We start from the raw sequence: 54552 nt of genomic DNA on the forward strand, positions 1-54552 counted from the left end.
GTTGAGTTCTCAAGGAACGGTCGCTTCCTTTGTACTCACCCTCTCGGGCTTTCCTCCGGGCTTCCCTTCGGTCTTGCGTTTCCGACTCTATCAGACCTTTTCGGGTCCGATTCCCGGTCGGCGGGATTTGTCTTTTGGCCTCGCGGCCTTTCGACATTCACTACGTTAGCCGATTCCCCGCCCGACTCATAATCGAGTCTCCGCGCTTCCGAATTCAGACATGCAGGCACGCCAAATTCGATCCCGCTGAGGGAAGTCGTAGGTAGTGGTTTGGCCGCTCCGGCTGCAGGCGATTGCCGTACCCGGTTCAGCGGCTCGGGCCACGTTACGCGCCTCCCCAGCGGCGAGTCAACTTCGGCGGCGCCTCGGGACATGGGCCCGATAGGGGCTCACGGTGGGGTCGTCGGCGATCCAGTAGCGCCAGGGGTGGAGGTCGCCATTGCCCCCATCTCCGGACACACCGGTACGGGGGCCGTTCCGGACCTGGTCAGAGGGGGTCGGCCTGCCCGTCAGGATCCTCAGCGGGGTCTCGCCCGGGGCGCAGGCGTCCGTACCGTCGAGGGCTCGGTCCACGCCGAGGGCGGTGGCGAGGCGGGCCGGGCCTTTGGCCAGTTCCTTGTCATTCCGGGCCGAGAGGCGACGTCCGCGTGCCAGTTCGGCGCCCTCGATGATCTCGCCGGCACGCAGCAGGACCGCGCTCGCCGTGCCGTCGGGGCCGCAGACCAGGTTCATGCAGTGCCACATGCCGTAGGTGAAGTAGACGTACACATGGCCGGGCGGACCGAACATCACGTCGTTGCGGGCGGTGCGACCGCGGTACGCGTGGGAGCCGGGGTCGTCAGGGCCGTTGTAGGCCTCCACCTCTGTGAGGCGCAGGAGGATCGGACCGTCCGGGGTGGAGCGTACGAGGATGCGGCCCAGGAGGTCGGGGGCTACTTCGAGGACGGGGCGGTCGAAGAAGTCTCTGGGGAGCGGCGTACGGTCGGGGGTCGCGATCATGCCGTCCGAGGGTAGTGCAGACGGGTGACGGTCACGGGGTGGTCAGGGGCCCTCCCCCTTGCGAGGGTGAGGGTAAGGAACCGGCCACCGCCGGATCGCGTTTGTAGGGATCAAGGACGTCGTCGTAGAGGGAGTGTCATGGGGTTCAAGAAGCTGCTCGCGAGTCTGGGGGCCGGCGGGGCTTCGGTCGAGACCGTGCTGACCGAGGTCAATGTCGTGCCCGGCGGTGTGGTCCAGGGTGAGGTGCGGATCCAGGGCGGTTCGGTCGGCCAGCAGATCGAGGCGCTCTCGGTCGGGCTCCAGGCCAAGGTCGAGGTCGAGAGCGGCGACGAGGAGTACAAGCAGGACATCGAGTTCACCAAGGTGCGGCTCGGTGGTGCCTTCGAGCTCCAGGCCGAGGCCGTGCACGCGGTGCCGTTCGGGCTTGAGATCCCGTGGGAGACGCCGATCACGACGATCGACGGGCAGGCGCTGCGCGGGATGCAGATCGGTGTGACCACCGAGCTGGAGATCGCGCGCGCGGTGGACTCCGGCGACCTGGACATGATCAACGTGCACCCGCTGCCGGCGCAGAAGGCGATCCTGGACGCGTTCGTCCAGCTGGGCTTCCGCTTCAAGAACGCGGACATGGAGCGCGGGGTCATCCGCGGTACGCGGCAGAAGCTGCCGTTCTACCAGGAGATCGAGTTCTTCCCGCCGCAGCAGTACCGGGGCATCAACCAGGTCGAGCTGAGCTTCGTCGCGGACCAGAACGCGATGGACGTCGTGCTGGAGATGGACAAGAAGCCGGGTCTGTTCAGCGCGGGCAGCGACACCTTCCGGTCCTTCACGGTGGGGCTGAACGACTTCCAGGGCACCGACTGGGCGGCGTACCTCAACCAGTGGCTGTCCGAGGTCGGCAGCAAGCGCAACTGGTCCTAGGCTCGGAGGCCACTGAACGTTCCGATCAGGAGGTACCGAGGTGACCGAGCTCAAGAGGCGGCCGCTCCCCCATGACTTCCATCCGCCCGTGCCGTCGTTCACGGTCACGAGTGAGGACGTCTCGGAGGGCGCGACCCTCAAGGACGCTCAGGTCTACGCGGCCGGCAACACCTCGCCGCAGCTGCGGTGGGAGGGCTTCCCGCCGGAGACCAAGAGTTTCGCCGTGACCTGCTACGACCCGGACGCCCCTACGGGCAGCGGGTTCTGGCACTGGGTGGTGTTCGACATCCCGGCGTCGGTCAGCGAGTTGCCGGCGGGTGCGGGCAGCGGCAAGTTCGAGGGTCTGCCCGAGGGTGCCGTGCAGGCGCGCAACGACTACGGGTCGAAGGAGTTCGGCGGGGCGGCGCCGCCCGCCGGGGACGGGCCGCACCGGTATGTGTTCACGGTGTACGCCGTGGACCAGGAGAAGCTCGGTCCGGATGCGGACGCCTCGCCGGCCGTGGTCGGTTTCAATCTGCGGTTCCACACGGTGGCGCGTGCGCAGCTCATCGGTGAGTACGAGGTGGCCGCCGAAGCCTGACGTTCATTGAACGTTTGCCCGTCCCTGGTCTTGGAAGTGATCAGGGGCGGGCACTTTTTATTTCGTTGTCCATCTCGGCGTGCCCGGCCAGAGTTGATCCCAGCCCGCCAGGGGGTGGGCCGCTGCGCACAGGAGGTGGGCTGGTCATGCGGGACACGCTGGTACTGAACGCGAGCTTCGAGCCGCTGTCGACGGTGACGTTGAACCGAGCCGTCGTTCTGGTGCTTCAGGACAAGGCCGTCGTTGAGCAGTCCCACCCCGAACTGCGCATGCGCGGAGCCGCGGTCGACATACCCGCGCCCCTGGTGATCCGGTTGTGCCGGTACGTACGGGTGCCGTTCCGAAGACGAGCGCCGTGGTCGAGGCGAGGGGTGCTGGTCAGGGACCGGCACAGGTGCGCGTACTGCGGTCGTCGGGCGACGACCGTGGACCATGTGGTGCCGCGGTCGCAGGGTGGTCAGGACACCTGGCTGAACACGGTGGCCTCGTGCGCGGAGGACAATCACCGCAAGGCGAACCGGACTCCGGAGGAGGCGGGAATGCCGTTGCTTCGGGAGCCGTTCGAGCCGACGCCGGCCGATGCGATGTTGCTGTCACTGGGGGCGGAGGACTTCTCGGCGCTGCCGGAGTGGTTGGCTCGGGAGGCTGCGTAAGCGTCTGCCGGGAGCGGTTCGTGTGCGGGTGCGGGAGCGTTGTGGCTGGTCGCGCAGTTCCCCGCGTCCCTAAGGGAGTTGGGGTCCGCCTTCCTCTGAGGCGGACCCCGTTGTCGTAGCTCAGTCGATGCTCGGCTTCTCTCGGCGTTCCGTGCCGCTGTTGCCTGAGTTGCCGCCTGAACCGCCGCCCATGCCGCCGAAGTTGCCCATCGCGCCGGACAGGCCCTTGAGGGCGTCGCCGATTTCGCTGGGGACGATCCAGAGCTTGTTGGCGTCGCCCTCGGCGATCTTCGGGAGCATCTGGAGGTACTGGTAGCTGAGGAGCTTCTGGTCCGGGTCGCCGGCGTGGATCGCCTCGAAGACCGTACGGACCGCCTGGGCCTCGCCCTCGGCGCGCAGGGCCGCTGCCTTGGCCTCGCCCTCGGCGCGCAGGATCTGGGACTGCTTCTCGCCCTCCGCCGTGAGGATCGCGGCCTGGCGGGTGCCCTCGGCGGTGAGGATCGCGGCGCGCTTGTCGCGGTCGGCGCGCATCTGCTTCTCCATCGAGTCCTGGATGGAGGTGGGCGGTTCGATCGCCTTGAGCTCGACGCGGTTGACGCGGATGCCCCACTTGCCGGTGGCCTCGTCGAGGACGCCGCGCAGGGCCGCGTTGATCTCCTCGCGGGAGGTCAGCGTGCGTTCGAGGTCCATGCCGCCGATGATGTTGCGCAGCGTGGTGACCGTCAGCTGCTCGATCGCCTGGATGTAGCTGGCGACTTCGTACGTGGCCGCGCGGGCGTCCGTCACCTGGTAGTAGATGACGGTGTCGATGTTCACGACCAGGTTGTCCTGGGTGATCACCGGCTGCGGCGGGAAGGGCACGACCTGTTCGCGCAGGTCGATGCGGTTGCGGATGGTGTCGATGAACGGGACGACGATGTTGAGGCCCGCGTTCAGCGTCCGTGTGTACCGGCCGAAGCGCTCGACGATGGCGGCGCTGGCCTGTGGGATGACTTGGATCGTCTTGATCAGGGCGATGAAGACCAACACCACCAGAATGATCAAGACGATGATGACCGGTTCCATCGTCGGCTCCCCGTACCCTTCTCCGCCTCGGCGCTGTCGCGGATCCTGTGGATCCTAACTGCTGCAGATCTTATGTCTGTTGAAGATCTTGCCGGTTGAGTCTGACAGACCGTCGTGTGCCCCGTGTGGTGTTCCAGCGGTTACGTCGTGCGAGGTCACATGACGATCGCCGTGGCCCCCTCGATGTCCACCACGTCCACCGCCTGCCCCACTTCGTAGGTCTGGCCGCCGTCGAGGGAGCGGGCCGACCAGATCTCCCCGGCGAGCTTGATCCGGCCGCCGGAGGCGTCCACGCGCTCCAGGACGACCGCTTGCTTGCCCTTCAACGCCTCGACCCCGGAGATGAGTTGGGGGCGCTGGCTGCGATGGCGGGCGGCGATGGGCCGTACGGCGAGGGCCAACGCCACCGAGACTACGGCGAACACGAGGACCTGGAGGACGACTCCGCCACCGAGTCCGGCCACGGCCGCGGCTGCCAGGGCGCCGACGGCGAGCAGGCCGAGTTCGGGCATTGCGGTCATCACGAGCGGGATTCCGAGCGCGGCCGCGCCGATGAGCCACCACACCCATGCGTCGATGTCGTTCACGTCGTCATGGTAGGTCCGGACAACCTGCCGCCGACAGGGCGCAGTTCGGGTGGATCAGGACAGCGGGAGGCCCTGGGCGGTCCAGCGGTCGCCGATCTGCTCGACGACGAGCGGGAGACCGAAGCACAGGGAGAGGTTGCGGGAGGTGAGTTCGAGCTCCAGCGGGCCGGCGGCGAGGACCTTGCCCTGGCGGATCATCAGGACGTGGGTGAAGCCGGGGGCGATCTCCTCGACATGGTGGGTGACCATGATCATCGACGGGGCGATGGGGTCGCGGGCGAGGCGGCCGAGGCGGCGTACGAGGTCCTCGCGGCCACCGAGGTCGAGGCCGGCGGCGGGCTCGTCGAGGAGGAGCAGCTCGGGGTCGGTCATCAGGGCGCGGGCGATGAGGGTGCGCTTGCGCTCGCCCTCGGAGAGGGTGCCGAACTTCCGCTCGACGTACTCGCTCATGCCGAGGCGGTCGAGGAAGGCGCGGGCGCGCTGCTCGTCGACCTCGTCGTAGTCCTCGTGCCAGGTCGCGGTCATGCCGTAGGCGGCGGTGAGCACGGTCTCCAGGACGGTCTGGCGCTTGGGGAGCTTGTCGGCCATGGCGATTCCGGCCATGCCGATGCGGGGGCGCAGGTCGAAGACGTCGACCCGGCCGAGGGTGTCGCCGAGGACGGTGGCGGTGCCCTTGGTCGGGAAGAGGTAGCTGGAGGCGACGTTGAGGAGGGTGGTCTTGCCGGCGCCGTTGGGGCCGAGGATGACCCAGCGCTCACCCTCCTTCACCGACCAGGAGACCTGGTCCACCAGAGCCCGGCCCTCGCGGACCACGGATACGTCCTGAAGCTCCAGAACATCGCTCATGAGCGCGTTGTCTCCCCTTGCAGTGTGACCGGTCTGGCGTCTCGGTGGTCGCGTGCGCCGGTGGGCGCACCCCTCGACGAAATCTACGCCACCGGTCGGGCGCTTCATTCCATCGGTACGGTCCTTAGGGTGGGGGCATGTTCTCGGAACCACGTGCAGGGCGCCTCGCCGCTTGGGGAAATGCCCTTTTGGCCGGACTCGTGTCGCCGGATGACGGTGTGCTCGCGATCGTCGGGGACGACGCCGTGCACCGGGTGGAGGGACTGCCGGGCGAGTCCGGGCCGGTCGGGCTGACGTTGGCGCTCGGGCGGCTGCGGGCGCTCGGGGTGAGCGGTCTGCGGGTCGCGTTGCCGGCGCCGGGGCATCCGCTGGGGCTGAGCGGGCCGCCGGAGTTCAACGCGCGGGCGTTGGAGGCCGAGGAGGCGGTGGTCTGTCACGGGGCCGCGTTCGGGCTCGTGCCCGAGGTGTACGCGGTGGGGCCCGACGGTGATGTGCACGTCGAGGTGGTGTGGCAGGTGCTGCCGGTGCGGGAGGCGCCGCCCGCGGATGTGCCGTCGCTCGGTGAGGCCGAGCGGGAGCTGGCGGAGGCCCTGCGGGAGGCGACCGAGGTGTTGTCCCGGCTGGATGTCGCCGGGTCGGGGCCGGTGGCCGAGGCGGCGATCGACGCGTACCGGGCGCGGGCCGAGCGGGGGCGGGAGGCGCTGGCGCCGGGGTATCCGCCGCGGGCGGTGCGGGTGCTGGAGCTTGCGCAGCGGGTGGGGATGCTGGTGTCCCTGGCCTCCGGGAACGGCCACGGCGCCGCGGTGACGTCCGGGGAGATGGCGGCCCGGGCCGCCGCGCTGCGGCCGGTGGAGCGGACGGCACGGCGGGCTCAGGTGGCCGCGTACAACGCGTATGTGGAGGAGCGGGAGCGGGGGGTTCGGTGAGCGGTGCGGCACCGCTGGTCGGAGTCCGCAGCGGTGTCGCATCGCCGCTCCGAGCCGGCTGCGGTGTCGCACCCGTCCGAGCCGGCCGCGGAAACGGCCTCCCGGGCGAGCCGGGAGGCCGGAGTCACTGGTCGCCTCGCGGCGCGCGGGTCAGTGATTGACACCCAGGTTGCCGAAGGCCGGGTTCAGCGCGCCGATCACGTTCACGCTGTTGCCGACCGCGTTGACCGGGACGTGGACCGGAGCCTGGACGACGTTGCCCGAGCCGACGCCCGGGGAGCCCACGGCCTTGCCGTCGGCCAGCGCCCCGCCGTCGGTGGCGGAGGCCATCCCGGCCCCGGCGGCGATCAGTCCGCCGGCCACCATCGTCACGGCCGCTGCCTTCTTCAGGTTCTTCACTTCTGACCCCTCCTAGCGATCACCGCGGCAGTCGCCGCGGCACGCATGGAGAACGGCGGAGATCCACGAAGGATGCGGCCATCCGGGGGACATTCCCACGACGGTATGAATCTCAGTCCGGAGCGGAACCCTCCGTATTGCCGTGCGCCGCGCCCTTATCCAGCCATACCGTGACGTACCGCCCACAGGGCCGCCTGGGTGCGGTCCGCCAGGTCGAGCTTCATCAGGATGTTCGACACATGGGTCTTCACCGTCTTCTCGGAGAGGACCAGCGCACGGGCGATCTCCCGGTTGGAGCGGCCGTCCGCTATCAGCCCGAGCACCTCGCGCTCCCGGTCGGTCAGCGAACCGGCTCTGCCCTGGCCGGGGCCCGATTCCTCCTGGGACAGCAGGGCCCCGGCGACCTCGGGCTGGAGCAGGATGTGCCCGGCGTGGACGGAGCGGATGGCGCCGGCCAGGGCGTCGGGATCGACGTCCTTGTAGACGTAACCGGCGGCTCCGGCGCGCAGGGCCGGGACCACGGTGCGCTGTTCGGTGAAGCTGGTGACGATCAGCACGCGGGCGGGGTTGTCCAGCTCGCGGAGCTTGCGCAGGGCGTCGACGCCGTCCATGCCCGGCATCTTGACGTCCATGAGGACGACGTCGGGCCGCAGTTCCTCGGCGCGGGCGACTCCCTCGGCCCCGTCGGACGCCTCGCCCACGACCTCGATGTCGTCCTGTACTTCGAGGAACGTGCGCAGGCCCCGGCGGACGACCTGGTGGTCGTCGACGAGCAGTACCTTGATCGGGTCAGCCACCGGGGACCTCCATCTCGATCGTGGTGCCCTTGCCGGGCGCCGATTCCACGGTGAGTGTGCCGCCGACCCCGCTGGTCCGGTCCCGCATGGAGACCAGGCCGAGATGGCGGCCCGCGCGGCGGACGGTCTTCGGGTCGAAGCCGCTGCCGTTGTCCGTCACCCGCAGCACCGCTCCGGCGCCGGAACGGTGGAGGGTCACCTCGACGCTGTCCGCGCCCGAGTGGCGCAGGGCGTTGTGCAGGGCCTCCTGGGCGACTCGGAGCAGAGCCTCCTCCTGCGCGGCGGGCAGTGCTCGCACCCCGCGCCCGTCGAAGGTCACGCGGGCGCCGTGGGCGCGGTCCAGGACCTGGACGTGGGTGCGCAGCGTGGCCACCAGGCCGTCCTCGTCGAGGGCCGCGGGGCGCAGCTCCACCACGGCGGCGCGCAGTTCGTCCGCGGCCTCCGCGGCGAGCACGGCCACCTGCTGGAGCTCGCCCTTGGCGCGGGCCGGGTCGCGGTCGACGAGGGCCGTCGCGGCCTGCGCGGTCAGGCGCAGGGAGAACAGCTTCTGGCTCACCGCGTCGTGCAGTTCGTGGGCGAGGCGGGAGCGCTCCTCGGCGATGGTGAGTTCGCGGCTGCGCTCGTACAGGCGGGCGTTGGTCAGGGCGATGGCCGCGTGCTGGGCCAGGATCGCGAGGAGTTCCTCGTCCTGCGCGGTGAAGCCGCAGGCGCCCTCGGGCTTGGCGCACCGCTTGTTGGCGAGGAACAACGCGCCGATGACCTCTTCGCCGTCGCGGATCGGCAGGCCCAGGAAGTCGGACATGTCCGGGTGGGCGGAGGGCCAGCCCTCGAAGCGGGGGTCCTTGCGGACGTCGGCGAGGCGCTCGGGCTTGGCCTCGTGCAGCATCGAGGCCAGGATGCCGTGCTGGCGCGGGAGGGGGCCGATGGCCTTCCACTGCTCGTCGCTGACGCCGTCGACCACGAACTGGGCGAAGCCGCCGTGGTCGTCCGGGACGCCGAGGGCGGCGTACTGCGCGTCGAGCAGTTCGCGGGCCGAGGCGACGATCGTCTTGAGGACGTCGCGCACCTCCAGATGCCTGCTCATGGCCAGCAGCGCGGAGCTCACCGCCGCCAGACCGGACCCTGGACCTTGATTCATGTCCTCACGGTACCGGCGGGGTGTGACAGTCCGGATCGGACCTGTGGCCGCCTCCGCCTAGGCCGGTGGCCCTAGGTCTCGGGTCCCCGGGCGCAGGCCCCCCGCCAAAGGGACCCGGCGCTCTGCGGCCCGCGTCCGAGGCGGTCCGGGCGGGCCCGTTCCTAGGTTGAAGGCACTTCGATCCGGGAGGAGATGTGTCATGCCGGTAGCGATCATCACGGGGGCCTCGAAGGGGCTGGGGCGGGCGCTGGCCGAGGCGCTGGCCGCGCGGGGCTGGGATCTGGTGCTCGACGCGCGCACGGAGAGGGTGCTGAAGGAGACGGCGGCGGTCGTCTCCGGGCACGGCACGCGCGTGGAGGCGCTGGCCGGGGATGTCACGGACGCCGGGCACCGGGCGGCGCTGGTGGCCACGGCCTGGAAGCTGGGCGGTGTCGATCTGCTGGTGCACAACGCGAGCGCGCTGGGCGCCGAGCCGCTCGTACGGCTGGAGGAGCTGCCCCTGGAGGGGCTGCGGCGGGCGCTGGAGGTGAACACGGTCGCCGCGCTGGGCCTGGTCCAGGAGGCGCTGCCGCTGCTGCGGGCGTCCCGGGCCGGCACGGTCGTCACGGTCAGCTCGGACGCCGCCGCCGAGGCGTACGAGACGTGGGGCGGCTACGGGGCGTCCAAGGCGGCCCTCGACCACCTGGCGGCGGTGCTCGGCGCGGAGGAGCCCGGGCTGCGGGTGTGGGCGGTGGATCCCGGGGACATGGCCACCGACCTGTACGCGGCGGCCGTACCGGACGACGACGGGGAGCGGCCGGCGCCGGGGAGTGTGGTGCCGGCGTTTCTGCGGTTGCTGGACGAGCGGCCGGGCAGCGGGCGGTACGCGGCGCCGGCGCTGCTGGCGGGTCGGCGATGACGCTGGCGGTGCGGGTGCCGCCGGAGCTGTCGGCGCGGGTGCCGGCGGAGCAGCGGGGGCCCGGGCTCGGGCGGGACTCGGTGCGGCTGCTGGTGTCGCGGGGGACGGAGGTGGCCCATCACGTGTTCCGCGAGCTGCCCGGGTTGTTGCGGGCCGGGGACCTGCTGGTGGTGAACACCTCGCCGACGCTGGCCGCCGCGGTGGACGGGGAGATCGGGCACGCGCGTGTGGTGGTGCACTTCTCCACGCGCGGGGACGACGGGCGGTGGGCGGTCGAGCTGCGGGGTCCGGACGGCAAGGGCACCACGCGGGCGCGTGCGGGCGGTCCGGCGGGGGCGCGGGTGCGGTTGCCGGGCGGGGTGCGGCTGGTGTTCGAGGAGCCGCTGAGCGCGGACGGTGCGCGGCTGTGGTGGGTCCGGGCGTCCGGTCCCGGGGTGCTGGGGATGCTGCGGGAGCACGGGCGGCCCATCCGTTACTCCTATACGGAACGCGATCAGCCGCTGTCGGCGTACCGGACGGTGTTCGCGCTGGAGTCGGCGGACGGGTCCGGCAGTGCGGAGATGCCGAGTGCCGCGCGGCCCTTCACGGCGCGGATGGTGGCGGAGCTGGTGAGCCGGGGGGTGCGGTTCGCGCCGGTCACCCTGCACACCGGGGTGGCCTCGGCGGAGGCGCACGAGCCGCCGTATCCGGAGCGGTTCGCGGTGCCGGAGTCCTCGGCCCGGCTGATCAACGCGGTGCGGGCCGGTGACGGGCGGGTGATCGCGGTGGGGACGACCGCGGTGCGGGCCGTGGAGTCGGCGGTGGGCGCGGACGGGGCGGTACGCGCGCGTGCGGGGTGGACGGATCTCGTCATCACCCCGGAGCGCGGGGTGCGGGTGGTGGACGGGCTGCTGACGGGGCTGCACGAGCCGGAGGCCTCGCATCTGCTGATGCTGGAGGCGGTCGCGGGGCGGGCGGCGATCGGCCGTGGGTACGAGGAGGCGCTGCGCGGGCGCTACCTGTGGCACGAGTTCGGGGACGTGCATCTCCTCCTTCCGGCGGAGGACCCTCACCCAGAGCATTGCTCCAGCAACTGCCGGTGAGGTTGTTACCCGCCCGATGTGAGGCCGCGCATAGGACCCAGATCACGTACGAAGGTACATAGGAGGTAAAGGGCCCCCAGGTGAGCGGGAAAGACGTTCCTGTCTGTCCCGATTCGCCCTTCCCTGATCCACTATCGGGGATCGTACGTCACACCTTTGCCTGGCCATTTTGCGGCCGCTAACAATGGCTCCCGTCGCTCAACGCCGTGGGTCCGCCCGCGGCGTTTGTGCCGGAAGCACCCGTGTCCCCCGCCGGACAGCGAGCGACCTCCGCGCTACTCGAAGAGGTCTCCCCGCCATGCCCAAGAACATCCCCACCCCTGGTCGTCGTGCGGTGACCAGGCAGCACAAGATCGCGCTCGCAGGTGTCGCCACGCTCGGCGCCGCCGCCCTCGCCTTCTCCGCGGTGCCGGGCAATGCGCAGACCACGACGACCGCCGAGCCCGCCGCTGCCCAGGTCGCCTTCAAGACCGAGCAGATCAAGGACGTCAAGGCCAGCGTCACCGACCAGCTCGCGAGCGCCAGCCTGAAGGCCGAGGCCATCGCGGCCGAGAAGAAGGCCGCCGCCGACGCCGCCGCGAAGAAGAAGGCGGAGGCCCAGAAGAAGGCCGCCGCCGAGGCCGCCGCCAAGAAGAAGGCCGAGCAGGCCCGCAAGGCCAAGGAGGCCGCGAGCCGGTCCGCCGCCCGCCCCCAGGCCAAGCCGGTCGCCGCGAAGAAGACCTACGCCAACAACCTTGACGGCTGGATCAAGGAGGCGCTGGACATCATGGACAAGCACAACATCCCCGGCACCTACCACGGTCTGCACCGCAACATCATCCGGGAGTCCTCGGGCAACCCGAACGCGATCAACAACTGGGACATCAACGCCCAGAACGGCGTCCCGTCGATCGGCCTGCTCCAGGTCATCAAGCCGACCTTCGACGCCTACCACGTCCCCGGCACCGCCTGGAGCCAGTACGACCCGGTCGCCAACCTGACCGCCGCCGCCAACTACGCTGCCGACCGCTACGGCTCGATCGACAACGTCAACAGCGCGTACTGAGGCCGGCGCGGGCCTCGGTACGGAACGCCGAAGGGCGGCACCTCCTGACGGGTGCCGCCCTTCGGGGTCGTACGGGGGTTACTTGCGCATGACCTCGGGCTCGTGGCGGCGCAGGAAGCGGGCCACGAGGACGCCGCAGATCACGCCGAGCACGATCAGGGCGATCATGTCGAGGCTGTAGGCGCCGACCGTGTGGTCCCACAGCGGGTCGGTGTCGCCCTTCTCCTTGGGCGGGCTGATGTTGTTGAAGTCCAGCGTGGCGCCCGCGGCGGCGACCGCCCAGCGGGACGGCATCAGGTACGAGAACTCGTTGACGCCGGGGCTGCCGTGCAGGGCGAACAGGCAGCCGGTGAACACGACCTGGACGATCGCGAACATCACCAGCAGCGGCATGGTCTTCTCGGCGGTCTTCACCAGCGAGGAGATGACCAGGCCGAACATCATCGACGTGAAGCCCAGGCCCATGATCGGGATGGACAGTTCCAGCAGGACCGCGGTCTTGCCCTCGCCGAGGATCAGCGCCTCGTCGGGGATGGTCCGGCTGGAGAAGCCGATGGCGCCGACCATCAGGCCCTGGAGCACGGTGATGGTGCCGAGCACGATCACCTTGGACATCAGGTACGCCGAGCGCGACAGGCCGGTGGCCCGCTCCCGCTCGTAGATCACCCGTTCCTTGATCAGCTCACGGACGGAGTTGGCGGCGCCCGCGAAGCACGCGCCGACCGCGAGGATCAGCAGGACCGTGGTGGCCGTGCCGTTCGGGACGGGCATGCCGGTCCCCGGGTTCACCTGCCGGACCAGCAGGTCCTTGTCCGGGTCGATGAGCAGGCTGACCGCGCCGAGCACGGCCGGCAGGATCACCGTCAGGGCCAGGAAGCCCTTGTCGGAGGCGATCACCGACACATAGCGGCGGACCAGGGTCAGCAGCTGCGAACCCCAGCCCTGCGGCTTGGGCGGGCGCATCGCCTGAGCCGACGGCATGTGTACGGACTGCGGGGCGACCGCGTCGATGTCCGCGGCGTACATCTGGTAGTGCTGCGAGCCCTTCCAGCGGCCCGCCCAGTCGTAGTCGCGGTAGTTCTCGAAGGCGGAGAAGACGTCGGCCCAGGTGTCGTAGCCGAAGAAGTTCAGCGCCTCCTCGGGCGGGCCGAAGTAGGCGACCGCGCCGCCCGGCGCCATCACCAGGAGCTTGTCGCAGATCGCCAGCTCGGCCACGGAGTGGGTGACGACGAGGACCGTACGGCCGTCGTCGGCGAGGCCGCGCAGCAGCTGCATGACATCGCGGTCCATGCCCGGGTCGAGGCCCGAGGTGGGCTCGTCCAGGAAGATCAGCGACGGCTTGGTGAGCAGTTCCAGGGCCACCGAGACGCGCTTGCGCTGGCCACCGGAGAGGGAGGTGACCTTCTTCTCCTTGTGGATGTCCAGCTTCAGCTCGCGCAGCACCTCGTCGATCCGGGCCTCGCGCTCGGCCGTCGTGGTGTCGGCGGGGAAGCGCAGCTTGGCCGCGTACTTGAGGGCCTTCTTGACGGTCAGCTCCTTGTGCAGGATGTCGTCCTGCGGGACCAGACCGATGCGCTGGCGCAGCTCGGCGAACTGCTTGTAGAGGTTCCGGTTGTCGTAGAGGACATCGCCCTGGTTGGCCGGGCGGTAGCCGGTGAGCGCCTTGAGCAGCGTCGACTTGCCGGATCCGGACGGGCCGATGACCGCGACCAGCGACTTCTCGGGCACGCCGAAGGAGACGTCCTTGAGGATCTGCTTGCCGCCGTCGACGGTGACCGTCAGATGGCGGGCCGAGAAGGAGACCTCACCGGTGTCGACGAACTCCTCGAGGCGGTCGCCGACGATCCGGAACGTGGAGTGGCCGACGCCGACGATGTCGGCGGGGCCGAGGAGCTGCGAACCGCCCTTGGCGATCGGCTGGCCGTTGACGTAGGTGCCGTTGTGCGACCCCAGGTCACGGATCTCCATCCGGCCGTCGGGCGTCGAGTGGAACTCGGCGTGGTGCCGGGAGACCTGGAGGTCGGAGACGACCAGCTCGTTCTCCAGGGCACGGCCGATGCGCATCACACGGCCGACGGCGAACTGGTGGAACGTGGTCGGGCTGCGGTCGCCGTAGACCGGCGGCGCCCCCGCGCCGACGCCGGGGCCCTGCTGCTGGGGAATGCTCGGCGCGCCCTGCTGGGGCTGCTGCCAGCCGGCCCCCGGGGCCTGCTGCTGCGGCGGTGCCTGCTGGGCCCAGCCCGGGTTCGCGCCCTGGGCGGCGTACGGCTGCTGCTGGGACTGCGCCTTCGGCACGGACACGCCGGCCGCGGCACCGGTCAGGCTCAGGCGCGGGCCGTCGGTCGCGTTGCCCAGGTGCACGGACGAGCCGGGGCCTAGCTCCAGCTGGTGGATCCGCTGGCCCTGCACGAACGTGCCGTTGGTGGAGCCGTGGTCCTCGATGGCCCAACTGCGGCCGCTCCAGCTGATCGTGGCATGCCGCCAGGAGACCCTGGCGTCGTCCAGCACGATGTCACCCTGCGGATCCCGTCCGAGGGTGTATGTCCTGGACGGATCGAGCGTCCAGGTTTGTCCATTCAATTCCAGTACGAGTTCCGGCACTCCATGCCCCACTGAGTAGTCCCCCGAGTTACCCCCATCAGAGGGAGTCTAGGGATGGCGAACATCGTCGGGAACTATTTCAGGCTCGGCCCCCTGACCGAAAGTCGGGCCTTGTGAAGACCACGCACATACGCATCGACCGGTTCCGTTGACGGGGTTGAAACCGGGCCGGAGAGTGGTAATCCACGCGAGGAGGACATGCGCGGCGAGTCCGCCGCTGCGCGGATCGGGGGGTCTGCCATGAGCGCGCCGAGGAACGTCGAGAGCACGAAGGTGCCGTGGGTGGGGGTCCTGCTGTCCGCGGTCGCCGCGGTGAGCTGGGCGCTGATCGGGATGGCGGGTACCGCCGCGCTGGGCCTGCGTCTGCTGGAGGCGGACACCGCGGGCTCGCTGGGCCCGATGACCGCGGCGGTCGTGGCGCTCGGGGCGGGCGGTTCGGTGACGCCTTCGGGCGATGTGTCCGCATTCGGTCTTACGGGGGCGGAGGCGACGACCGCCATCGAGATCACGCCACTGGGCGTGAGCCTGGTCGGCGCGCTGCTCCTGTCGTGGTTCTTCCTACGGTCCGTGCGCGCGGCGGGAGTTGTGATCGCGCCGGCCGAACTCGCCGCGCGCGCGGGCGCGGTGGTCGCGCTGTCCGTGGCGATGCTGGGCGGGCTGGCCTGGGCCGGGGACGACGTCATCACCTTCGACGGGAGCGCGCTCGGGCTCGACGAGCTGCCCGGCGGCGGGGGCGGGGGCGGTGTCGAGATTCCCGGGCTCGGGGACATCGGGGACATCGGGGGGCTGCTGCCCGATCAGATCGGCGACCTGATCGACGCGGAGGCGGCGGTCGGCTTCACGGTGGACACGGCGCCGACGCTGCTCGGCGGCGCGTGCTGGTCGGCGGGGATCCTGCTGATCGCGCTGCTGGCGTCGCGGCGCACTCCCCTGCCGGCCGGCTGGGCGGCCCTGCACCGCGTGGTGCGGCCCGCGGTGTCCGCGCTGGTGGGGGTCCTGCTGATGGCGGTCCTCGCGGGGTTCGCGGCGGCGGCGTACGCGCTGATCGGCGACGACAACCCCAAGCGGATCGCGGGCGCCGCGCTGCTCGGGGCGCCGAACGGGGTGTGGCTGGGCATCCCGATCGGCCTGTTCGTGCCGTGGGACGGCGAGGCGGCCGGTCCCCTGGCGCAGTTCCTGCCGGACCCGCTGGACGACCTGCTGGTCGACTCCGACCGCGCCGTGACGCTGGGGCGGCTGGCGGAACTGGACGGACGGGTGTGGCTGCTGGGCGTGGCGGCGGCGATGGCGATGCTGCTGGCGGGGGTGCTCACGGCGGTACGGACGCCGGTGGTACGGGGTTCCGGCGCCCTGGGTCTCGCGGGTCGGTGCGCACTGCGGCTCGGCATCGTGACGGCGCTGGCGCTGCCGCTGCTGGCCTGGCTGACGGAGGTCTCCGTCGACGCGTCCCTGGCGGTACTCGGCGTCGACGCCTTCGCCGCGACCGTCGAACTGCACGGCCAACTGGGGGCGGCACTGCTGCTGGGAGCGGCGTGGGGAGCGGGGGCCGGCGCGACGGGGGCCCTGATGGCCCACGTCACGGGGGCAGCGGGGCAAGGGGCGGCGCCGTTGGCACTGGGTGACGTGGGGGTGGGGGGTGCGGGGGTTGTTCGGGAGGCGGACTCGGGGTCGTTGTGGAGGGCCGGCGAGGGGCGTGGGCAGGGGGGCGAGCCTGTGCGGGAGGGGGGCGGGGCGGCTGGGGAGGCGGGCGGGCCTACCTGGCAGGCGGGCTGGGCAGGCGGGCAGACAAGGGGGACGCATGGGCAGCCGAACCGGGTGGCCGGGCAAGCGGACGGGCCGGCCGGGCGAGCCGCCACGGCACCGGAACAGGCAGCCGGAACGCCTGGCCAGGCAAGCGGAAGCCCCGGGCAGGCAACCGGCGCGCCTGGACAGGCCGGCGGGGGGTCCGGGCAGGCGCCCGGGGACGGGCCGTACGCGCCCGGGGTGCCGTATCGGCCGCCCAATCCCGATACCAATCCCTACCTGCGGGCCCCCGGAGAGCTGCGGGAGCCGGAGGACGCGCGCCCGGAAGGGGCGGCGCCGGAGGAGGCCGGTCGGAGCGGCGACGACGTGTACGGCGCACCCACCGTGGTCCGGCCGATCGGTCCGCTGCCGAAGCCCGGGCGCCGCTCGTCCTCGGATGGCTCCGGAGAGGGGCCGCCACCGCCTCCTCCGCCACCGCCCGCGCCGCCGAGGGGGCACAAGCGCCGCCGTTGAGGCGTGGCCGATGCCGAAGGCGTGCTCCCCGTCGCGTCCGGGGCGCCGGTCGTCCTCGGACTGCTTTGGCGAGGGGCCACCCGCCTCCACCGCCGGGTCCGGGCGCGGCGGTCGCCCTCGGACGGCTCCGGCGAGGGGCCGGCCCCGGCTCGCTCTCCTCCGCCGCCGACCTGAGACGTGGTCCGCGGGTGAGGCCGGGGGCGCCGCCCCGTTCGTCCCGCCCTCGCCAGCACGGCACCGTCGAGACCTGGTCCGCCGCCCCGGTCGCCCAGCGCCCCCGAAGGGCGCCGTTGCCGTGTCGGCTGCGGGTTGCGTGGGAGTCATCAGGCCGACGCCCAGTGTTCCGTGTCCGGCAGGCGGACCTCGGGGGCGGGAGGCACTGGGTGCCGGATACGGTGGAGGCATCATGAGCGCTTCGCAGACCTCTGACGTCCCCACCCTTCTCGTCAAGATCTTCGGGAAGGACAGGCCGGGCATCACGGCCGGACTCTTCGACACCCTCGCCGCCTACTCCGTCGACGTCGTCGACATCGAGCAGGTCGTCACCCGTGGCCGGATCGTGCTGTGCGCGCTCGTGACCGAGCCGCCCCGCGGTCTCGAAGGGGATCTGCGGGCCACCGTCCACAGCTGGGCGGAGTCGCTGAAGATGCAGGCCGAGATCATCTCGGGGCTCGGCGACAACCGCCCGCGCGGACTCGGCCGCTCCCTGGTCACCGTGCTCGGGCATCCGCTCACCGCGGAGGCCACGGCCGCCATCGCCGCGAAGATCACCCACGCCGGCGGCAACATCGACCGTATCTTCCGGCTCGCCAAGTACCCCGTGACGGCCGTCGAGTTCGCGGTCTCCGGCGTGGAGACCGAACCGCTGCGGACCGCCCTGGTGACCGAGGCCGCGCAACTCGGCGTCGATGTCGCGGTGGTCGCGGCGGGCCTGCACCGGCGGGCGCAGCGCCTGGTCGTGATGGACGTGGACTCCACGCTCATCCAGGACGAGGTGATCGAGCTCTTCGCCGCGCACGCGGGCTGCGAGGACAAGGTCGCCGAGGTGACGGCGGCGGCGATGCGCGGAGAGCTGGACTTCGAGCAGTCGCTGCACGCGCGCGTGGCGCTGCTGGAAGGGCTCGACGCCTCCGTCGTGGACAAGGTGCGCAGCGAGGTACGGCTGACGCCGGGCGCGCGCACCCTGATCCGTACGCTGAAGCGGCTCGGCTACCAAGTCGGCGTGGTCTCCGGCGGTTTCACCCAGGTCACGGACGATCTCAAGGACCGGCTCGGGCTGGACTTCGCCCAGGCCAACACCCTGGAGATCATCGACGGCAGGCTGACGGGCAAGGTCACCGGCGAGATCGTGGACCGCGCGGGCAAGGCCCGCCTGCTGCGCCGCTTCGCCGCCGAGGCGGGCGTACCGCTGGCGCAGACCGTGGCGATCGGTGACGGCGCCAACGATCTGGACATGCTGAACGCGGCCGGACTCGGGGTCGCCTTCAACGCCAAGCCGGTGGTGCGGGAGGCCGCGCACACCGCGGTGAACGTGCCGTTCCTCGACACGGTGCTCTATCTGCTGGGCGTCACCCGCGAAGAGGTCGAGGCCGCCGACATGCACGACGAGGACTGAGTCCCCGGCACGCCGAGAGGGGGCCCGGCACCGGGCCCCTCCCCCGCGGCTGGGGTCACTCCGAGGGTGCCCAGTAGTCGAGCAGCTCGGCCACGCCCGGTTCCAGGGCCTTCCAGGGCCCGGTGAAGCTCAGCACGGCGAAGGCGGCGGCCGGGAAACCGCGGCGGTTCATCCGGGTGCGCGCGTCCCCCTCGGCGGAGCCGGCCAGCACCTCCGCGAGCCCCTGGACACCGGGGTTGTGTCCGATGAGGACGGCGCTGCGCACCTCGTCCGGGGTCTCGTTGAGCACGGCGATCAGCTCGCCCGGCGAGGCCTCGTAGATCCGCTCCTCGTAGACCGTCTTCGGCCGGTGCGGGAACTCGTGGACGGCGAGCTTCCAGGTCTCGCGGGTCCGGGTCGCCGTGGAGCACAGGGCCAGGTCGAAGGGGACACCGGTGTCGGCGAGCTTGCGTCCGGCGACGGCGGCGTCCATCCGGCCCCGCTCGGCGAGCGGCCGCTCATGGTCGGTCACCTGGGGCCAGTCGGCTTTCGCATGCCGGAAGAGGACGATCCTGCGGGATTCTGCGACGCTCATGAGTCCCAGCTTCGCATGAAACACGCCACGCGGCGCCAGGAGTTGGCGGGCGACCGCGTCGCTGTTCAGCGAGCCATCAGCTGCTGTACGCGCTCGAAGAGCTGGGTGATCGCGGGGTCGGCGGTCGCGGCGTGCGCCTCGGCCGGATCGAGTATCAGCATCAGCAGGGTGACGAAGGCGAGCACGGGCAGGGCCAGGGCCCACCAGGGCAGCCGGATGTCGACGCCACCGCGGCGTGCCGGGTGGGGCGGAGTCTGCGTAGGGGCCGACATGGATGCCTCCGCGGGTCGTCGAGTGGCCGGGAACCTGCTCCGTGGTCCGCGTCTCGCGGTCACATCTCGAAGCTACGGAATCCGCGGCACTCAACCCATCCGGTGATCCACCCAGTTGACCCTGACACTCACCCCCTAGGGGATGGGGGGGCTACCCCCACCATGGGCCGGCGGCGGGCCCTGGCTCACGGCGAGGCGATCGTCGCGATGACGGCGATGATCACGAAGATGGCGAGGAACGAGCCGAAGACGAGGAGCATCTTCTTCTGGCCGTTCTGGGGGTTCGGGTCGAGCACTGGCGACATGGGGCAAGTCTCGCACCCGCCGCCCGGGGGCGGGCCCGCGGGGGTGCGGCTCAGCGGGCGGCCTCGTCCTCGACCGTGCGGTTGCGCCCGGCGAGGACGCCCACCGCCATCTGCGGGATCATCAGGGCGGTCATCAGCGCGATCGGCAGGCCCCAGCCGCCGCTGTGCTGGTAGAGCACGCCGACCAGGAGCGGGCCGGGGATGGAGATCAGATAGCCGGTGCTCTGCGCGAAGGCCGACAGCTGGGCGACGCCCGCGCCGGTCCTGGCCCGCATCCCGACCATGGTCAGGGCCAGCGGGAAGGCGCAGTTGGAGATGCCGAGCAGCACGGCCCAGGCCCAGGCCCCGGCGGCGGGCGCGAAGTACAGGCCGGCGTATCCGGCGAGCCCGCAGACGCCGAGCACGAGGGCGATCGGCCCCTGGTGCGGCAGGCGGGTGGCCACGCGCGGGATGACGAAGGCCAGCGGCACGCCCATCACCATGGTGACGGCCAGCAGCAGCCCGGCGGTGCTCGCGGGCACGCCCGCGTCCCGGAAGATCTGCGCCATCCAGCCCATCGTGATGTAGGCGGCGGTGGCCTGGAGCCCGAAGAACACGGCGAGCGCCCAGGCGGTACGGCTGCGCGTGATCCGCAGCGCGGGCACCTCCGCACGCGGGCGTGCGTCCGTACGAGACAGCGCGTCCTCGGCCTCGCCTTCGCGCGCGAGCGCTCCCTCCCGCTCCCGCTCACGCGCCCCACCACCCGCGGGTGCCCCCTGGCGTGCGGCCGCCTCCCCACGCGCGGGCCCCCGCTCCGCCGCCCCCGGCGCCCGCCGGTCCCGTACGAACGGCAGCCAGGGCAGTACGGCCGCCGCCGCCAGGGCCGCCCACACCGCGAGCCCGGTCTGCCAGTTCCCGCCGAGCGCGTCCGTCATCGGCACCGTGACCGCCGCCGCGGCCGAGGTGCCGAGGGCGAGGGCCATCGAGTACAGGCCCGTCATGGAGCCGACACGGTCCGGGAACCAGCGCTTGACGATGACCGGCATCAGGACGTTGCTGACCGCGATGCCCATCAGGGCGAGGGCGCTGGCGGCCAGGAAGGCGGGCGTGCTGCCCGCGTAGGGGCGGATCAGCAGACCGGCCGTGATGGCGATCATGCCCGCGCAGACGACGGCACCGAGGCCGAAGCGGCGCGCGAGGCGGGGCGCCATGACGCCGAAGAGCGCGAAGCACAGCGGGGGCACGGAGGTGAGCAGCCCGGCCATGCTGCCGCTCATGCCGAGCCCGTCCCGGACCTCTTCGAGGAGGGCGCCGAAGCTGGTGATGGCGGGGCGGAGGTTCAGCGCGGCCAGCACGATGCCGAGGACGATCAGACGTGTCGTCCACGCGCGCGTGGGCACCGGGGAGGCGTCGGCCGGCTGGGCCGAACTGCGTACGGTGGCGGGTTTCGTCGTCCGGGTTTCCTCGCTTGCCATGTGGCCCATCATAGAATCATGGGATGAATGGTTGTCCAACCTCCGGCCTGGGCCGGTCGCCCGTCCCGTGCGAAGGTGTGCCATGCCCCTGAGCCAGCAACGCCGCTCCGCCCTGTCCGAGCAGGTCATCGCCGCGCTGCGGCACCAGATCACCTCCGGCGAGTGGCCGGTCGGCTCCCGCATCCCCACCGAGCCGGAGCTGGTCGAGCAGCTGGGGGTCGCCCGCAACACGGTCCGGGAGGCCGTCCGCGCCCTGGCCCACAACGGCCTGCTGGACATCCGCCAGGGCTCGGGCACCTACGTCGTGGCGACCAGTGAGCTGGCCGGGGTGATGCACCGCCGCTTCGCCGGCGCCGACCCGCGGCACATCGCCGAGCTGCGCTCCACGCTGGAGTCGGGGGCGGCGAAGCTGGCCGCCGAGCGGCGCACCGAGAAGGACCTCAAGCAGCTCGACGCGCTGCTGCTCCGCCGTGAGGAGGCCTGGGCGTCGGGGGACGCGGAGGCGTTCGTGACGGCCGACGCCACCTTCCACCTGGCGGTGGTGGCCGCGTCCCACAACGACGCGATGACGGCCATGTACGCGGACCTGGGCGAGGTGCTGCGGGACTGGCTGCGCGAGGACGTCGGCGAGGAGCTGACGCCGGAGACGTACATGGACCACGCCCGGCTGCTGGACGCGATCCGCGCGGGCGACGCGACGACCGCGGCCCGGGAGGCGGCCGGTTATCCGTTCCAGTGCCGTCCGGGCCGGTTCAGCGCTGCTGGTGGCTGACCCACGCCGAGCGGACCTCCTTCCAGCAGCGCCCGGTGAGCCGTACGGTCGCCGCCGGGCCGGTGTCGACCGGGGAGCTGTCGGTGTCGAGGTCCCACCACCGGCTGCATTCGATGTGCAGCCGTACCCGGTCCATGTCGGCGTAGGGGTTGTGGCAGTAGGCGATCACGTGGGAGCCCTGCACGCGCGTGCGGCACTCGGAGCCGAAGGGCTCCGGTTCGCGTGCCTGCGGTGTCGCCTCGTAGGGCAGGGACACCAGGAAAGCCACGGCGACGGTCACTGGGGCGAGGCTGCGGGGCAGACGCACAAGAGGACCTCCTCGGCCGTGCTGGGGAGGAAAACGCGCGGTGAAGGCGTACTCCAGAGTGCCCCGTCCGGGTGGGGCCCCGCCCGGCCGGATAGGCCGAACGAGGGACACAGGCACCACGTGCCGAGGGCCCCGCACCGGTCGGGTGCGGGGCCCTCAGAGGTCGGCCGAGACCGAGCGGCGGCGTTACGCGCCGATGGCGTGCAGACCACCGTCGACGTGGATGATCTCGCCCGTGGTCTTCGGGAACCAGTCGCTCAGCAGGGCGACGATGCCCTTGCCGGCCGGCTCCGGGTCCTTCAGGTCCCACTCCAGCGGGGAGCGGTCGTCCCACACGGCGGCCAGCTCGCCGAAGCCCGGGATGGACTTGGCGGCCATGGAGCCGATCGGACCCGCGGAGATGAGGTTGCAGCGGATGTTCTGCTTGCCCAGGTCACGCGCGAGGTAGCGGCTGGTGGCCTCCAGGGCGGCCTTGGCCGGGCCCATCCAGTCGTACTGCGGCCAGGCGTACTGGGCGTCGAAGGTGAGGCCGACGACCGAGCCGCCGTTCTGCATCAGCGGCAGGCAGGCCGTGGTCAGCGACTTCAGGGAGTACGCCGAGACGTGCATGGCCGTGGCGACCGACTCGAACGGGGTGTTCAGGAAGTTGCCGCCGAGGGCGTCCTGGGGCGCGAAGCCGATGGAGTGCACGACGCCGTCGAGGCCGCCCAGCTCCTCACCGACGAGGTCCGCGAGACGGCCGAGGTGCTCGTCGTTGGTGACGTCGAGCTCGATGACCTTGGTGGGCTTGGGGAGCTTCTTGGCGATGCGCTCGGTCAGCGTGGGCCGCGGGAACGCGGTGAGAATGATCTCGGCGCCCTGCTCCTGGGCCAGCTTGGCGGCGTGGAAGGCGATGGAGGACTCCATCAGCACACCGCTGATCAGGACGCGCTTGCCCTCGAGAATTCCGCTCATGGTGATCAGTGACCCATTCCCAGTCCGCCGTCAACGGGAATGACGGCTCCAGTGATGTACGAGGCGTCGTCCGAGGCGAGGAACCGCACCGTCGCGGCGATCTCCTCCGGCTGCGCGTACCTGCCGAGCGGGACCTGCGACACGATGGCCGCGCGCTGCTCGTCGGTGAGCACCTTGGTCATGTCGGTGTCCACGAAGCCGGGCGCGACGACGTTGAACGTGATGTTGCGCGACCCCAGCTCACGGGCGAGGGAACGCGCGAAGCCGACCAGCGCGGCCTTGGAGGCGGCGTAGTTCGCCTGCCCCGCGGAGCCGAGCAGTCCGACCACCGACGAGATCAGCACCACGCGGCCCTTCTTGGCCCGCAGCATGCCCCGGTTGGCGCGCTTGACGACCCGGAAGGTGCCGGTGAGGTTGGTGTCGACGACCGAGGCGAAGTCCTCCTCGGACATGCGCATCAGCAGCTGGTCCTTGGTGACGCCGGCGTTGGCGACGAGGACCTCGACCGGGCCGTGCTCGGCCTCGATCTCCTTGTAGGCCTGCTCCACCTGCTCGGTGTCGGTGATGTCGCACTTGACGGCGAGGAAGCCCTTCGGCGGCTCACCCGAGCGGTAGGTGACGGCGACCTTGTCGCCGGCGTCGGCGAATGCACGGGCGATGGCGAGGCCGATGCCCCGGTTGCCTCCGGTGACGAGAACCGAGCGGCTCAACGGATCACCCTTTCGATAGCGGTCTGACACACCCGCCCGAACACCTGGATGACAGGCGGCTTCCCCGAAAACCTATCGGTCCCGAAGCTCATGGGGACAAGCGGGCACCGACAGTGGCGCGTCGGCGTCACTGTCGGATCCCTACAGAACCGAACCGGCCACGGGCGGCAAACGTGTGGTCCTCGGACCGGCCCGCGCGACATGATCGGAGCGACCACGGTAACGGCGACAGGAAGAGATCCAGGTGCCTCATACCATCGACGAGTCCTTCACGGCACTACCCCTGCGCGCTCTGGCGGACGCCGCGCTGGCACGCGCGCGTGCCCTCGGCGCCGAGCACGCGGACTTCCGGTTCGAGCGGGTGCGCAGCGCGTCCTGGCGGCTCCGGGACGCCAAGCCCGCGGGCTCCTCGGACACCACGGACCTCGGCTACGCGGTGCGCGTGGTGCACGGCGGGACCTGGGGCTTCGCCTCCGGCGTGGATCTGAGCATGGACGCGGCGGCCCGGGTCGCCGCTCAGGCCGTGGCGATGGCGAAGCTGTCCGCGCAGGTCATCAAGGCCGCCGGCGCCGAGGAGCGAGTGGAGCTGGCGGACGAGCCGGTGCACGCGGACCGGACGTGGATCTCGTCGTACGAGATCGACCCGTTCACCGTGCCCGACGAGGAGAAGTCGGGGCTGCTCGCCGAGTGGAGCTCCCGGCTGCTGGCGGCGGACGGGGTGAACCATGTCGACGCCTCCTTGCTCACCGTGCACGAGAACAAGTTCTACGCCGACACCGCCGGGACGGTGACCACCCAGCAGCGCGTCCGGCTGCACCCGCAGCTGACCGCCGTGTCGGTCGACGAGTCCAGCGGCGAGTTCGACTCGATGCGCACCATCGCGCCGCCCGTCGGACGCGGCTGGGAGTATCTGCGGGGCACCGGCTGGGACTGGGAGAGCGAGCTGGCCCAGATCCCCGAGCTGCTCGCCGAGAAGATGCGCGCGCCGAGCGTCGAGGCGGGCGTGTACGACCTGGTCGTCGACCCGTCCAACCTGTGGCTGACCATCCACGAGTCCATCGGGCACGCCACCGAGCTGGACCGGGCACTCGGCTACGAGGCCGCCTACGCCGGCACCTCCTTCGCCACCTTCGACCAGCTCGGCAAGCTCAGGTACGGCTCGGAGCTGATGAACGTCACCGGCGACCGCACCGCCGAGCACGGCCTGGCGACCATCGGCTACGACGACGAGGGCGTCGAGGCCCAGACCTGGGACCTGGTGAAGGACGGCACCCTGGTCGGCTACCAGCTGGACCGGCGGATCGCGAGGCTGACCGGGTTCGAGCGGTCCAACGGCTGCGCGTTCGCCGACTCCCCGGCCCATGTCCCGGTGCAGCGCATGGCCAACGTCTCCCTCCAGCCGGACCCGGCCGGGATGTCCACCGAGGATCTCATCGGCGGCGTCGACCGCGGGATCTACGTCGTCGGGGACCGGTCCTGGTCCATCGACATGCAGCGCTACAACTTCCAGTTCACCGGCCAGCGCTTCTTCCGGATCGAGAACGGCCGGATCGCCGGCCAGCTCCGGGACGTCGCCTACCAGGCGACCACCACCGACTTCTGGGGCTCCATGGCGGCCGTCGGCGGCCCGGGAACCTATGTCCTGGGCGGCGCCTTCAACTGCGGCAAGGCCCAGCCGGGGCAGGTGGCCGCGGTGTCGCACGGCTGCCCGTCCGCCCTGTTCCGCAGCGTCAACATCCTCAACACCACCCAGGAGGCCGGTCGATGAGTCCTCGTACGAACAAGCCGCACGAGATCGTCGAGCGGGCCCTGGAGCTGTCGCGCGCGGACGGCTGTGTCGTCATCGCCGACGAGCAGTCCACCGCCAACCTGCGCTGGGCGGGCAACGCGCTGACCACCAACGGCGTCACGCGCGGGCGCACGCTCACCGTCGTCGCCACCGTCGACGGCAAGGAGGGCACGGCCTCGGGGGTGGTGTCCCGCTCCGCGGTGACGCCGGACGAGCTGGAGCCGCTGGTCCGGGCCGCCGAGGCCGCCGCGCGCGGCGCCGGTCCCGCCGAGGACGCGCAGCCGCTGGTCACCGGCGTACCGGCGGCGCCGGACTTCACGGACGCGCCGGCCGAGACCTCCTCCGCGGTGTTCGCCGACTTCGCCCCGGCGCTCGGTGAGGCCTTCGCACGCGCGCGTGCGGGCGGACGCGAGCTGTACGGCTTCGCCAACCATGAGCTGGTCTCGTCCTATGTCGGTACGTCGACGGGGCTGCGCCTGCGCCATGACCAGCCGAACGGGACGCTGGAGCTGAACGCCAAGTCCCCGGACCGCACCCGCTCGGCCTGGGCCGGCCACTCCACCCGTGACTTCAAGGACGTCGACCCCGCGGCGCTCGACGCCGAACTGGCCGTACGCCTCGGCTGGGCCGAGCGCAAGGTGGCGCTGCCCGCCGGACGGTACGAGACGCTGCTGCCGCCGACCGCCGTCGCGGATCTGCTGATCTACCAGATGTGGTCGGCGTCGGGCCGGGACGCGGTCGAGGGCCGCACGGTGTTCTCCCGGCCCGGCGGTGGCACCCGGGTCGGCGACAGGCTGACCGAGCTGCCGCTGACCCTGCGCAGCGACCCGAACGAGCCGGGCCTGGAGGCGGCGCCCTTCGTGCTGGCACACTCCTCCGGGGGCGACACGTCGGTGTTCGACAACGGACTGCCGCTCACGGCGACCGAGTGGGTCCGCGAGGGCGAGCTGCGGCACCTGCTGACCAGCCGGCACAGCGCGGGCCTGACCGGGCTGCCGGTGGCGCCGGGGATCGACAACCTGATCCTGGACGGCGGCGGCGAGCGCTCGCTGGAGGAGATGGTCGCCGCTACCGAGCGCGGGCTGCTGCTGACCTGCCTGTGGTACATCCGCGAGGTCGATCCGGCGACGCTGCTGCTCACCGGCCTGACCCGGGACGGCGTGTACCTGGTGGAGAACGGCGAGGTGACCGGCGAGGTCAACAACTTCCGGTTCAACGAGTCGCCGGTGGACCTGCTGGGCCGGGCCACCGAGGCCGGGCGCACGGAGAAGACGCTGCCCAGGGAGTGGAGCGACTGGTTCACCAGGGCCGGGATGCCGGCGCTGAGGGTGCCCGACTTCAATATGAGCTCTGTCAGTCAGGGCGTATAACCTCGTACCTGACCCGGAGCACTTTCGAGGAGACGCGAGAACCGTGACGGACATCGTCGACGAGCTGAAGTGGCGTGGCCTGTGGGCCCTGTCCACTGACGAGGACGCTTTGCGCAAGGCGCTCGCGGACGGTCCCGTCACGTTCTATTGCGGGTTCGACCCGACCGCGGCCAGTCTGCACGTCGGTCACCTGGTGCAGGTCCTCACCATGCGCCGGCTCCAGCAGGCGGGCCTGCGCCCGCTGGCCCTGGTCGGCGGGGCCACCGGCCAGATCGGTGACCCGCGCCCGACGGCCGAGCGCACCCTGAACGACCCGGAGACGGTGGCGAACTGGGTGACCCGGCTGCGCGCGCAGATCGAGCCGTTCCTGTCCTTCGAGGGCGAGAACGCCGCGGTGATGGTCAACAACCTGGACTGGACGGCCGGGATGTCGGCCATCGAGTTCCTGCGCGACATCGGCAAGCACTTCCGCGTCAACAAGATGCTGACCAAGGACTCCGTCGCCCGGCGCCTGGAGTCCCAGGAGGGCATCAGCTACACCGAGTTCAGCTACCAGCTGCTCCAGGGCATGGACTTCCTGGAGCTGTACCGCCGGTACGGCTGCACCCTCCAGCAGGGCGGCAGCGACCAGTGGGGCAACCTCACGGCGGGTCTGGACCTGATCCACCGGCTGGAGCCCGAGGCCCAGGTGCACTGCGTGGCGACCCCGCTGATGGTCAAGGCGGACGGCACCAAGTTCGGCAAGACCGAGGGCGGCGCCGTCTGGCTGGACCCCGAGATGACGACGCCGTACGCGTTCTACCAGTTCTGGCTCAATGTGGACGACCGGGACATCTCGACCTACCTGCGCATCCTGTCCTTCCGGTCCCGCGAGGAGCTGGAGGAGCTGGAGAAGCAGACCGAGGAGCGGCCGCAGGCCCGGGCCGCGCAGCGGGCGCTGGCCGAGGAGCTGACGACGCTGGTGCACGGCGCCGACCAGACGGCGGCCGTGATCGCCGCGAGCCGTGCCCTCTTCGGGCAGGGGGAGCTGGCGGAGCTGGACGACCGGACGCTGGCGGCGGCGCTGTCGGAGGTACCGCACATCAAGGTCGCGGAGCTGGCGCCGGTGGTCGATCTGTTCGCCGAGGTCGAGCTGGTGGCGAGCAAGTCGGCGGCGCGGCGGACGATCAAGGAGGGCGGGGCCTACGTGAACAACGCGAAGATCACCGCCGAGGACGCCGTACCGGCGGCGGAGGATCTGCTGCACGGACGGTGGCTGGTGCTGCGCCGGGGCAAGAAGAACCTCGCCGCGGTCGAGGTCACCGGAGCCTAGGCATACCGAAGGGGCGGCTCTCCACGGGAGGGCCGCCCCTTCGTCGTGCGCGGATCAGGTCCGCTGTTTCTTCTTGCCCAGGGTGGCCATGTAGACCATGTCCCCCACCCCCACGATGATGATCGCGGCGACGAGCTGGAAGATGTGCCGGCTCCAGTCGATGCCGGAGGTCTCGTCGACCCCCATCGCGCGGGCGAGAGCGTTGCCGACGATGGCACCGAGCATGCCGAAGATCGTGGTCAGCCAGAGAGGACTGTGCTGCTTGCCGGGCAGGATCGCCTTGGCGATCAGCCCCAGCACGAGTCCCACGATGATGGCCCACAACCAGCCCATGGCTGCCTCCTTGTACGGCTCGACGTGAGCATTACGCCCAGTCTCGGGCCGCCCCGCCTACGCCGCATGTCGGGTACGGCCGTACGCGGGACGGCTGAGGTCCGTCGCCCGGGCGGAAGGTGCCCCGGTCTCGTAGGCGGCGCAGGCCAGGCGTACCGTGGAGGGTGTCCGGGCCCGGCCTCCCGGCCGGTGGCGGTCCGGGTGCGGGCAGGGGAGAGTCCGATGCGGGCGGATGGTGGAATGTGATGCGGAAGCAGCACGACGGGGGCAGCACCCAGGTATTCCGGATCACCGGAGCCAGGACGAGCCTCCAGGAGGACGTACGAGGACGGCAGCGCCGGTACGTCATCTCGATGTTGATCCGTACGCTGTCGGTGATCCTGGCCGCGACCCTGTGGAACGTCGAACGGCACGTGGCCGTCGTGGCGTTGGTGCTCGGCGTGGTCATGCCGTACATCGCGGTGGTGATCGCCAACGCCGGGCGGGAGAACGCGCCGTCGCTCCCTTCCACTTTCGTGGTCGCGCCGCCGCGTCCGATGATCGCCGGGCGGGGTCCCGACGTGCCCTTCGCGGAACCCGTGCCGGACGATGCGGTCCCCGATCCGGCACCCGGTGCGGCGGGCGAAACACGGCGGAAGACATGACCGGAAATGACCTTGGCGAGGGGCTGACAAACGGAAGCCACCTCCGCACCAAGCTCAAGAAAAGCTCAGATCAATAGTGCTGTTCCGGTGCCGGGCCGCGGGTGACCCATGACATACTTCGTAGGCGCTCCGCATCCCCCGTCGGAGCGACGGACCGACGCCGGGCAGCTCCCCCCGTGGCTGCTCGGCGTCGCCTTTTGTTGACTTCTGTGAGACGAATCCGTGAGTGACGAGACCCCCATCTGCTCCGCCAAGGGCTGCCGTGCGGCCGCGATATGGGTGCTGGCCTGGAACAACCCCAAGCTCCATACGCCGGAGCGGCGGAAGACCTGGCTCGCCTGCGAGGAGCACCGGGAGCATCTCTCGCAGTTCCTGGGGGTGCGGGGGTTCCTGAAGGACGTGGTGCCGTTCGCCGACTGGGAAGAGCCCGGGGCACCGTAAAGTTTCAGCCGCCGATCGCCGACATCGGACGGTCCGGCTGGACGAAGCTCGGGTCGTCCAGGCCCGCTCCCGCCTTCTTGCCCCACATCGCGAGCCGCCAGATCCGGGCGATTTCCTCGTCGGGGGCGCCGGAGCGCAGGGCCGCGCGCAGGTCCGTCTCCTCGCGGGCGAACAGACAGGTGCGGACCTGGCCGTCGGCGGTGAGGCGGGTGCGGTCGCAGGCCGAGCAGAACGGCCGGGTGACGGAGGCGATGACACCGACGCGGTGCGGTCCGCCGTCGACGAGCCAGCGCTCCGCCGGTGCCGAGCCGCGCTCCTCGGAGCCCTCCTCGGTCAGCTCGAAGCGGGTGCGCAGGGAGGTCAGGATGTCGCCCGCGGTGATCATGCCGTCGCGCTTCCAGCCGTGCTGGGCGTCCAGGGGCATCTGCTCGATGAAGCGCAGTTCGTAGTCGTGCTCGACGGCCCAGGCCAGCAGGTCGGGGGCCTCGTCGTCGTTCAGCCCCGGCATCAGCACGGAGTTGACCTTGACGGGGGTCAGCTCCGCGTCGCGGGCGGCCTCCAGCCCCTCCAGGACGTCCCGGTGCCGGTCGCGGCGGGTCAGGGTCTTGAAGACGTCCGGGCGCAGGGTGTCCAGGGAGACGTTGACCCGGTCCAGACCGGCGGCCTTCAGGGCCTCGGCGGTGCGCTTGAGGCCGATGCCGTTGGTGGTGAGGGACATCTGGGGGCGGGGGGCGAGGGCGGCGACGCGCTCGACGATGCCGACCAGGCCGGGGCGGAGCAGGGGCTCGCCGCCGGTGAAGCGGACCTCCTCGATGCCGAGGGAGGTGACCGCGATGTCGATCAGGCGGACGATCTCGTCGTCCGTGAGGAGGTCGGGCTTGGCCAGCCACTGCAGGCCCTCCTCGGGCATGCAGTAGGTGCAGCGCAGATTGCACCGGTCGGTCAGCGAGACGCGCAGGTCGGTGGCGACCCGGCCGTAGGTGTCGATGAGCACGTGGGCCCCCTCCCTCGTCGCGGAGCACTCATGTTGCGTCACTTGCGAGCCTACGTGACCCCACCGACAACGACAGGGCCCGATCCCACGAGGTAAGACGCGGCCGCGTCGTAGGGATCTACGACGCGGCCGCGCGGGGAGGCGTGCTCAGTGGGCGCCGGTGCCGGTCAGGGACCGGACCTCCAGCTCGGCGTACTTGCCCTTGTCCGGCTCCTCCTTGGACAGGTAGGTGCCGATGATGCCCAGCAGGAAGCCGACCGGGATCGAGATGATGCCGGGGTTCTCCAGCGGGAACCAGTGGAAGTCGACGTCCGGGAACATCGAGGTGGGCTTGCCGGAGACGACCGGCGAGAACAGCACCAGGCCGACCGCGGTGGTCAGGCCGCCGTAGATCGACCACAGGGCGCCCTGGGTGGTGAACCGCTTCCAGAAGAGGCTGTAGAGGATCGTCGGCAGGTTGGCGGAGGCGGCGACCGCGAAGGCCAGGGCGACGAGGCCGGCCACGTTCAGGTCGCGGGCCAGGGCGCCCAGCGCGATGGAGACCACGCCGATGCCGACGGTCGCCCAGCGGGCGGCCCTGACCTCCTCCTTGTCGGTGGCCTTCCCCTTCTTGATGACGTTGGCGTAGATGTCGTGGGCGAACGACGAGGACGAGGCCAGCGTCAGGCCCGCGACCACCGCGAGGATGGTGGCGAAGGCGACCGCGGAGATGGTGGCGAGCAGGATGGCGCCCCAGTTGGAGTCGACGCCGCCCAGATGCAGCGCCAGGAGCGGGGCCGCCGTGTTGCCCGCCTTGTTGGAGCTGGTGATCTCCTCCTGTGAGATGAGCGCGGCGGCGCCGAAGCCGAGCGCGAGGGTCATCAGGTAGAAGGAGCCGATCAGGCCGATCGCCCAGATCACGGACTTGCGGGCGGCCTTGGAGGTGGGCACGGTGTAGAAGCGGATCAGGATGTGCGGCAGGCCGGCGGTGCCGAGGATCAGCGCGATGCCGAGCGAGATGAAGTCCAGCTTGCTGGTGCCGCTGACGCCGTACTTCAGGCCGGGCTCCAGGAAGGCCGCGCCCTTGCCGCTCTGGTCGGAGGCGGCGCCGAGCAGGTCGGAGACGTTGAAGTCGAACTTCAGCAGGACCAGGAAGGTCAGCAGCAGGGCGCCGGTCATCAGCAGCACGGCCTTGACCATCTGGACCCAGGTGGTGCCCTTCATGCCGCCGATGGTGACGTACATGATCATCAGGATGCCGACCAGGGCGACGATGACGATCTTGCCGGCGTCGCTGGTGATGCCCATCAGCAGGGAGACCAGGACGCCCGCGCCGGCCATCTGCGCCAGCAGGTAGAAGATCGACACGACGATCGTGGAGGTACCGGCCGCCGTGCGGACCGGGCGCTGGCGCATCCGGTAGGCGAGGACGTCGCCCATGGTGTAGCGGCCGGAGTTGCGCAGTGGCTCGGCGACCAGGAGCAGCGCGATGAGCCAGGCGACCAGGAAGCCGATGGAGTAGAGGAAGCCGTCGTAGCCGAACAGGGCGATGGCGCCCGCGATACCGAGGAAGGACGCGGCGGACATGTAGTCGCCGGAGACGGCGAGGCCGTTCTGGAAGCCGGTGAACTGGCGGCCGCCCGCGTAGAAGTCGTTGGCGTCCTTGGTCTGGCGGCCCGCCCACACGGTGATGCCGAGGGTCGCGACGACGAAGACCGCGAAGAGGCTGATGATCAGCGTGCGGTGCTCGCTGGCCGGGTCGGCCGCGAGGAACATCTGCGCGGTGCTCATGCGCCGCCCTCCATCCGGGACTTGATCGCGTCGGCCTTGGGGTCGAGCTTGGCGGCGGCGTGCCGCGCGTACCACCAGGCGATGAGGAACGTGGTGAGGAACTGGGCGAGGCCGAGGGCGAGGGCCACGTTGATGTTGCCGAACAGCTTGGTGCCCATGAAGTCGCCGGCGTAGATCGACAGCAGGACGTACAGCAGGTACCAGGCGATGAAGGCGACGGTCAGCGGAAAGGCGAAGGAGCGGTAGGAGCGGCGCAGTTCGGCGAACTCCGCGCTCTGCTGCACCGCGGTGAACTCCTCGGTGGAGGGGAGATGGTGCTGCTCTTTCGAGGGGGGCGGTGCGTCGGCGGCCACGGAGTCTCCTCGCGGTACGGGCGCTGTAGCGGCGGTGGACGGGGACGGGTGCGGTACGGACATGACGGCTCTGTTCTCAGCGGTGGGCAGGGAGCTCGATCGTGCTCGCGCCCCCTGCCCAACGTCACGGCGCCACGCGAGGACCGGTTCAACCCCGCGGACTTCTTTCCGAACTCATCGGCTGTAGGTCATTGCTGGCCAGCGAGACGGGGAGATAGTTTCGCCCTGCACGCCCGTCATGTACCTGCCCGAGCACCACCTGTGTCTCGGGCCGGTTTCGTTTCCGGATGATGTGGAGATCCCATGGCTCATCTGCCTTCCAGACGCCGGCTCGCGCTGGCCGTCCCCGTCGTGCTGTCGCTGACCGCCTCGCTCGGCTTCCTGCCGGCCGGCGCGACGGCCGCCCCGCTCGCGGAGACCACCGCAGCGCAGGCCGCGGACGCGCCCAACCTGGCCTACGTCGTGAACACCACGACGGACCGCCGGACCATCGAGTCGGTGAAGAAGGCCGTCGCCACGGCCGGGGGGACCGTCGTGGCGTCGTACGACAAGATCGGGGTGATCGTCGCCCACTCCGCCGACCCGGACTTCGGCCGGCAGATGCGCCAGGTGCGCGGCGTGCAGTCGGCGGGTGCGACGCGTACCGCACCGCTGACCGCCGCAGGCACCACGGACCAGGGCGCCGCGGAGTTCCTCACGGACGCCCAGGCCGCGAAGACGGCGGCCGCCGCCGCTCCCGACAGCGAGCCGCTCGAGGCCGACCAGTGGGACCTGCGCGCCATCGGCGCCGACGAGGCAGCGAAGATCAACCCCGGCAGCAGCAAGGTGACCGTCGCGGTCATCGACACCGGCGTCGACGACACCCACCCGGACCTCGCGCCGAACTTCTCCAAGTCCCAGTCCGCCAACTGCGTCGGCGGAGTCGCGGACACCAGTGAGGGCGCCTGGCGGCCGTACACCGTGGACGACTACCACGGCACGCATGTCGCGGGCGAGATAGCCGCGGCCCGCAACGGCATAGGCGTCGCGGGCGTGGCCCCGGGCGTCAAGGTCTCCGGCATCAAGGTGAGCGACCCGGACAACGGGCTGTTCTACCCGGAGAGCGTGGTGTGCGCCTTCGTGTTCGCCGCCGACCACGGCGTCGAGATCACGAACAACAGCTACTACGTGGACCCGTGGCTGTACAACTGCATGGACGACCCCGACCAGCGGGCCATCGTCGACGCGGTCAACCGGGCCCAGCTGTACGCCCAGCGCAAGGGCACGCTGCACCTGGCCTCGGCGGGCAACTCCAACCACGACCTGGACGCGGACGCGATCGTCGACGACTCCAGCCCCGACGACTCCACCCCGGTGGAGCGCACGATCGACCCGCACGAGTGCTACGACGTGCCGACCCAGCTGCCGGGTGTCGTCACGGTCAGCGCGACGGGTGTGCAGAACCTCAAGTCGTACTACTCCTCGTACGGCAAGGGCGTCGTCGACGTCGCGGCGCCGGGCGGTGACCGGCTGTACCAGATACCCGACACGCCCTCGAAGAACGGTCGCATCCTGTCGACCATGCCCAACGGGCAGTACGCCTTCCTCCAGGGCACCTCGATGGCCTCTCCGCACGCCGCCGGTGTGGCCGCGCTGCTGAAGTCCAAGCACCCGTGGGCGAACGGCACCGCCCTCCAGGCGATGCTGAAGGCGCAGGCGGACAACCCGGGCTGCCCCGAGTCCTACGACCAGAACGGCGACGGTACGCAGGACGCGGTGTGCGAGGGCGGCACGCGCGTGAACGGCTTCTACGGATTCGGCATCGTCAACGCGCTGCGCGCGGTCAAGTAAGCCACGGACGGGAGGAACTGACACCATGACAGCGCATTTCCCGCGCTCCCGCCGTGCGCTGGCCGTCCCCGCCGGGATGGCCATGGCGACGGCGCTCGCCCTGCTGCCGAACGTGTCGGCGGCGGCCGAGCCGGACGCGACCTCGCTCAGCTATGTCGTCAACGTCCAGCCCGGGCACGGCCCTTCACCGCGCGTGGAGCGGGCCATCGCCGAGGCCGGCGGCACGATCGTGACCTCGTACGACCAGATCGGTGTGGTCGTCGTCCACTCGGCGAACCCCGACTTCGCCCGGACGCTGCGCACGGTGCCCGGGGTCGCCTCGGCCGGCAACACCCGCAACGCGCCGCTGCCCGCGCAGTCCACGACGGACGTCGGCACGCCGAAGGTGCTCAGCACCGCCGAGGCCGCGGCCGTCGAGGCGGCCGCGGGCCAGGACCCGCTCCAGCCCCTCCAGTGGGACCTGCCCGCCATCAAGGCGGACAAGGCGCACGAGAAGTCGCTGGGCAGCCGGGACGTCACCGTCGCGGTGATCGACACCGGCGTCGACGACACCCACCCCGACCTCGCGCCCAACTTCGACCGCGAGGCGTCGGTCAACTGCGTGACGGGCAAGCCGGACACCACCGACGGCGCCTGGCGGCCCGGCCCGACGGAGAGCGCGCACGGCACGCACGTGGCCGGCGAGATCGCCGCCGCCAAGAACGGCGTCGGCATGACCGGTGTCGCGCCCGGGGTGAAGGTCTCCGGCATCAAGGTGTCGACGACCGCCGGGTACTTCTACACGGAGGCCGTGGTGTGCGGCTTCGTGTGGGCGGCCGAGCACGGGGTCGACGTGACGAACAACAGCTATTACACCGACCCCTGGTACTTCAACTGCAAGAACGACCCGGACCAGAAGGCGCTCGTCGACGCCATCACCCGGGCCTCGCGGTACGCGGAGAAGAAGGGCGCGGTCAACGTCGCGGCGGCCGGCAACGAGAACTACGACCTCGCGGCCGACGAGATCACCGACCCGGTCTCCCCGAACGACGCCACGCCCTCGGAACGGGTCATCGACCCCTCCGAGTGCCTGGACATACCGACCCAGTTGCCGGGTGTGGTGACGGTGGCGTCGACCGGCGCGAAGGGCATCAAGTCGTCCTTCTCCAACCACGGTCTCGGCGTGATCGACATCGCCGCGCCCGGCGGCGACTCGACCCGCTTCCAGACCCCGGCCCCGCCGGCCACCAGCGGCCTGATCCTGGGCACGCTGCCCGGCGGACGCTGGGGCTACATGGCCGGTACGTCGATGGCGTCGCCGCATGTCGCGGGCGTCGCCGCGCTCATCAAGTCGACGCACCCGTGGGCGCCTCCGGCCGCGGTCAAGGCGCTGCTCTACGCCCAGGCCGACGCCACGGCGTGCACGGACCCGTACGACATCGACGGCGACGGCAAGATCGACGCGGTGTGCGAGGGCTCGAAGAACCGCAACGGGTTCTACGGCTGGGGCATGACGGACGCCCTGGACGCGGTGACCAAGTAGCGGACACCCGCCAGTGAAGGGCCGGGCGGAGCCACCGTCCGGCCTTTTCACGTGGTGGGGGGGAAGATCCGCTTCATATATTGATCGAGTCAATACTGCATAGTTCAGTCATGGACTCCATCGACTACGCCTGGGCCGCGGTGGGCGGCGATCCCGCACTTCTCCCGCGGGTGTCGACCGTCCGCCGCACCGGGGTCCTCCAGGGGAGGCTTCCCGTACGGCAGTTGGCGCGCGGGTGTGTCGGCGCGTGTGCGCTGGCCGCCGCGGAGCTCGGTGCGCGGCGGGCCGGGCTGCCGGAGGTGCCGGAGGTCCGGGTGGACGACGGTGCCGTCGGCACGGCGTTCGTGAGCGAACGGCATCTGTTGATCAATGGCCGGGCGCCGGTCAACTTCGCACCCTCGTCACGGTTCTGGCGAACGGCGGACGGCTGGGTGCGCACGCACGCCAACTATCCGCACCACAGGGAGCGGTTGCTGGCGGCGCTGGGCCGGCCGGACTCCGTCGAGGCGGCTCTCGCGGAGCGGTCCGCGGCGGACGTCGAGGAAGCCGTGTACGCGGCGGGCGGCCTCGCGGTGGCGGTACGGACGCCCGGGGAGTGGGCGGCGCATCCGCAGGCGCGCGCGGTGGCCGGGCGTCCCCTGGTGGAGCGGGAGCGGCTGGGCCCGGCCCCCGCACGGGTGCTCCCGTCGACCGGGCCGACGCTCCCGCTGGACGGGATCCGGGTCCTGGACCTCACCCGGGTCATCGCGGGCCCGGTCGGCACCCGCACCCTCGCCCTGCTGGGCGCGGACGTGCTGCGCGCCGATCCGCCGCGGTACCCCGAACTGCCCGACCAGCACGCGGACACGGGGTTCGGCAAGCGGTCCGCCACGCTGGACCTGCGGGCGGACCGGCGTGCCGTCGAGGAGCTGCTGGCCGGCGCCGACGTGGTCGTCACCGGGTACCGGCCGGGCGCCCTGGACCGGTTCGGGCTGGCCCCCGAGGCGCTGGCGGAGCGCCGGCCCGGGGTGGTGGTGGCGCAGGTGTCGGCGTGGGGCGCGTCCGGGCCCTGGGGGCGGCGGCGCGGCTTCGACAGCCTGGTCCAGGCGGCGACCGGCATCGCCGTCACGGAGGGCTCGGCACAGCGGCCGGGCGCGCTGCCCGCGCAGGCGCTGGACCACGGCACCGGGTACCTGCTCGCGGCGGCCGTGCTGCGCGCCCTGACCGAGCAGGCCGACGACGGCGGCAGCAGGGTCGTACGGCTGTCGCTGGCGCGCACCGCGCTCTGGCTGACCAGCGCAATCGACGCGGACGGGACGGGCGGGGCGGCGTACGGGGGGCCGGAGCCCTGGCTGGCCGAGACGGACAGTACGCTCGGGCGGCTGCGGTACGCCCTGCCGCCGGTGGCCTACCGGGGCGGGCCCGGTGACTGGGCACGCCCGCCCGGCGCCCTGGGCGCCGATCCGGCGGCCTGGAGCTGAGATGCGGACCGTCCGGAAACGTACCCATGGGCGGAATGCCGTACCGCCAGTTGTTTTCCAGCGCTTGCCCGTTTCTGGGAGGACTGGTGAAGATCTTGAGGTGACCTTGATAAGACCCACGTCGGAGGTTGCCGACGCGAGCGAGTCCCGGCGCGGCCCCGGCACCGGACGAGCCGTGGCCGTCCTCGTGCTGGTGGCCCTGGGGGCGCTGATACCGCTGCTCGGGCCGTCCGCGGCGCTGCACGACACCGGGGAGGCCGCGGCCCCCGGCACCGGCGGCATCGCGCTGCTGCGGACGGTGCTGTTCGCGGCCCTGTGCGTCCCGGTCGGCGAACTGTTCGTGAACCGGCTGGCCCGTTCCGTACCCGGTACTCCCCCGCCGCCCCGCAGCTGGGCGCCCTGGGCGGCGGGCGCGGGTTTCCTCGCCGCCCTGGGGCTGGCCTCCGTCGTCTCGACCGGCAACCTCGTGCCGGACAGCCTCTCCGACCTCGACGTCGGCGGCCTGTACGCCACCCGGGACGGCAAGCTCGCGCTGCTGGAGGTCAACGCCTTCGCCGTGGCCGGGCTGTGCGCGCTGTCCCGGCGGCCCGGCACCCAGCTCTGGCCGCTGGCCGCGGTCGTCGTCGCCGAGGCGCTGCGCGCGCATCCGGTGACCGAGCAGTCCCCGCTCGTCGGTTCCGGTCTGACGCTGGTCCATCTGACCTGCGCGGCGCTGTGGGCGGGCGGACTGCTGCACGTCCTGCGGAGCCTGCGGGGCGGTCCGCCGTCCGGGGCGGCGCTGCTCGGGCTCTACGCGCGCGTGGCGGCCGTCCTGCTCGCCGCCATCACCGCGACCGGGGTGTGCAGTTCGCTGCGCCGCATGCCGCCCGGGACGATCGTCGAGCAGTTGACGGCGACGGCGTACGGGCGCGTGCTGCTCGCCAAGGTGCTGCTGGTGGCCGCCGTCGCCGGGCTCGCCCTGTGGGCGCGGATCCGGCTGAGCCGGGCCGCCGACCCGCTCACGGCCTGCGCCCCCGCGCGCGTGGAGGTCATCGCGCTGGGGGTAGTGGTGGCGGTGTCGGGGCTGCTGACCGCGTTGCCGGTGCCGATCAGATGGTGACCTCGACGGAGATGCTGACCATGACTCAGATGGTGACCATGACCTTGAGCGCCACCCGCTCGTCCATCGCCCGGTAGCCGTCGGGCACGCCCTCCAGACCGACCGTCAGGTCGAAGACCGGCGAGGGGTCGACGGTGCCGTCCAGGATGTCGGGCAGCAGCTCGGGGATGTAGGCGCGGACCGGCGCGACACCGCCGCGCAGGGCGATGTTCCGGTCGAACATGACGCCGAGGTCGAGTCCGGTCCTGCTGCCGTGCGGCACGCCGACGAAGCCGATGCCGCCGCCGTCACGGGTGATGTTCACGGCCGTACGCATGGACTGCTCGGTGCCGACCGCCTCGACGACGGCGTGCGCGCCCTGGCCGCGGGTGAGTTCGCGGACCGCGTCCACGGCTGCCTCGCCGCGCTCGGCGACGACGTCGGTGGCGCCGAAGCGGCGGGCGATGTCGGTACGGACCTGGTGGCGGCCGAGCGCGACGATCCGCTCGGCGCCCAGTCGCTTGGCGGCGAGCACCGCACACAGGCCGACGGCGCCGTCACCGACCACGGCGACCGTGGCCCCCGGCCGGGCGCCCGCGGCGAGGGCGGCGTGGTGGCCGGTGCCCAGCACGTCGGACAGGGTGAGCAGGGCGGCCAGCAGCCGCTCGTCGGAGGCGGCCTCCTTGGGCAGCCGGACGAGGGTGCCGTCGGCGAAGGGCACGCGCACCGCCTCGCCCTGGCCGCCGTCGTAGCCGACGGAGCCCCAGAAGCCGCCGTGCTCGCAGGAGGTGGTCAGGCCCTCCCGGCAGTAGCCGCAGACGCCGTCGGACCACATGAAGGGCGCGACGACCAGGTCGCCGGTCCGCACGCCGGAGACCTCCGAACCGGTCTCCTCGACGACACCGAGGAACTCGTGCCCGATCCGCTGACCGGGCTGCCGGGCCGCCTCGCCGCGGTAGGCCCACAGGTCGCTGCCGCAGATGCAGGCGCGCAGCACCCGGACCACGGCGTCGGTGGGCAGCTGGACGACCGGGTCGGGTACGTCCGCCACCCGCATGTCGAAGGGGGCGTGGATGGTGGTGGCACGCATGGCGAGGTCCTTCTCCTGCGGGGCGTGAGCGCGCTCAGGGGGTGGTCGAGCGCACCTCACCGTACGTCGCCGCCGGGTACGGACGCGCTTCGAGCGCTCTGAGTGTGCCAGTGACGAGCAGGACCTGCGCCGCAATATAGGTGAGCATGATCCACAGGTCCGGCCGGGGCGGCTGGGACCACTCGGCGACGCCGGTCGCGATGAGGGTGTCGGAGAGCATGAAGAGCGCGCCACCGAGCCCGGTGACGAGGCCGAACCGGCTGCCCGCGCGGTACGCCATGGCCGTGAGCAGCAGGCTGTAGCCGGCGACCGGGACGCGCAGGCCGGCCGGAAGGGCGGGCCAGAGCGTCGCGACGGTGGTGGTGAGGGCGACGCTGTACCCGGCGAGCAGGAACGGCTGGTGGCCCCCGCGCCCCTGGAACAGCAGCAGGTAGCAGACGTGCCCGGCGGCGAAGGAGCCCATGCCGGCGAGGAAGGCGGGCTCGGCGTCGGACAGCAGCAGGACGTCGCCGCCCCAGCCGAACAGCAGGGCGGCGACGAGCAGCCGGGGCGCCCCGGACAGGGCGGCGTACCCGGCGAGCAGCGGCATCAGCAGCGGCTTGGCGGCCAGGTGCCCGGCATCGAAGCCGGCGGCGAGGGAGCCCAAGTCGACGAGGGCGGCCAGTGCGAAGGCCGCCAGGAGAACGCGCCTCACGCCGACACGCTCTCCCGCGCGGGTTCCGGGGCGGGCCGCCAGCCGGGGCCGCGCAGCAGGAGCCCCGCCCGGTCCCGCCAACGGCGCGCCGCCTTCAGGTCCTTGGCGAGGGAGACGTACTCGTGGGTGGCGACCTTCACCGGGTTGTACGTGTCGATGTTCTTGGTCAGCCCGAAGACGGGACGGTCGGTCTCGGCGGTGAAGGAACGGAACAGCCGGTCCCAGACGATGAGGATGCCGCCGAAGTTGCGGTCCAGGTAGCCGCCCTGGGAGGCGTGGTGGACGCGGTGGTGGGAGGGCGTGTTGCACACGAACTCGAACCACCGGGGCATCTTGTCGATGCGCTCGGTGTGGATCCAGAACTGGTAGACGAGGTTGGCCGAGGAGCAGAAGGCGAGCGCGGCCGGGTGCACACCGCAGGCGATGAGGGGGACGTAGAACGGCCAGACGGTCAGGGAGGTCCAGGGCTGGCGCAGCGCGGTGGTGAGGTTGAACTTCTCGCTGGAGTGGTGCACGACGTGGCAGGCCCACAGGATCCGGACGACGTGGTGGCCGCGGTGGGACCAGTAGTAGAAGAAGTCCTGCGCGAGCAGCATCAACGGGATGGTCCACCACAGCACGGGCACCCGCAGCGGCGTCAGTTCGTAGACCGCCGTGTAGATCGCGACGATGGGGATCTTCCACAGGAAGTCGAAGAACAGACTGCCGAGTCCCATGCCGAGGCTGGTCGCGGCGTCCTTCGTCTCGTACCCCGCGGCCTCCTCGTCGGGATGGAGGCGGACGCTGATCATCTCGACCACGGTGAGCAGGACGAAGGCGGGTATGGACCACAGCACGACATCGGGCAGGTTCGGCATGCTGGCACGGTAGAACCGCTGGTCGCCCACGGCTAGACGTTGTTACTCACAAGTATTACCTGGGGTACGCGCTTACTTGTTGGTGATCTCCGCCAAAGGTGCACCCCTCTTCCGGACGGCCCCGCGCGGCACGGGACTTGACGCGCTCCCCCGGCCGGCCCTCGAACGGACGGGCGGGGCAGGGCACCTGACGGGGTGGCGACTCGGGACCGCGGGAGGGGACTGTCAGTCCCGGCCCGTATCCTCAGTGACCATGCTCGAAGACCGTACGACCGCAGCGTCCTCGCCCGCCGGGTGGCCGGCCGCGTATCCGCAGGGATACGCGGTCGTTGACGTGGAGACCACCGGGCTGGCCCGGGACGACCGGATCATCTCCGCGGCCGTCTACCGGCTGGACGCGCGCGGCGAGGTCGAGGACCACTGGTACACGCTGGTCAACCCGGAGCGCGACCCGGGCCCGGTGTGGATCCACGGTCTGACGAGCGACGTACTGGAGGGCGCGCCCCTCTTCCCCGAGATCGCCGAGGAGTTCTCCGCCCGTCTGGCGGACCGGGTGCTCGTCGCGCACAACGCCGTCTTCGACTGGCAGATGATCGCCCGCGAGTACGCGCGCGCCCGGTGCGAGGCGCCGGTGCGGCAGCGGCTGTGCACCATCGCGCTCTCCAAGGAACTGGCCCTGCCGCTGCCCAACCACAAGCTGGAGTCGCTGGCCGCGCACTTCGGCGTCGTCCAGCAGCGCGCGCACCACGCGCTGGACGACGCGCGCGTGCTGGCGGAGGCGTTCCGGCCGAGCCTGAAGGCCGCGGCCGAGGGCGGCGTACGGCTTCCCCTGCACGAGTGCCGGCCGCTGACCGAGTGGACGGACCGGGCCGTGCCGCGGCAGCAGCAGGGCGGCTACGGCGGCTACCGGCCGACCAGTTGGCGCCCCGCCCGCAAAAGGCCCGCCTGCCCCTATCCCAACCCAGGGCGGTACGAAGCGGGCAAAAGACTCAAACAGGGCATGCGGATCGCCTTCTCCGGCGACACCTCCGTCGAGCGCGACCTGCTGGAGGACCGGGCGGTCGAGGCCGGACTGCATGTCGCCACCAGCATCTCCCGGCTGACCAGCCTGCTCGTCACCAACGACCCGGACTCGGGCACCTCCAAGGTGGTCAAGGCCCGGCAGTACGGCACCCCCGTGGTGGACGAGGCGGCGTTCGGGCAGCTGCTCGCCGATGTGGAGCCGGCACCGAGCAGTGACCGTACGGATGGGTGATTGCGGTGCGACTCGCCCGGCGCCCACTCGCTCGCACCGCCCCGACGGCCCACCCTGTGGCGCATGGCGAGATGCGAAGTTTGCGGCAATGACTACGGGATGACCTTCGAGATTCGTGCGCAGGGCGCGGTGCATGTCTTCGACTGCTTCGCCTGTGCGATCCATCGCATGGCCCCCATCTGCGAGCACTGCCGCGTCCAGATCATCGGGCAGGGCGTCGAGGTCGAGGGCCACTGGTACTGCGGTGCCCACTGCGCCCGCGCGGAGGGAAAGGCGGGCATCATCGACAAGGTGTGACCCGGTACCCGCCTGAACGCACCCCACGACCGAGTTGTACGGTCGTGGGGTGTACCGCTTCCTGTTGTCCCGGCAGTGGGTGATCCTCACGCTGGTCGCCGTGCTGCTCATCCCCACGATGATCAGGCTGGGCATCTGGCAGATGCACCGCTACGACGAGCGCACCGCCCGCAACCAGCTGGTCTCCGACTCGCTGGCCGCGAAGCCGGTACCCGTCGAGCGGCTGACCGCCCCCGGGCACGCCGTCACCAGGAACGAGCGGTACCGCACCGTCACCGCCACCGGGCACTTCGACACCGACGACGAGGTCGTCGTCCGCCGCCGCACCAACGCCGACGACGAGGTCGGCTACCACGTGCTCACCCCGTTCGTACTGCGCGACGGCAAGGTGCTGCTGGTCAACCGGGGCTGGATCCCCGCCGACCGGGCGGCGAGCCAGAGCGCGTTCCCGAAGGTGCCCGCCCCGCCGGGCGGCGAGCTCACCGTCACCGGCCGGCTGATGCCCGACGAGACGACCGAGGCGAGCGGCATCAAGAACCTCCAGGGCCTGCCCGACCGCCAGATCATGCTGATCAACAGCGCGCAGGAGGCGCGCCGCCTCGACGCCCGGGTGCTCGGCGGCTACCTCGTGCAGACCGGCCCGGCCCCGGAGGGCGGCACTCCGCAGCAGCTCGGCAAGCCCGGCAAGGAGGACGCCGCGCTGAACTACGCCTACGCCGTCCAGTGGTGGCTGTTCGCCGCGGGCGTCCCGGTCGGCTGGGTGATCCTGGTCCGCCGCGAGCTGCGCGACCGCCGGGCGCGCGGGACCGAACAGCCCGCCGCGCGGAGCGAGCCCGCGGCGGTGTGAGCCGTCCGGCCGGAATGACCACACCGCGAGATTGCGCGTCCTTCCTGCCGGGAACCCGCTCCCCGTGCTTCCCCGTATCGAGGACTACGCGCTCATCGGCGACGAACAGACGGCTGCCCTGGTCAGCACGGACGGTTCCGTGGACTGGCTGTGCCTGCCCCGCTTCGACTCCGCCGCCTGCTTCGCCCGCCTGCTCGGCGACGAGGAGAACGGCCACTGGCGGATCGCCCCCACCGGCGCCGAGCGGTGCACCCGCCGCGCCTACCGACCGGACACCCTTGTCCTGGACACCGAATGGGAGACCGACCAAGGCGCCGTCCGCGTCACCGACCTGATGCCCCAACGCGACCGCGCCCCCGACCTCGTCCGCATCGTCGAGGGCCTGCGCGGCGAGGTCACCGTCCGCAGCACGCTCCGGCTGCGCTTCGACTACGGCTCGATCACCCCCTGGATACGCCGCTCCGACGGCCACCGGGTCGCCGTGGCGGGCCCGGACTCGGTGTGGCTGCGCAGCGAACCGCAGGTGCGCACCTGGGGCGCGGACCACTGCACGTACTCGGAGTTCACCGTCGCCGAGGGCGAGTCGGTGGCGTTCGTGCTGACCTGGCACCCCTCGCACGAACCACGCCCCGCGCTCGTCGACCCCTACGAATCGCTGGCCACCAGCGTCGCCGACTGGCAGGCCTGGGCGGCCCACTGCCGCTACGACGGCCCGCACCGGGACGCCGTGGTCCGCTCCCTGATCACCCTGAAGGCGCTCACCTACGCCCCCACCGGCGGCATCGTCGCCGCCCCCACCACCTCGCTCCCCGAGGAGCTGGGCGGCGTGCGCAACTGGGACTACCGCTACTGCTGGCTGCGGGACTCCACCCTCACCCTCGGCGCGCTGCTGGCCGCCGGGTACCAGGAGGAGGCCGAGGCCTGGCGGAACTGGCTGCTGCGGGCGGTCGCGGGCGACCCGGCGGACCTGCAGATCATGTACGGCGTGGCGGGCGAGCGCCGGCTGCCCGAGATGGAGCTGCCGTGGCTGGCCGGCTTCGCCGACTCCGGCCCGGTACGGATCGGCAACGAGGCCGTGAAGCAGGTCCAGCTCGACGTGTACGGCGAGGTCATGGACTCGCTGTCGCTGGCCCGCAGTTCGGGCCTGCCCTCCAACCCGCAGATGTGGGCGCTGCAGGTCGCGCTGATGGACTTCCTGTGCAGCGCGTGGCGGCAGCCCGACGAGGGGTTGTGGGAGGTGCGCGGGGGCCGCAGGCAGTTCGTCCACTCCAAGGTGATGGTGTGGGTGGCCGCCGACCGCGCGGTGCGCGCGGTGGAGCGCGACCCTCATCTGGAGGGCGACGTGGACGCCTGGCGCGCGTTGCGCGACGAGGTGCACCGGGAGGTCTGCGAGAAGGGCTACGACCCCGAGCGGAACACCTTCACCCAGTACTACGGCTCGCGCGAGCTGGACGCCTCGCTGCTGCTGATCCCGCGCGTGGGCTTTCTGCCGCCGGACGACCCCCGGGTGATCGGCACCATCGACGCGGTCCGCGACGAGCTGTGCCACGGCGGCTTCCTGCGCCGCTACAGCCCCGAGGAGACGGCCGACGGGCTGCCGGGCAGCGAGGGCACCTTCCTGGCGTGCTCGTTCTGGCTGGCGGACGCCCTGCACATGATCGGCCGCGGCAAGGAGGCCAGGGAGCTGTTCGAACGGCTCGTGGTGCTCGGCAACGACGTCGGGCTGCTGGCCGAGGAGTACGACCCCGTGGCCGGTGTCCAGCTGGGCAACTTCCCGCAGGCGTTCAGCCACATCGGCCTGGTGAACACCGCCCTCGCCCTGTTCGGGACGGAGGAGGCAGGATAGGGGGCATGGATCTTGGACTGAAGGACCGGGTGTACGTCGTCACCGGAGCGACGCGTGGGCTGGGCAACGCCACCGCGCGGGAGCTGGTCGCCGAGGGCGCGAAGGTGATCATTTCGGGGCGGGACGAGACGACGGTCGCCGAGGCCGCGTCCGCGCTGGGCCCGGACGCGGTTGGGGTCGCCGCGGGCAACGCCGACCCGGAGACGCCCGCCCGGCTGATCGCCGCCGCGCGTGAGCACTTCGGCGGCTTCGACGGCGTCCTCGTCAGCGTCGGCGGCCCGGCGCCCGGCTTCGTCGCCGACAACACCGACGAGCAGTGGCAGGCGGCGTTCGAGACGGTGTTCCTCGGCGCGGTGCGGCTGGCCCGGGCGGCGGCGGCCGAGCTGGAGGCGGGCGGTGTCATCGGCTTCGTGCTGTCGGGGTCCGTGCACGAGCCGATTCCGGGCCTGACCATCTCGAACGGACTGCGGCCCGGCCTCGCCGGGTTCGCCAAGTCCCTCGCGGACGAGCTGGGGCCGCGCGGGATCCGGGTCGTGGGGCTGCTGCCGGGGCGCATCGACACGGACCGGGTGCGCGAGCTGGACGGCATGTCCGCGGACCCGGAGGCGACGCGCGCGGCCGCCGAGACGCGGATCCCGCTGCGGCGCTACGGGAGGCCGGAGGAGTTCGGCCGGACCGGCGCGTTCCTGCTCTCCCCGGCCGCCTCGTACCTGACCGGCATCATGGTCCCGGTGGACGGCGGCCTGCGGCACGGGTTCTAGCCGCGGAGGGTGAGCCGAAGGAGCGGGTCCGGCTCAACTGACCCGCTCCGCGCGGTGCTTGGCCGCCTTCAGCCTGACCTCCGTCGGCAGCGCCGCCAGCCCCGCCGACCGGCGTGCGTGGGTGAGGGGTCCGGCCGTGAGGTCGTTCAGGGTCGTGCCCGGGTCCACATGCGGTTCCAGCAGCAGCCGTACGCGGGCCCCGGGGGCGCTCCTGCGGCCGGTCAGGCGGGTGTGCGCCCGGTGGACCCCGTCCATCGACTCCGCGTCGCTCACCAGTACGCCCTCCAGGGCGCGGCCCCGTAGCAGCGCGCCCTCGCCGTCGCCGGTGTCGACCAGGACCTCGGTGAGCCGACGGCGCCGCAGCACCGCGGTCAGCCACCACAGGAGCAGCAGGAGCAGCACCGCCAGCGCGGCGATGACCGCCGGCCACCACCAGTCCTCGTCCTGCCAGCGGGTCCGCTCGGAGTCGCTGAGCAGGACGTCGTCCCGGCCGTCGTGGATCCACCAGGACGGCGGGTTCAGACCGAGGCCCACGGCGAGCACGGAGCCGCCGAGGACGACCAGGAGCAGGCCGACGAGGCCGAGCAGGACGCGGTTGACGGTCCTGAGCATCGCGCTCACCCCTTCCGTCCGGGTCGCTGTACCCGCACCGACAGGGCGGGCGGCCGGGACAGGCCGAGGCCGTTCACGGCGTCGGCGAGCGCGCCGTCCAGGTCGGCGCGAACGTCGTCCAGGTCCCGGAAGTGGGAGACCGCGCGGACGTCGGCCCGCTTGCGGCGCATGCGGATCCGGGCCGACTGCACCCCGGCGATCTCCATGGCACGGTCGCGCAGCACCAGCGCGGCGGCCTGACGGTCCAGTGCGCCGCGCACGTCGGGGTGGGTGCGGCGCATCGGCAGCAGGGAGCGCAGGCCGGGTGTGGCGGCCAGCGCGAGCAGCCACAGGCCGAGGGCCGCGGTGACGCCCGCGCCGATCAGCACCCAGATGTCGTCGAGGGGGCGCTCGGCGAGCTGGTCGGCCAGGTCCCGGCGCCAGGCCATGGCGGGCCGGTCGGCGCGCACGGCGGCGATGTCGTAGAGGAACAGGCCGACCAGGGCCAGGAGCAGCAGGGCGACGATCGCGGCCGTGACCCGGCGGGTGGACCAGAAGCGGCCGTTCGCGGCGTCCTTCCCGTCCAGGACGGGCGGGGGGTCGGAACCGGCCGCGGACGCGTCCGGTCCGAGCGGGTCGGTGCCGGTCTGCTTTTCGAGGACCGGCAGTGGTCGTGTGGTGCCCTCGGAGCCCTGGGGCTCGCTCATCGCGTCCTCCCCTGTGCCGCGCCGTGTGCCGGGTGCAGCCGCTCCACGTGGACGACGACCTCCGGCACCTCCATGCCCACCAACGCGCGTACCCGCTCGGCGACATGACGACGCACGGCGGCGCAGCGGGCGCCGATGTCGGTGGGGTAGTCGAGTTCGAGATGCAGCCGCAGGCGGGCCGTGTCGTGGTGGACGACGGCGCCCGCGTGCGGGGGCGAAACGTCCGCGGGCAGCGGGCCCAGGGCCTCGCGGGCCGCCTGCGAGGCGATCTTCACCACCACCCGGTCGGCGATCCGGGTGGCGCCGCGCTCGCCCGGCGGCACGACGGCCCGGGGTCTGTCCACGTCACCGGATTGCACGGTCACCTACTCACCGCCGGTCGCGCCGGTCGTCACGGGTGCGGAAGAAGTCGCCGAGTTCCAGGTCCCCTTCGAGGAACCGGCCGACGACGAACCCGGTGGCGCCCAGGGCGGCCACCAGGAGGAAGGCACCGAAGCCGCCGAAATACCCGGCGAAGCCCAGCGCCATGCCGGCGATCATGCCGACGACGGCCATGCTCATGGTGCGCTCCCTTCAGTGGTGGGGTGGCCGGTCACTGGAGCCGGGGCTCCGGTTCCTCTTCGTCCTCCTCGTCGGGCAGTTTCACATCGCTCACCGCGATGTTGACCTCGACCACTTCCAGGCCGGTCATCCGTTCCACCGCGGAGACGACGTTCTCCCGCACGGCCCGGGCCACGTCGGAGATCGCCACGCCGTAGTCGACGACGATCTCCAGGTCGAGCGCGGTCTGCACCTCGCCCACCTCGGCCTTCACCCCGCGCGTGACGGACTTCGAGGCACCGCCCGGTACCCGGTCCCGCACCGCGCCGAAGGTGCGGCTCATCCCGCTGCCCATCGCGTGCACCCCGACGACGTCCCGCGCCGCGAGTCCCGCGATCTTCTCGACCACGCCGTCAGCGATCGTGGTCCGGCCCCGGCTCCCCGGGTCACCGCCACCGCGCTTGATGGTCTTGCGGGTCTGTCCGGTCGACTCCTGTTCGACCTCGGCCCTCTGCGTCATGTCACTCATCGCCGCACGTCCCTTTCGGTTCGTCCTTCTTCGTCCACCGTAAGCGGGGTTGCACCATTCCGCCCCGGGGATGCGGCAGGCTGGAGTAATGACGGTGGACGGATGGGCGCGGACAGTGCGGCAGCAGTTGGGGCTCGGCAGGCTGCTGCCGTTGGGCGGGCCGCGTGACGGCGCGTGGATCGCCGAGGAGGCGGCCGCGGACACGCTGCGCAGCGCGGCGCACGAGTTGCCGGGGGTGCGTCTCGGCGCGCTCAGGATCGCGCTCGCCGATCCCGGCGAGACCCAGGAGCCCGTGGTGCCGGCGCCGCCGAGCGCGCTGCCGCCCGGCGCGTTGCGGGTGACGGCGGACTTCGCGGCTACGGCGTCCGAGCCGCTGCCCGCGGTGGCGGACCGGCTGCGCGGGGCGCTGGCGGAGGCGGCGGACCGGCGGCTGGGGCTGGCGGTCACGGAGGTGGATCTACGGGTGACGGCGCTGCTGGACGAGGGGGCGCAGTCCGCTCCGGTACCGCCGCGGGAGGCTCCGTCGGCCCGGGAGCCCGGTGAGGGCGACGAGGCCCGCGCCGCCGCGGCCGCGCTCGCGGTGCCGGGTGTGGCGGGGCTGACCGGCATCCTGGGCGGCCTCGGGCGGCCGGTGCACTTCGAGGAACGGCCCGCCGGGGCCGCCCTGCCGGCCCGTCATGTCCGGCTGGAGATCGCGGTACGGGCGGACCACCGGGCCGTGGAGGTGGCCCGTGCGGTCCGCACCCAGGTGGCGCAGGCGGTGCCGGATCACCCGACGGTGGCGGTCCTGATCACCGCCGTCGCCGGGTGAGCGGTCACTCGCCCACGCCCGCCAGGTCCCGCAGGCGGCGCGCCTGGGCGGCGCGTTCGGCGACGCGCTGCTCCTCGTAGGTGCGGTCGGCCGCCCCGCGCAGGAGTGCCTTGGTCTCGATGACCGCGTCCCGGGGGGCGGCCAGCAGGGCGGCGGCGAGGTCGCGCACCGCGTCGTCGAGCTGGTCCGCGGGGACGGCGATGTTCGCCAGACCGGTGCTGACGGACTCCTCGGCCGTGACGAAGCGCCCGGTGGCGCAGATCTCCAGCGCCCGGGCGTAGCCGACGAGGCCCACCAGGGGGTGGGTGCCGGTCAGGTCGGGGACCAGGCCGAGGCTGGTCTCGCGCATGGCGAACTGCACGTCGTCCGCGACGACGCGCAGGTCACAGGCGAGCGCGAGCTGGAAGCCCGCCCCGATGGCATGGCCCTGGACGGCGGCGATGGACACGAGGTCGCTGCGCCGCCACCAGGTGAACGCCTCCTGGTACTCGGCGATGGTCGCGTCGAGGTCGGCGTCGCCGCCGCGCGCGAGATCGATGAACGACGGCTCACCGTCGAAGCCCTCCGGCGTGAACGCCTGCCGGTCGAGTCCGGCCGAGAAGGACTTGCCCTCGGCCCGCAGCACCACGACCCGGACGGATCCGGGCAGCAGCCGACCGGCCTCGGCCAGCGCGCGCCACAGAGCGGGGCTCTGCGCGTTGCGCTTGGCGGGGTTGGTCAGCGTCACCGTGGCGACTGCGTCATCGACGGTGAGTCGTACGCCGTCCTTGTCGAGAGCCGGGTCGAGCGAAGCCATGGGGCGCCTCCGATGGGTGCGGTCGCGTAAGTGACTGCACAGTAACCACCCGGCCGATCAACCGACCGACCGGGTGGCCACCATCGAAGCCGGTGGGCCGCCCGGGGGTCAGCCCGCGGCTTTCTTGCCGCGGGTCGCCCCGCCACGCCCACGCAGCGTGACGCCCGACTCACTGAGCATCCGGTGCACGAAGCCATACGAGCGGCCGGTCTCCTCGGCCAGCGCCCGGATGCTCGCACCGGAGTCGTACTTCTTCTTCAGGTCTGCCGCGAGCTTGTCGCGCGCGGCGCCGGTTACCCGGCTGCCCTTCTTCAGAGTCTCGGCCACCCGGTCCTCCTCATGGGAAGTGCGCTCTGGTCTCCTCATGATCACCCCTTCCGGGCCTGATGGCCACCCATTCGGCAAGGTCGGTGAGACATGGATGTGACGACAGGAGCAGGTCCACACAAGAGGAACCGGTGATTCCGTGATGGCGGGTTCGTACCGCCGAACGGGTTGTTCCGCGAAGCGGCAGGTCAGGGACGCGCGACGGCCGAGCCCTTGTCGACAAAGGACTCGGCCGGAAAATCCGTGTAGGACACACCCCGGTACGAGGAGATCTCACACAGATGATGGATCACGGATCGTCCGAATGATCCATACGCAGTGGATCAGCCATTCGATCAAGCCAGGGCGACGAGATCCGCGTAGTCGGCGCCCCACAGGTCCTCGACACCGTCGGGCAGCAGGATGATGCGCTCCGGCTGGAGCGCCTCGACCGCGCCCTCGTCGTGGGTGACCAGGACGACCGCGCCCTTGTAGGTGCGCAGCGCGCCGAGGATCTCCTCGCGGCTGGCCGGGTCGAGGTTGTTGGTCGGCTCGTCCAGGAGCAGCACGTTCGCCGAGCTGACCACGAGGGTGGCGAGCGCGAGACGGGTCTTCTCACCGCCGGAGAGGACCCCGGCCGGCTTGTCGACGTCGTCGCCGGAGAACAGGAACGAGCCCAGCACCTTGCGGACCTCCACGAGGTCCATGTCGGGCGCCGCCGAACGCATGTTCTCCAGGACCGTGCGGTCGGCGTCCAGGGTCTCGTGCTCCTGGGCGTAGTAGCCGACCTTCAGGCCGTGGCCGGGGACGACGGCACCGGTGTCCGGCTGCTCGACACCGGCGAGGAGCCGCAACAGGGTCGTCTTCCCGGCGCCGTTGAGGCCGAGGATGACCACCCGCGAGCCCTTGTCGATGGCCAGGTCGACATCGGTGAAGATCTCCAGCGAGCCGTACGACTTCGACAGGCCCTCGGCGGTCAGCGGGGTCTTGCCGCAGGGCGCCGGCTCGGGGAAGCGGAGCTTGGCGACCTTGTCCTGCATGCGCACCGCGTCGAGGCCGGCGAGGAGCTTGTCGGCCCGGCGCGCCATGTTCTGCGCGGCGACGGTCTTGGTGGCCTTGGCGCGCATCTTGTCCGCCTGCGAGTGCAGCGCGGCGGCCTTCTTCTCGGCGTTCTGCCGCTCGCGCTTGCGGCGCTTCTCGTCGGCCTCGCGCTGCTGCTGGTAGAGCTTCCAGCCCATGTTGTAGACGTCGATCTGGGCGCGGTTGGCGTCCAGGTAGAACACCTTGTTGACGACCGTCTCGACCAGGTCGACGTCGTGGGAGATCACGATGAAGCCGCCGCGGTAGGTCTTGAGGTAGTCGCGCAGCCAGACGATCGAGTCGGCGTCGAGGTGGTTCGTCGGCTCGTCGAGGAGCAGGGTGTCCGCGTCGGAGAACAGGATCCGGGCGAGCTCGATACGGCGGCGCTGACCGCCCGAGAGGGTGTGCAGGGGCTGGCCGAGCACCCGGTCGGGGAGGTTGAGCGCGGCGGCGATGGTGGCGGCCTCGGCCTCGGCGGAGTAACCGCCCTTGGTGAGGAACTCCGTCTCCTGGCGCTCGTACTGCTTGAGCGCCTTCTCGCGGGTGGCGCCCTGGCCGTTGGCGATGCGCTGTTCGTTGTCGCGCATCTTGCGGATCAGGGTGTCCAGGCCGCGCGCGGAGAGGATGCGGTCGCGGGCGAGCACGTCGAGGTCGCCGGTGCGCGGGTCCTGCGGGAGGTAGCCGACCTCACCGGACCGGGTGATGGCACCGGCGGCGGGGATGCCCTCGCCGGCCAGGCACTTGGTGAGGGTGGTCTTGCCGGCGCCGTTACGGCCGACCAGACCGATGCGGTCGCCCTTGGCGACGCGGAAGGTGGCGGACTCGATGAGGACGCGGGCGCCGGCGCGCAGCTCGATGCCGGTGGCGGAGATCACGGACAGACTCCAGGGCGGGGTCGTTGGCGGGATGGGCGGCTGAGGACGTTCCCGCCGTCTAATGCGCGAGGAGAATGGCCATGAGGCCAGTCTAACGGGGCCGTGCAAGCGGTTTTCGGCCGCCGGGGACGTCGTTGCCGAGCGGTCGGCGGTGCGGGACGACCCGGCCCAGGTCGTCCACCGCGATGAGCTGGGACGTCCACGCCGCCCCCGGACACGGCTGGGCCAGGAGCAGCGTCCGGCCGTGACGTACGGCACGCGCGGGGGCGAAGGCGCACCCCTCGCGGGCGGGGAGCACCCAGCGCAGATCGCCGTCGCGGAGGCGGTACGCGGTGACGCGGTACGGGGTGACGACGGCGAGCATGGCGGGGCCCAGGGGGCGCAGGACGCCGGTGCCGCCGTGGGCGGGGAGCCAGTCGGCGGCGGCGGGCAGGGCGCGGTGCCAGCGGACGGTGCGGCCGTCGGTGGCGGTGACCAGACCGTCGTCCCAGAGGGCCACGGTGTCCCCGCGCGCGGGGAGCACGGCCAGGGGGTGGCGGCCCGCGCGGGTGTGCCGCCACAGGAGGGCGCCGCCGGCCCGGTCATGGGCCTCGACGGCCGCCCCCCGGGTGCGCGGCACGCTCGCGTGCGCCACGCGCGCGTGGACGGTGAGGCGCTCTCCGTAGGGCGCGGGGCGCAGGTGGTGGGCCGCCGCGAGCAGGACGACCGCCAGGGCTACGGCGAGCAGGGCGGGGAAGACGGGAGTGGCGGGGCCGGATGCGCGCCGGGCGCCTTGACGGGCCGGCGTCGCGTCCAGCACGGCCATGACGCCCCTCCCTTGCGCTTCCCACGGGTCAGGCGCAGAGCGTAGCCACGCGGGGGGCGGGTGGACCGGCGGGCCGTGGGTGGCGCCGGAGGGCGTCGCCCGTTCGGGTGCGTAGTCGGCGCCCGGGGTGCGGGAGCGGGTGAGGATGAGGGTCCGGCGTAGGCGGAGGGTGTGGGTTCCATGCAGTTCGACGACGATGCCCGGCTGGACACCTCGGAGGTGCAGGACGTGCGGGGCAGGCGGGTGCCCGGCGGGCGGGCCACCGTAGGGGGCGGGATCGCCGGTCTGCTGGCGCTGGTGCTGGCGCTGTTCTTCGGGGTCGGCCCCGACCAGCTGGGGCTGACCGACGGGTCCGAGCAGCCCTCGGGCACGGCGTCGGGCCTGGCGCAGGTCCAGCAGTCCTGCCGGACCGGGCAGGACGCGAACACCCGCGACGACTGCCGCATCGTGGCCGTGGTCAACAGCGTGCAGGACTTCTGGGACGAGGAGTTCACGCGGCGCGGCGGGGCGTACGCGCGCTCGGCGACGGTGTTCTTCAGCGGACAGGTCGGCACCGCGTGCGGGTCGGCGACCAGCGCGGTCGGGCCGTTCTACTGCCCCGGCGACCGCAAGGTCTATCTCGACCTCGGCTTCTTCGACGAACTGCGCACGACGTTCGGCGCCGGCGGGGGGCCGTTCGCGCAGGCGTACGTGGTGGCGCACGAGTACGGGCATCACGTGCAGGACCTGACGGGCGCGCTCGACCGGTCGCGGGACGGGCGGACCGGGGCGGACAGCAACGCGGTCCGGGTGGAGCTCCAGGCCGACTGCTACGCGGGGGTGTGGGCGCACCACGCGACCACGACGAAGGACGAGTCGACCGGGCGGCCGCTGATCACCAGCCTCACCGACGCCGACATCCGGGACGGCCTGGACGCCGCGGCGGCCGTGGGCGACGACCGGATCCAGGAGCGCTTCCAGGGCCGGGTGACGCCGGAGTCCTGGACGCACGGGTCGGCGGCGCAGCGGCAGCAGTGGTTCCGGCAGGGCTTCGACAGCGGGGACATGGCCCGGTGCGACACGTTCCGGTGAGCGCGGGGCGTTGTCGGTGGGCGCTGCGAGACTGGACGACAGGTGACATTTCCGGCAGTGAGCGTGCGGTTGCGTGAGTGATCTCGAGGGAGTGAGCGACATGGCAGGCACGGAGGGCGGGCGTCCGAGCATCTTTCCGACG

Annotated in this window: 58 protein-coding genes (1 of these 58 only partly in view); 27 read left to right on the forward strand and 31 right to left on the reverse strand. The window is 71.7% G+C overall.

Annotated elements, in window-relative coordinates; genetic code table 11:
- Positions 1 to 348: 348 nt before the first annotated feature.
- Positions 349 to 999, reverse strand: a complete 651-nt coding sequence (locus tag ACWD1Z_RS28015; protein WP_451122360.1) for a DNA-3-methyladenine glycosylase — start codon at positions 997 to 999, stop codon at positions 349 to 351.
- 138 nt (positions 1000 to 1137) lie between these two features.
- Here ACWD1Z_RS28015 and ACWD1Z_RS28020 point away from each other — a divergent pair, with 138 nt between their 5' ends.
- The 3 genes from ACWD1Z_RS28020 to ACWD1Z_RS28030 all read left to right on the forward strand — a co-directional run bounded on the left by ACWD1Z_RS28020 (position 1138) and on the right by ACWD1Z_RS28030 (position 3153).
- Positions 1138 to 1920, forward strand: coding sequence for a sporulation protein (locus ACWD1Z_RS28020; protein WP_451122361.1), 783 nt, complete (start codon positions 1138 to 1140; stop codon positions 1918 to 1920).
- A gap of 40 nt (positions 1921 to 1960) precedes the next feature.
- Positions 1961 to 2500 carry a YbhB/YbcL family Raf kinase inhibitor-like protein gene (locus ACWD1Z_RS28025; RefSeq protein WP_451122362.1) on the forward strand — a complete coding sequence of 180 codons (540 nt, stop codon included), beginning with the start codon at positions 1961 to 1963 and terminating at the stop codon, positions 2498 to 2500.
- 146 nt (positions 2501 to 2646) lie between these two features.
- A complete protein-coding gene (locus ACWD1Z_RS28030; RefSeq protein WP_451122363.1) occupies positions 2647 to 3153 on the forward strand; it encodes an HNH endonuclease in 507 nt (168 codons plus the stop codon).
- A 120-nt stretch (positions 3154 to 3273) separates the two neighbouring features.
- On the opposite strand, the gene ACWD1Z_RS28035 is transcribed toward ACWD1Z_RS28030, so the two are convergent.
- The 3 genes from ACWD1Z_RS28035 to ACWD1Z_RS28045 form a co-directional block, all read right to left on the reverse strand.
- Positions 3274 to 4218 carry an SPFH domain-containing protein gene (locus ACWD1Z_RS28035; protein ID WP_451122364.1) on the reverse strand — a complete coding sequence of 315 codons (945 nt, stop codon included), beginning with the start codon at positions 4216 to 4218 and terminating at the stop codon, positions 3274 to 3276.
- Between the two features lie 155 nt (positions 4219 to 4373).
- Positions 4374 to 4805, reverse strand: coding sequence for an NfeD family protein (locus tag ACWD1Z_RS28040; RefSeq protein ID WP_451122365.1), 432 nt, complete (start codon positions 4803 to 4805; stop codon positions 4374 to 4376).
- Positions 4806 to 4859: 54 nt separating this feature from the next.
- Entirely contained in the window at positions 4860 to 5651 is a 792-nt protein-coding gene (locus tag ACWD1Z_RS28045) for an ABC transporter ATP-binding protein (protein WP_451122366.1), read from the reverse strand.
- Positions 5652 to 5788: 137 nt separating this feature from the next.
- Between ACWD1Z_RS28045 and ACWD1Z_RS28050 the strand changes: the two genes are divergently transcribed.
- On the forward strand, positions 5789 to 6577 hold the full coding sequence (locus ACWD1Z_RS28050; RefSeq protein WP_451122367.1) for a hypothetical protein: 789 nt from the start codon (positions 5789 to 5791) through the stop codon (positions 6575 to 6577).
- A 150-nt stretch (positions 6578 to 6727) separates the two neighbouring features.
- Here the strand turns inward: ACWD1Z_RS28050 and chpE are convergent, their stop codons facing one another.
- The 3 genes from chpE to ACWD1Z_RS28065 form a co-directional block, all read right to left on the reverse strand.
- Positions 6728 to 6976, reverse strand: coding sequence for a chaplin ChpE (gene chpE / locus ACWD1Z_RS28055; protein ID WP_451122368.1), 249 nt, complete (start codon positions 6974 to 6976; stop codon positions 6728 to 6730).
- 155 nt (positions 6977 to 7131) lie between these two features.
- The gene (locus ACWD1Z_RS28060; RefSeq protein WP_451122369.1) at positions 7132 to 7773 is read right to left on the reverse strand and encodes a response regulator; all 642 of its coding nucleotides are present in this window, start codon (positions 7771 to 7773) and stop codon (positions 7132 to 7134) included.
- Positions 7766 to 8911: a GAF domain-containing sensor histidine kinase gene (locus ACWD1Z_RS28065; RefSeq protein ID WP_451122370.1), complete on the reverse strand. Its 1146-nt coding sequence runs from the start codon at positions 8909 to 8911 to the stop codon at positions 7766 to 7768. The genes ACWD1Z_RS28060 and ACWD1Z_RS28065 overlap by 8 nt, the downstream gene beginning before the upstream one ends.
- Before the next feature lie 199 nt (positions 8912 to 9110).
- On the opposite strand from ACWD1Z_RS28065, the gene ACWD1Z_RS28070 reads away from it, so the two are divergent.
- The 3 genes from ACWD1Z_RS28070 to ACWD1Z_RS28080 all read left to right on the forward strand — a co-directional run bounded on the left by ACWD1Z_RS28070 (position 9111) and on the right by ACWD1Z_RS28080 (position 11936).
- On the forward strand, positions 9111 to 9809 hold the full coding sequence (locus ACWD1Z_RS28070) for an SDR family NAD(P)-dependent oxidoreductase (RefSeq protein ID WP_451122371.1): 699 nt from the start codon (positions 9111 to 9113) through the stop codon (positions 9807 to 9809).
- A complete protein-coding gene (locus ACWD1Z_RS28075; protein ID WP_451122372.1) occupies positions 9806 to 10891 on the forward strand; it encodes an S-adenosylmethionine:tRNA ribosyltransferase-isomerase in 1086 nt (361 codons plus the stop codon). The genes ACWD1Z_RS28070 and ACWD1Z_RS28075 overlap by 4 nt, the downstream gene beginning before the upstream one ends.
- A 298-nt stretch (positions 10892 to 11189) precedes the next feature.
- Complete coding sequence (locus tag ACWD1Z_RS28080; protein WP_451122373.1) at positions 11190 to 11936, forward strand: transglycosylase SLT domain-containing protein; 747 nt, start codon at positions 11190 to 11192, stop codon at positions 11934 to 11936.
- Positions 11937 to 12014: 78 nt separating this feature from the next.
- Here ACWD1Z_RS28080 and ACWD1Z_RS28085 read toward each other — a convergent pair whose 3' ends face one another.
- Positions 12015 to 14537, reverse strand: a complete 2523-nt coding sequence (locus ACWD1Z_RS28085) for an FHA domain-containing protein (RefSeq protein WP_451122374.1) — start codon at positions 14535 to 14537, stop codon at positions 12015 to 12017.
- Between the two features lie 240 nt (positions 14538 to 14777).
- Here ACWD1Z_RS28085 and ACWD1Z_RS28090 point away from each other — a divergent pair, with 240 nt between their 5' ends.
- Together ACWD1Z_RS28090 and serB are read left to right on the forward strand one after the other, a co-directional pair.
- Positions 14778 to 16793, forward strand: coding sequence for a streptophobe family protein (locus ACWD1Z_RS28090; protein WP_451122375.1), 2016 nt, complete (start codon positions 14778 to 14780; stop codon positions 16791 to 16793).
- Between the two features lie 406 nt (positions 16794 to 17199).
- Positions 17200 to 18408: a phosphoserine phosphatase SerB gene (gene serB, locus ACWD1Z_RS28095; RefSeq protein ID WP_389418848.1), complete on the forward strand. Its 1209-nt coding sequence runs from the start codon at positions 17200 to 17202 to the stop codon at positions 18406 to 18408.
- A gap of 55 nt (positions 18409 to 18463) precedes the next feature.
- On the opposite strand, the gene ACWD1Z_RS28100 is transcribed toward serB, so the two are convergent.
- From ACWD1Z_RS28100 to ACWD1Z_RS28115, 4 genes are all read right to left on the reverse strand, one after another.
- Entirely contained in the window at positions 18464 to 18982 is a 519-nt protein-coding gene (locus ACWD1Z_RS28100; RefSeq protein ID WP_451122376.1) for a SixA phosphatase family protein, read from the reverse strand.
- 65 nt (positions 18983 to 19047) lie between these two features.
- Positions 19048 to 19254: a hypothetical protein gene (locus tag ACWD1Z_RS28105; RefSeq protein ID WP_451122377.1), complete on the reverse strand. Its 207-nt coding sequence runs from the start codon at positions 19252 to 19254 to the stop codon at positions 19048 to 19050.
- 185 nt (positions 19255 to 19439) lie between these two features.
- A complete protein-coding gene (locus ACWD1Z_RS28110; protein WP_284048361.1) occupies positions 19440 to 19559 on the reverse strand; it encodes an SGM_5486 family transporter-associated protein in 120 nt (39 codons plus the stop codon).
- Between the two features lie 50 nt (positions 19560 to 19609).
- Positions 19610 to 21025, reverse strand: a complete 1416-nt coding sequence (locus ACWD1Z_RS28115) for a CynX/NimT family MFS transporter (protein ID WP_451122378.1) — start codon at positions 21023 to 21025, stop codon at positions 19610 to 19612.
- Between the two features lie 70 nt (positions 21026 to 21095).
- Between ACWD1Z_RS28115 and ACWD1Z_RS28120 the strand changes: the two genes are divergently transcribed.
- Entirely contained in the window at positions 21096 to 21785 is a 690-nt protein-coding gene (locus ACWD1Z_RS28120) for a FadR/GntR family transcriptional regulator (protein ID WP_451122379.1), read from the forward strand.
- Here ACWD1Z_RS28120 and ACWD1Z_RS28125 read toward each other — a convergent pair.
- The 3 genes from ACWD1Z_RS28125 to fabG all read right to left on the reverse strand — a co-directional run bounded on the left by ACWD1Z_RS28125 (position 21766) and on the right by fabG (position 23756).
- Positions 21766 to 22092, reverse strand: coding sequence for a hypothetical protein (locus tag ACWD1Z_RS28125; RefSeq protein ID WP_451122380.1), 327 nt, complete (start codon positions 22090 to 22092; stop codon positions 21766 to 21768). The two genes, ACWD1Z_RS28120 and ACWD1Z_RS28125, sit on opposite strands and share 20 nt — an antisense overlap.
- A gap of 186 nt (positions 22093 to 22278) precedes the next feature.
- Positions 22279 to 23046, reverse strand: coding sequence for an enoyl-ACP reductase FabI (gene fabI / locus ACWD1Z_RS28130; protein WP_351982699.1), 768 nt, complete (start codon positions 23044 to 23046; stop codon positions 22279 to 22281).
- A gap of 5 nt (positions 23047 to 23051) precedes the next feature.
- On the reverse strand, positions 23052 to 23756 hold the full coding sequence (gene fabG / locus ACWD1Z_RS28135) for a 3-oxoacyl-[acyl-carrier-protein] reductase (RefSeq protein WP_451122381.1): 705 nt from the start codon (positions 23754 to 23756) through the stop codon (positions 23052 to 23054).
- Positions 23757 to 24000: 244 nt separating this feature from the next.
- Between fabG and ACWD1Z_RS28140 the strand changes: the two genes are divergently transcribed.
- Genes ACWD1Z_RS28140 through tyrS form a run of 3 tightly spaced genes read left to right on the forward strand, consistent with a single transcriptional unit; the run spans position 24001 to position 28227 of the window.
- The gene (locus ACWD1Z_RS28140) at positions 24001 to 25524 is read left to right on the forward strand and encodes a TldD/PmbA family protein (protein WP_451122382.1); all 1524 of its coding nucleotides are present in this window, start codon (positions 24001 to 24003) and stop codon (positions 25522 to 25524) included.
- Positions 25521 to 26915: a metallopeptidase TldD-related protein gene (locus tag ACWD1Z_RS28145; protein WP_451122383.1), complete on the forward strand. Its 1395-nt coding sequence runs from the start codon at positions 25521 to 25523 to the stop codon at positions 26913 to 26915. The genes ACWD1Z_RS28140 and ACWD1Z_RS28145 overlap by 4 nt, the downstream gene beginning before the upstream one ends.
- 43 nt (positions 26916 to 26958) lie before the next feature.
- Positions 26959 to 28227 carry a tyrosine--tRNA ligase gene (gene tyrS / locus ACWD1Z_RS28150; protein WP_451122384.1) on the forward strand — a complete coding sequence of 423 codons (1269 nt, stop codon included), beginning with the start codon at positions 26959 to 26961 and terminating at the stop codon, positions 28225 to 28227.
- 54 nt (positions 28228 to 28281) lie between these two features.
- On the opposite strand, the gene ACWD1Z_RS28155 is transcribed toward tyrS, so the two are convergent.
- Positions 28282 to 28560, reverse strand: coding sequence for a GlsB/YeaQ/YmgE family stress response membrane protein (locus ACWD1Z_RS28155; RefSeq protein WP_451122385.1), 279 nt, complete (start codon positions 28558 to 28560; stop codon positions 28282 to 28284).
- Positions 28561 to 28805: 245 nt separating this feature from the next.
- On the opposite strand from ACWD1Z_RS28155, the gene ACWD1Z_RS28160 reads away from it, so the two are divergent.
- Together ACWD1Z_RS28160 and ACWD1Z_RS28165 are read left to right on the forward strand one after the other, a co-directional pair.
- Entirely contained in the window at positions 28806 to 29204 is a 399-nt protein-coding gene (locus ACWD1Z_RS28160; RefSeq protein WP_451122386.1) for a DUF3099 domain-containing protein, read from the forward strand.
- A gap of 222 nt (positions 29205 to 29426) precedes the next feature.
- Complete coding sequence (locus ACWD1Z_RS28165; RefSeq protein WP_451122387.1) at positions 29427 to 29645, forward strand: hypothetical protein; 219 nt, start codon at positions 29427 to 29429, stop codon at positions 29643 to 29645.
- 4 nt (positions 29646 to 29649) lie between these two features.
- Here the strand turns inward: ACWD1Z_RS28165 and moaA are convergent, their stop codons facing one another.
- The 3 genes from moaA to ACWD1Z_RS28180 form a co-directional block, all read right to left on the reverse strand.
- Positions 29650 to 30639: a GTP 3',8-cyclase MoaA gene (gene moaA / locus ACWD1Z_RS28170; RefSeq protein WP_451122388.1), complete on the reverse strand. Its 990-nt coding sequence runs from the start codon at positions 30637 to 30639 to the stop codon at positions 29650 to 29652.
- A 147-nt stretch (positions 30640 to 30786) separates the two neighbouring features.
- Complete coding sequence (locus ACWD1Z_RS28175; RefSeq protein ID WP_451122389.1) at positions 30787 to 32409, reverse strand: solute symporter family protein; 1623 nt, start codon at positions 32407 to 32409, stop codon at positions 30787 to 30789.
- Complete coding sequence (locus ACWD1Z_RS28180; RefSeq protein WP_451122390.1) at positions 32406 to 32762, reverse strand: DUF485 domain-containing protein; 357 nt, start codon at positions 32760 to 32762, stop codon at positions 32406 to 32408. The genes ACWD1Z_RS28175 and ACWD1Z_RS28180 overlap by 4 nt, the downstream gene beginning before the upstream one ends.
- Positions 32763 to 33065: 303 nt before the next feature.
- On the opposite strand from ACWD1Z_RS28180, the gene ACWD1Z_RS28185 reads away from it, so the two are divergent.
- From ACWD1Z_RS28185 to ACWD1Z_RS28200, 4 genes are all read left to right on the forward strand, one after another.
- A complete protein-coding gene (locus ACWD1Z_RS28185) occupies positions 33066 to 34592 on the forward strand; it encodes a S8 family serine peptidase (RefSeq protein WP_451122391.1) in 1527 nt (508 codons plus the stop codon).
- Positions 34593 to 34617: 25 nt separating this feature from the next.
- Entirely contained in the window at positions 34618 to 36114 is a 1497-nt protein-coding gene (locus ACWD1Z_RS28190) for a S8 family peptidase (RefSeq protein WP_451122392.1), read from the forward strand.
- A 110-nt stretch (positions 36115 to 36224) separates the two neighbouring features.
- Positions 36225 to 37574: a CoA transferase gene (locus tag ACWD1Z_RS28195; RefSeq protein ID WP_451122393.1), complete on the forward strand. Its 1350-nt coding sequence runs from the start codon at positions 36225 to 36227 to the stop codon at positions 37572 to 37574.
- Positions 37575 to 37674: 100 nt separating this feature from the next.
- On the forward strand, positions 37675 to 38673 hold the full coding sequence (locus tag ACWD1Z_RS28200) for a CopD family protein (protein ID WP_451122394.1): 999 nt from the start codon (positions 37675 to 37677) through the stop codon (positions 38671 to 38673).
- 25 nt (positions 38674 to 38698) lie between these two features.
- Here ACWD1Z_RS28200 and ACWD1Z_RS28205 read toward each other — a convergent pair whose 3' ends face one another.
- The 3 genes from ACWD1Z_RS28205 to ACWD1Z_RS28215 are packed head-to-tail and all read right to left on the reverse strand — an operon-like array spanning position 38699 to position 41293.
- Positions 38699 to 39742 (reverse strand): zinc-dependent alcohol dehydrogenase family protein, encoded by a 1044-nt coding sequence (locus ACWD1Z_RS28205; RefSeq protein ID WP_451122395.1) that lies wholly within the window; start codon positions 39740 to 39742, stop codon positions 38699 to 38701.
- Positions 39743 to 39776: 34 nt separating this feature from the next.
- A complete protein-coding gene (locus ACWD1Z_RS28210; RefSeq protein WP_451122396.1) occupies positions 39777 to 40436 on the reverse strand; it encodes a lysoplasmalogenase in 660 nt (219 codons plus the stop codon).
- Complete coding sequence (locus tag ACWD1Z_RS28215; RefSeq protein ID WP_451122397.1) at positions 40433 to 41293, reverse strand: sterol desaturase family protein; 861 nt, start codon at positions 41291 to 41293, stop codon at positions 40433 to 40435. Before ACWD1Z_RS28215 ends, ACWD1Z_RS28210 begins: the two co-directional genes overlap by 4 nt.
- A 253-nt stretch (positions 41294 to 41546) precedes the next feature.
- Here ACWD1Z_RS28215 and ACWD1Z_RS28220 point away from each other — a divergent pair, with 253 nt between their 5' ends.
- From ACWD1Z_RS28220 to ACWD1Z_RS28240, 5 genes are all read left to right on the forward strand, one after another.
- Positions 41547 to 42548 carry a DEDDh family exonuclease gene (locus ACWD1Z_RS28220; RefSeq protein ID WP_451122398.1) on the forward strand — a complete coding sequence of 334 codons (1002 nt, stop codon included), beginning with the start codon at positions 41547 to 41549 and terminating at the stop codon, positions 42546 to 42548.
- A gap of 63 nt (positions 42549 to 42611) precedes the next feature.
- Positions 42612 to 42845: a hypothetical protein gene (locus ACWD1Z_RS28225; protein ID WP_250070665.1), complete on the forward strand. Its 234-nt coding sequence runs from the start codon at positions 42612 to 42614 to the stop codon at positions 42843 to 42845.
- Positions 42846 to 42894: 49 nt separating this feature from the next.
- Positions 42895 to 43692: an SURF1 family cytochrome oxidase biogenesis protein gene (locus ACWD1Z_RS28230; protein WP_451122399.1), complete on the forward strand. Its 798-nt coding sequence runs from the start codon at positions 42895 to 42897 to the stop codon at positions 43690 to 43692.
- A 64-nt stretch (positions 43693 to 43756) separates the two neighbouring features.
- Positions 43757 to 45538 carry a glycoside hydrolase family 15 protein gene (locus ACWD1Z_RS28235; RefSeq protein ID WP_451122400.1) on the forward strand — a complete coding sequence of 594 codons (1782 nt, stop codon included), beginning with the start codon at positions 43757 to 43759 and terminating at the stop codon, positions 45536 to 45538.
- 5 nt (positions 45539 to 45543) lie between these two features.
- On the forward strand, positions 45544 to 46299 hold the full coding sequence (locus ACWD1Z_RS28240; RefSeq protein WP_451122401.1) for an SDR family oxidoreductase: 756 nt from the start codon (positions 45544 to 45546) through the stop codon (positions 46297 to 46299).
- 33 nt (positions 46300 to 46332) lie between these two features.
- Here the strand turns inward: ACWD1Z_RS28240 and amaP are convergent, their stop codons facing one another.
- The 5 genes from amaP to ACWD1Z_RS28265 are packed head-to-tail and all read right to left on the reverse strand — an operon-like array spanning position 46333 to position 48666.
- Positions 46333 to 46911: an alkaline shock response membrane anchor protein AmaP gene (gene amaP / locus ACWD1Z_RS28245; protein WP_451122402.1), complete on the reverse strand. Its 579-nt coding sequence runs from the start codon at positions 46909 to 46911 to the stop codon at positions 46333 to 46335.
- 5 nt (positions 46912 to 46916) lie between these two features.
- Complete coding sequence (locus ACWD1Z_RS28250) at positions 46917 to 47597, reverse strand: DUF6286 domain-containing protein (RefSeq protein WP_451122403.1); 681 nt, start codon at positions 47595 to 47597, stop codon at positions 46917 to 46919.
- A complete protein-coding gene (locus tag ACWD1Z_RS28255; RefSeq protein ID WP_451122404.1) occupies positions 47594 to 47941 on the reverse strand; it encodes a hypothetical protein in 348 nt (115 codons plus the stop codon). Before ACWD1Z_RS28255 ends, ACWD1Z_RS28250 begins: the two co-directional genes overlap by 4 nt.
- Before the next feature lie 25 nt (positions 47942 to 47966).
- Positions 47967 to 48158 (reverse strand): hypothetical protein, encoded by a 192-nt coding sequence (locus ACWD1Z_RS28260; protein ID WP_389418817.1) that lies wholly within the window; start codon positions 48156 to 48158, stop codon positions 47967 to 47969.
- Positions 48159 to 48189: 31 nt separating this feature from the next.
- On the reverse strand, positions 48190 to 48666 hold the full coding sequence (locus tag ACWD1Z_RS28265; RefSeq protein ID WP_451122405.1) for an Asp23/Gls24 family envelope stress response protein: 477 nt from the start codon (positions 48664 to 48666) through the stop codon (positions 48190 to 48192).
- Positions 48667 to 48754: 88 nt separating this feature from the next.
- Here ACWD1Z_RS28265 and ACWD1Z_RS28270 point away from each other — a divergent pair, with 88 nt between their 5' ends.
- On the forward strand, positions 48755 to 49477 hold the full coding sequence (locus ACWD1Z_RS28270; RefSeq protein WP_451122406.1) for a nucleopolyhedrovirus P10 family protein: 723 nt from the start codon (positions 48755 to 48757) through the stop codon (positions 49475 to 49477).
- 4 nt (positions 49478 to 49481) lie between these two features.
- Here ACWD1Z_RS28270 and ACWD1Z_RS28275 read toward each other — a convergent pair whose 3' ends face one another.
- From ACWD1Z_RS28275 to ACWD1Z_RS28290, 4 genes are all read right to left on the reverse strand, one after another.
- Positions 49482 to 50273 carry an enoyl-CoA hydratase/isomerase family protein gene (locus tag ACWD1Z_RS28275; protein WP_451122407.1) on the reverse strand — a complete coding sequence of 264 codons (792 nt, stop codon included), beginning with the start codon at positions 50271 to 50273 and terminating at the stop codon, positions 49482 to 49484.
- 108 nt (positions 50274 to 50381) lie between these two features.
- Entirely contained in the window at positions 50382 to 50600 is a 219-nt protein-coding gene (locus ACWD1Z_RS28280) for a helix-turn-helix domain-containing protein (RefSeq protein WP_019758351.1), read from the reverse strand.
- Between the two features lie 335 nt (positions 50601 to 50935).
- Entirely contained in the window at positions 50936 to 52534 is a 1599-nt protein-coding gene (locus ACWD1Z_RS28285; RefSeq protein WP_451122408.1) for an ABC-F family ATP-binding cassette domain-containing protein, read from the reverse strand.
- 91 nt (positions 52535 to 52625) lie between these two features.
- Positions 52626 to 53339 (reverse strand): hypothetical protein, encoded by a 714-nt coding sequence (locus tag ACWD1Z_RS28290; protein ID WP_451122409.1) that lies wholly within the window; start codon positions 53337 to 53339, stop codon positions 52626 to 52628.
- A gap of 180 nt (positions 53340 to 53519) precedes the next feature.
- Between ACWD1Z_RS28290 and ypfJ the strand changes: the two genes are divergently transcribed.
- Both ypfJ and ACWD1Z_RS28300 read left to right on the forward strand, forming a co-directional pair.
- A complete protein-coding gene (ypfJ, locus tag ACWD1Z_RS28295; RefSeq protein WP_451122410.1) occupies positions 53520 to 54410 on the forward strand; it encodes a KPN_02809 family neutral zinc metallopeptidase in 891 nt (296 codons plus the stop codon).
- A 100-nt stretch (positions 54411 to 54510) separates the two neighbouring features.
- Positions 54511 to 54552 carry the 5' end (the start) of a VOC family protein gene (locus ACWD1Z_RS28300; RefSeq protein WP_451122411.1) on the forward strand. The gene runs 372 nt beyond the window's last position, so 42 of the gene's 414 nt are visible here — the first part of the coding sequence; its start codon is at positions 54511 to 54513; its stop codon lies beyond the right edge, outside the window.

It is taken from the genome of Streptomyces sp. NPDC002784 (genome assembly GCF_053592135.1).

Excerpts from the sequence above, each read along its gene's own strand:
- amaP (WP_451122402.1), bottom strand. The coding sequence starts at position 46,911 with ATGCTCAGGACCGTCAACCGCGTCCTGCTCGGCCTCGTCGGCCTGCTC.
- ACWD1Z_RS28215 (WP_451122397.1), bottom strand. The coding sequence starts at position 41,293 with ATGCCGAACCTGCCCGATGTCGTGCTGTGGTCCATACCCGCCTTCGTC.
- ACWD1Z_RS28175 (WP_451122389.1), bottom strand. The coding sequence starts at position 32,409 with ATGAGCACCGCGCAGATGTTCCTCGCGGCCGACCCGGCCAGCGAGCAC.
- ACWD1Z_RS28260 (WP_389418817.1), bottom strand. The coding sequence starts at position 48,158 with ATGAGCATGGCCGTCGTCGGCATGATCGCCGGCATGGCGCTGGGCTTC.
- ACWD1Z_RS28115 (WP_451122378.1), bottom strand. The coding sequence starts at position 21,025 with ATGATGGGCCACATGGCAAGCGAGGAAACCCGGACGACGAAACCCGCC.
- ACWD1Z_RS28275 (WP_451122407.1), bottom strand. The coding sequence starts at position 50,273 with ATGGCTTCGCTCGACCCGGCTCTCGACAAGGACGGCGTACGACTCACC.
- ACWD1Z_RS28045 (WP_451122366.1), bottom strand. The coding sequence starts at position 5,651 with ATGAGCGATGTTCTGGAGCTTCAGGACGTATCCGTGGTCCGCGAGGGC.
- ACWD1Z_RS28015 (WP_451122360.1), bottom strand. The coding sequence starts at position 999 with ATGATCGCGACCCCCGACCGTACGCCGCTCCCCAGAGACTTCTTCGAC.
- ypfJ (WP_451122410.1), top strand. The coding sequence starts at position 53,520 with ATGCAGTTCGACGACGATGCCCGGCTGGACACCTCGGAGGTGCAGGAC.
- ACWD1Z_RS28265 (WP_451122405.1), bottom strand. The coding sequence starts at position 48,666 with ATGAGTGACATGACGCAGAGGGCCGAGGTCGAACAGGAGTCGACCGGA.
- ACWD1Z_RS28185 (WP_451122391.1), top strand. The coding sequence starts at position 33,066 with ATGGCTCATCTGCCTTCCAGACGCCGGCTCGCGCTGGCCGTCCCCGTC.
- ACWD1Z_RS28250 (WP_451122403.1), bottom strand. The coding sequence starts at position 47,597 with ATGAGCGAGCCCCAGGGCTCCGAGGGCACCACACGACCACTGCCGGTC.
- ACWD1Z_RS28080 (WP_451122373.1), top strand. The coding sequence starts at position 11,190 with ATGCCCAAGAACATCCCCACCCCTGGTCGTCGTGCGGTGACCAGGCAG.
- ACWD1Z_RS28100 (WP_451122376.1), bottom strand. The coding sequence starts at position 18,982 with ATGAGCGTCGCAGAATCCCGCAGGATCGTCCTCTTCCGGCATGCGAAA.
- ACWD1Z_RS28120 (WP_451122379.1), top strand. The coding sequence starts at position 21,096 with ATGCCCCTGAGCCAGCAACGCCGCTCCGCCCTGTCCGAGCAGGTCATC.
- ACWD1Z_RS28240 (WP_451122401.1), top strand. The coding sequence starts at position 45,544 with ATGGATCTTGGACTGAAGGACCGGGTGTACGTCGTCACCGGAGCGACG.
- ACWD1Z_RS28270 (WP_451122406.1), top strand. The coding sequence starts at position 48,755 with ATGACGGTGGACGGATGGGCGCGGACAGTGCGGCAGCAGTTGGGGCTC.
- ACWD1Z_RS28065 (WP_451122370.1), bottom strand. The coding sequence starts at position 8,911 with ATGAATCAAGGTCCAGGGTCCGGTCTGGCGGCGGTGAGCTCCGCGCTG.
- ACWD1Z_RS28075 (WP_451122372.1), top strand. The coding sequence starts at position 9,806 with ATGACGCTGGCGGTGCGGGTGCCGCCGGAGCTGTCGGCGCGGGTGCCG.
- ACWD1Z_RS28160 (WP_451122386.1), top strand. The coding sequence starts at position 28,806 with ATGCGGAAGCAGCACGACGGGGGCAGCACCCAGGTATTCCGGATCACC.
- serB (WP_389418848.1), top strand. The coding sequence starts at position 17,200 with ATGAGCGCTTCGCAGACCTCTGACGTCCCCACCCTTCTCGTCAAGATC.
- ACWD1Z_RS28205 (WP_451122395.1), bottom strand. The coding sequence starts at position 39,742 with ATGCGTGCCACCACCATCCACGCCCCCTTCGACATGCGGGTGGCGGAC.
- ACWD1Z_RS28050 (WP_451122367.1), top strand. The coding sequence starts at position 5,789 with ATGTTCTCGGAACCACGTGCAGGGCGCCTCGCCGCTTGGGGAAATGCC.
- ACWD1Z_RS28290 (WP_451122409.1), bottom strand. The coding sequence starts at position 53,339 with ATGGCCGTGCTGGACGCGACGCCGGCCCGTCAAGGCGCCCGGCGCGCA.
- ACWD1Z_RS28195 (WP_451122393.1), top strand. The coding sequence starts at position 36,225 with ATGGACTCCATCGACTACGCCTGGGCCGCGGTGGGCGGCGATCCCGCA.
- ACWD1Z_RS28035 (WP_451122364.1), bottom strand. The coding sequence starts at position 4,218 with ATGGAACCGGTCATCATCGTCTTGATCATTCTGGTGGTGTTGGTCTTC.
- ACWD1Z_RS28030 (WP_451122363.1), top strand. The coding sequence starts at position 2,647 with ATGCGGGACACGCTGGTACTGAACGCGAGCTTCGAGCCGCTGTCGACG.
- ACWD1Z_RS28090 (WP_451122375.1), top strand. The coding sequence starts at position 14,778 with ATGAGCGCGCCGAGGAACGTCGAGAGCACGAAGGTGCCGTGGGTGGGG.
- ACWD1Z_RS28020 (WP_451122361.1), top strand. The coding sequence starts at position 1,138 with ATGGGGTTCAAGAAGCTGCTCGCGAGTCTGGGGGCCGGCGGGGCTTCG.
- ACWD1Z_RS28105 (WP_451122377.1), bottom strand. The coding sequence starts at position 19,254 with ATGTCGGCCCCTACGCAGACTCCGCCCCACCCGGCACGCCGCGGTGGC.
- ACWD1Z_RS28155 (WP_451122385.1), bottom strand. The coding sequence starts at position 28,560 with ATGGGCTGGTTGTGGGCCATCATCGTGGGACTCGTGCTGGGGCTGATC.
- ACWD1Z_RS28220 (WP_451122398.1), top strand. The coding sequence starts at position 41,547 with ATGCTCGAAGACCGTACGACCGCAGCGTCCTCGCCCGCCGGGTGGCCG.
- ACWD1Z_RS28145 (WP_451122383.1), top strand. The coding sequence starts at position 25,521 with ATGAGTCCTCGTACGAACAAGCCGCACGAGATCGTCGAGCGGGCCCTG.
- ACWD1Z_RS28225 (WP_250070665.1), top strand. The coding sequence starts at position 42,612 with ATGGCGAGATGCGAAGTTTGCGGCAATGACTACGGGATGACCTTCGAG.
- ACWD1Z_RS28070 (WP_451122371.1), top strand. The coding sequence starts at position 9,111 with ATGCCGGTAGCGATCATCACGGGGGCCTCGAAGGGGCTGGGGCGGGCG.
- ACWD1Z_RS28110 (WP_284048361.1), bottom strand. The coding sequence starts at position 19,559 with ATGTCGCCAGTGCTCGACCCGAACCCCCAGAACGGCCAGAAGAAGATG.
- fabI (WP_351982699.1), bottom strand. The coding sequence starts at position 23,046 with ATGAGCGGAATTCTCGAGGGCAAGCGCGTCCTGATCAGCGGTGTGCTG.
- ACWD1Z_RS28190 (WP_451122392.1), top strand. The coding sequence starts at position 34,618 with ATGACAGCGCATTTCCCGCGCTCCCGCCGTGCGCTGGCCGTCCCCGCC.